The sequence below is a fragment of the Peribacillus alkalitolerans genome (assembly GCF_010882125.1).
In the GTDB taxonomy this organism is placed as follows: domain Bacteria; phylum Bacillota; class Bacilli; order Bacillales; family DSM-1321; genus Bacillus_BN; species Bacillus_BN alkalitolerans.
In genome coordinates, this window is sequence record NZ_JAAGVZ010000015.1 from 1 (window position 1) to 57,671 (window position 57,671).

Below are 57,671 nucleotides of genomic sequence, written 5' to 3' on the forward strand. Positions count from 1 at the left end.
CCCCGGTTTCCCGGAGTTATCCCAGTCTTACAGGCAGGTTGCCCACGTGTTACTCACCCGTCCGCCGCTAACATCTATAAAAGCAAGCTTTTAAGATGTCCGCTCGACTTGCATGTATTAGGCACGCCGCCAGCGTTCGTCCTGAGCCAGGATCAAACTCTCCAAAAAGTGTTTGACTTGCTCATAAAATGTCTTATTAAAAAGACTTAAAATTAAACGTTGACGTATTGTTTTGTTTAGTTTTCAAAGAGCAATTTCTTTTCGAATCACTCGTAAGCGACTTTAATATAATAACATTTTCTACTTCTTAATGTCAACAACTTTTTTCACAACATTTTTTCTTATATGTTGTTTGTTGTCGACTTTTATTATTATAAAGACATTATCATTAGAAATCAATATCCTAGTATAAATTTAGAAAATTTAATTTTAAAAGACCCTCCGACCATTATGAAAGGATCGGAGAGTCTTTTTAGTAGACTTCTTCAATGAATAAATCTCTTCTTTTTTCCAAATGTATAATTTCATTATTATCTTTGATATTAATGAGGGGCCGTGTTGGGTAGTTCGAGTCTATAAATAATATTTCTCCAATATATCCATTTGACAATTTGACTCGGTTCCCTATAGAGAAGTTTAAGATTCCTGACATTAAGGCATTAATGACTTGCAAATCAAATTTCCCAAAATCATCCTGCATGATCATTTCAAGAACTTTGAATGGGGAATGTTTTTTACGATAGACTCTTTCCGATGTCATTGCATGGTAAACGTCTGCAACCGCGACGATTTTAGAAAAGAGATGAAGACTTTGCCCCTTATTTCCTCTAGGATACCCTGTCCCGTTAATCCTTTCATGATGTTGAAGAATCGCTATTTTAACAGTATCTTTCACCATTGTATTACCTGTTTTTTGTATCATACTAAATCCATATTCAGGATGCCTTCTGATTTCTTCAAACTCCGTGAAGGTCAGACCCGTCTTTTTGTCTAGAATATTCGGCGATATTTTTGCCATGCCTATGTCACTTAGACAACCGGCTAATGCTACTTGGACTATATCACCTTTATCCAGGTTCATTTTTTTTCCAATAAATCCGCTTAAGATTGCTACAGATACCGCATGATGATATAGGTATTCTGCTTTGGTTGAATAATGGTGTATTTGAAAGATTTCGGACGAATTTTCCAGCGCCTTGTCTAAAAGTGGTAATAAAAATCCCCTGACTTTTGTAATATCTAATGGACTTCCGGCCTGTACATTCTTGAAAAGCCTTTTGTAGGTTTGAACTGCAGTTAAATAATGTGAGGAAAAACTAGTAGTTGCCATGCTAACTTCTTGTTCTTCATCAATTACTTCTTTTGGGACAAAAGGTTTTCCGTCTATTAAATTTTTTTCTACACTTACTTCGGGAACTAAAAAGGCTCGTAATACTTCTAATAAGTCTCTAGTAATAACAGTTTTTTTCAACATAATAGGATTGTTCGTCATACAGATTATATCTTGAGCAAGGATACAGCCCTCTTCTAAAAACTTGGTTCGAACTCTCAAACTGCTTCCCCCTACCACAGTTAAATGCTAAGTATATATTACTATTATTTTACTTTATTTTATCGGTCGTTTCTACCAATATTATGAAACATACTTAAGCACCCCTCTTTTCTAACAATCAAAAAAAGGCTATCCTCTATATGAATAGAGGATAGCCTATCTGTTTTACTCTTCATCAATTGTTTCTTTATCTTCGGTTCTTTCTGTATCTTCGGTTCCTTCTGGATCAGTTTCCAAAGGAATGACTGTCTCTTCTTCCTCACGGTCAACTACTGCGACTGTCGATACATATTCATTTTCATTAGATTCTAATCGAATGAGCTTAACACCTTGCGTATTTCGACCAGTTTGCGAAATATCGCTTACATGCATCCTAATTAGAATTCCGGAAGCGGTGATTAGCATTAAGTCTTCTTCACCAATGACTGTTTTCAGGGCGATTAGAGGTCCGTTTTTGTCAGTAACATTAACTGTTTTAATCCCTTTACCACCACGGCTTTGGATTCGATACTCTTTTTCATGAGTTCTTTTTCCATATCCATTACGTGTAACAATCAATATCTGGGAATCTTCCTCTACTAATTCCATCCCTATAACCTCATCACCTTCACGAAGGCTTATCCCTTTAACACCTGTAGCTGTTCTTCCCATTGAGCGAACATCTACTTCAGGGAAACGAATTAACATTCCGTTTTTAGTACCGATGATGATATCTTTTGTGCCATTGGTTAACTTAACAGATATTAACTCGTCTCCTTCCTTCAAACCTAATGCAATCAAACCATTAGTACGTATATTTGCGAAGGAAGACAATGGAGAACGTTTTGAGATTCCATCCTTCGTTGTGAAGAAGATATACCAGTCTTCTTTGAATTCCGATACCGGAATAATGGCATTTACCCATTCTCCTTTTTCGACTTCAAGAAGGTTGATGATTGGAATTCCTTTCGCAGTTCTACCATACTCAGGGACTTCATAACCTTTTGAACGATATACCTTCCCTTTATTCGTAAAGAATAGAAGCGTATCATGGGTGGAGGTAGTCAACAAGTGTTCAACAAAGTCATCTTCATTGGTACCCATTCCTTGAATACCACGGCCACCACGTTTTTGGCTTTTATAGGTGGAAACAGGAAGGCGTTTAATATATCCATTATGAGTCAAAGTCACAACAATATTCTCAACTGGAATTAGATCTTCGTCTTCAATGTTTTCCAAACCTGCAAGGATAATTTCAGTTCTTCTTACATCGTTAAAACGCTCTTTAATTTCAAGAAGCTCTTCACGAATGATTTCTAGAACTTTTTCATCATCTGCAAGGATGCCTTTTAACTCTTCGATTAGCTTCACTAAACTTTGATATTCATCCTCAATTTTTTCTCTCTCTAATCCTGTTAAACGTTGTAAACGCATATCCAGGATAGCTTGAGCTTGTTTTTCAGAAAGAGAGAATTGAGTCATTAATCCTTCTCTAGCAATTTCTGTAGTCTGTGAACTACGAATTAAAGCGATTACTGCATCTAAATGATCTAAAGCAATCCTTAATCCCTCTAGAATATGAGCTCTTGCTTCCGCTTTACGAAGTTCGAATTCAGTACGGCGCCTAATCACTACCTTTTGATGCTCTAAATAATGAACTAAACATTGTTTTAGATTTAGAACTTTAGGCTGACCATCTACTAGTGCCAACAAGTTGATTCCGAAGCTTGTTTGAAGAGTCGTCTGCTTATATAGATTATTCAAAAGGACGTTTGCGTTGGCATCTTTACGTACTTCCATGACAACACGCATTCCTTTACGATCTGACTCATCTCGAAGATCGGTGATACCATCAATCTTTTTATCTCGAACAAGCTCCGCAATTTTCTCAATCAGCTTTGCTTTATTTACCTGATATGGTAGTTCTTTTACGATAATCGTTTGCTTACCGTTCGCCTTCTCCTCGATTTCAACCTTTGCTCGAATAGTAATAGAGCCACGACCTGTTTGATAAGCTTTTCGAATGCCACTTCTCCCTAAAATCATACCAGCAGTTGGGAAATCAGGACCAGGTATATATTCCATTAGCTCTTCCACTGTAATCTCAGAGTCTTTACTAACCGCCAATACGCCGTCAATTATTTCTCCGAGCTGGTGTGGCGGAATATTTGTCGCCATACCAACCGCGATTCCAGAAGATCCGTTAACAAGTAGATTCGGATATCTAGAAGGAAGGACAATCGGCTCTCTTTCAGAACCATCATAGTTATCCTGATAATCAATGGTGTCTTTATTGATATCACGTATTAATTCCATGGAGATTTTCGACATGCGTGCTTCTGTATAACGCATGGCTGCAGCTGCATCTCCATCTACTGAACCGAAGTTCCCGTGACCATCTACAAGCATGTATCTGTAGTTGAAATCCTGTGCCATACGCACCATTGTGTCATAAACTGCAGAGTCGCCATGAGGATGGTATTTACCAATAACTTCTCCAACAATACGTGCTGATTTCTTATATGCTTTATCAGAAGTCATGCCCAAATCGTTCATCGCATATAGAATTCGACGATGTACAGGTTTCAGCCCATCACGAACATCTGGAAGGGCACGGGCCACAATAACGCTCATCGCATAATCCAAGAAGGACGTGCGCATTTCCTGGCTTATATTAATCTCTTTAACATTGGACTTTTCTATTTCTGACATGGAGACAACCTCCTTTTCCCAAAGCAAAAGCTTTCAAATGTAATATAATCAAGCCAACCTATTATTCTTTGTTTATTTTAAAGTGGGTCTATTATGTAAAAGACAGGATAGAAAAGATCCTTCTACCCTGCTTTCGAAATATTTATGACTTGCATTTCTCGTTTAAATATCCAAGTTTTTAACGTAAATCGCATTTTCCTCAATGAAGTTCCTTCTCGGTTCTACTTTATCACCCATTAGGATTTCAAAAGTTTCATCTGCTTCAATCGCATCTTTCAAGGTCACTTGAAGCAATGTTCTTGTAGAAGGATCCATCGTTGTTTCCCAAAGTTGCTCAGGATTCATTTCTCCAAGACCTTTATAACGTTGCAAGCCTGGCTTAGGCTGACTTGGAAGGGTGCTTAAAATTTCTTCAAGCTGTCTATCGTTATATGCATATTCAACCTTTTTCCCTTGAGAAATCTTATAAAGAGGCGGTTGTGCGATATAAATATAACCATGTTCGATGATTTGTCTCATATAACGATAAAGGAAAGTCAATAATAATGTTCGAATATGAGCTCCATCTACATCAGCATCGGTCATGATAACGATCTTATGATATCTTGCCTTAGAAATATCAAAATCTTCCCCGATTCCTGTTCCCAGTGCCGTGATGATGGCCCTGATTTCGTTATTGGAAAGGATCTTGTCCAGCCTTGCTTTTTCAACATTGATGATTTTCCCTCGTAGTGGAAGGATAGCTTGGAAATGACGATCCCTACCTTGCTTTGCAGATCCTCCGGCAGAGTCTCCCTCTACCACATACAACTCACTTATAGACGGATCTTTTGAAGAACAATCTGCTAATTTACCTGGCAAACTAGAGACTTCAAGGGCACTTTTTCGTCTAGTCAATTCACGGGCCTTTTTAGCTGCCATTCTAGCACGTGCAGCCATCAAACCTTTTTCGACTATTTTTCTTGCGACCGTAGGATTTTCCATCATAAAGGACTCTAATTTTTGAGATAGGATAGAATCCGTAATAGTACGAGCTTCTGAATTTCCAAGTTTCGTTTTTGTTTGCCCTTCGAATTGAGGATCCGGATGTTTAACAGAAATAATGGTCGTCAAACCTTCCCTCACGTCATCACCAGTCAAATTTTGATCATTTTCCTTAATCATTCCTTGTTTACGAGCATAATCATTAATGACTCGTGTTAAAGCTGTCTTAAAACCAGATTCATGCGTACCACCTTCATACGTATGAATATTATTAGCAAAAGAGTAAAGATTGCTAGTATAACTATCATTGTATTGAAGGGCCACTTCAATCGTAATGCCGTCCTTTTCACCCTCAATATAGATGGGTTCTTCGTGGAGCACTTCTTTCGTTCGATTCAAGTGTTCTACGTAGGAGATGATTCCGCCCTCGTAGTAATACTCACTTTTCTTGTTTTCCACTCGTTTATCTTCAATGGTCAGACGAAGAGCACGATTTAAGAATGCTAATTCTCTTAAACGGCTTGCCAATGTATCAAATTCGTACTCTAATGTTTCTGTGAAAATTTCTGCGTCTGGGGAAAAGTGTATCGTCGTTCCAGTACGGTCTGTTTCACCGATAATATCTAAATCAGCTGCAGGAACACCTTTTTCGAATTTCTGATAATGGATTTTCCCATCACGATGGACAAATACTTCCAGCACAGTTGATAGGGCATTTACAACGGACGCACCTACCCCATGAAGTCCACCTGACACTTTGTATCCACCGCCACCAAATTTTCCACCTGCATGGAGTACTGTCATGATGACTTCCACGGCAGGTCGTCCCATTTTTTCATGGATTCCAACTGGGATACCACGGCCATTATCTATGACTGTGATACTGTTATCCGCTTCAATAATTACATTGATTTCATTACAGAAACCTGCAAGTGCTTCATCGATACTATTATCTACAATCTCCCAAACTAGATGGTGAAGACCTTTGCTACTCGTTGAACCAATATACATCCCTGGTCGTTTACGAACGGCCTCTAGACCTTCTAATACCTGTATCTGACTCTCATCGTACGATTGGGCTTGTGCTTCTTTTTGTTCCATAGTCAACTTGTATCACCTACACTTTTCTTTTAGATGAAAATGTATTGCTGATGTTTTATTACATGCTATCTATTTACAGTTGCACTCTCTTCAAATGGATGTTGAGTTGAGCGCTTCATTAGCGTGGAAGATGAAAGTGGAGAATAATATAGCTGATCTTTCGTTACTATGATGGATTTAATGGGACTTTTAATGGTCATTTTCTCTAATGTCCCTGCTTTTTTAAAAAATTCATCCATCAAAGGTGAATGATTCAACAACTGTTTATCTAAGATTGCTATGATATCTTTCGTTTTAACTAATATATCTTCCCCTATGTGAAGGTACATGGAGACACACCTCATTATTGAACTTTTGTAATGCTTCCTTGCACAACATGATAAGTGGAAGCCTCGCGTAATGTTTGATGGTCGATTCCTTCTACGCTAGTGGTTGTCACGAATGTTTGAACTTTTCCTTGAATGGTATTGAGCAAGTGCGATTGTCTAAAATCATCAAGCTCAGATAGTACATCATCCAATAGAAGAATCGGATATTCGCCAATCTCTGCATGTATGAGTTCAATTTCAGCAAGTTTGACAGATAACGCGGTTGTTCGCTGCTGTCCTTGTGAACCAAACGTTTGCACATTTCTTCCGTTCACGATAAAAGCAAGATCATCCCGATGTGGTCCTATCAATGTCACACCTCGATCAATCTCTCTTTGTCTTATTTTAGCAAATTTTTCTTGAAATACTTCTATCATTTTCGACAAATCCATAGTTTCTGATACATCAACCGAGGGAATGTATTCAATTTTCAAAGATTCAAGGCCTCTTGATATGCCAGAATGGATAGGTTCTGCCCAGTTTTGAAGCATTGAAATGAAATGATATCGTTTCTCGACAATCTTCACGGCAAACTGAATTACTTGTTCAGTCAGGATATCCAACATGGCAAGATCGGTTTGTTTCTTCAGCTGCAGCATTTTCAAGTAATGATTTCGTTGAAGCAAGACCTTTTGATATTGGCTACTCTCATGAAGATAAAGAGGGGAAACTTGCCCAATCTCCATATCAATAAAACGTCGTCTAACCTGGGGACTTCCTTTTACAAGATTTAAGTCTTCAGGCGCAAACATGACGACGTTCATATTTCCAATATATTGACTTAAGCGTTGTTGCTCAATGTGGTTATATTTTGCTTTTTTCCCTTTTTTTGAAAGGGTGAGTTCTAAAGGAACGGTAGAAATTTTTTTATGTATTCTACCTTCTATTTTAGCATAATCTTCGTCCCAGCGAATAAGTTCTTTATCATTGGAGGTTCGATGTGACTTTGCCATGGCCAGTACATATATAGACTCCATGATATTTGTTTTACCTTGGGCGTTTTCTCCAAGGATTACATTTACCTTATTCTCAAAGGAAAGTTCCAAATGGTCATAATTCCTGTAATTCTTCACCTTAATCGTTTCAATGAACATAGTCTTAGTCCTTTTCAAAAGGCTTAGTGGATTCCAAAGCTCCCAAAGCCTTGAATCTCAATTTTATCACCGCTGCGCAGCTTTCTACCTCGACGAACATCCAACTCGCCATTGATGTACACTTCATGCTCACTTAAAAACCATTTCGCCATTCCACCGCTTTGAATAACGTCGGCTAACTTTAAAAATTGACCAAGAGTAATATATTCGGTATCTATTTGAATAATTTTCATAATGATCTTCACTCTTTTCTACATGAATCTCTAATATTTTATTTTACTAAACTTTTCACAAATAAACAAAATAAAGCTGTTAGCGATGATTACTAACAGCTCTTAGAAATTTTTCAACAGAAATATAATTTTATTGCTTACGATTTTCTAATAAGTTCTAACAGGCAGGATAAGCTGAAGCATAGACTCATCATTTAAACTTTTAATTACGAATGGTCTCATTGCACCAGTAAAACTTATTTGTATATCACTACCTTCTAAAGCACGTAAGGCATCCATCATAAATTTAGCATTAAAAGAGATTTTAAGCTCTTCCCCTTCAATCGATTCCACTTGAACCTCTTCTTCCACTTTTCCGATTTCTGGTGTATTGGAGGAGATTTCGATGAAATTAGAATCGAACGTCGTAAATTTCACCACATTGTTTTTCCCTTCTCCTAATAGTGAGGCACGAACGATCGCTTGAAGGAAATCTTTAGTGTTCAATACAACATCTGTTTTACTCTCATTCGGGATTAAACGAGATGTATCAGGATAGTTACCCTCTAATAATCTCGAGAAGAAGAGTAAGTGCTTAGCTTTGAATAACACTTGGTTTTCCGTAATAACAATATCAACCATGTCCTGAGTATCATCTAGAATCTTACTAAGCTCATTCAAGCTTTTCCCTGGGATGACGACATTGTAATTCCCTTGTGTTTCGCTTTGAATCTTTGCTTTTCTCATTGCCAATCTATGACTATCTGTTGCAATACAGATTAATTCCCCGTCTTCAATCTTCCAGTTGACACCTGTCAAGATAGGGCGTGTTTCTGAGGTGGACACTGCATAAACCGTTTGTCTGATTAATGTTTTTAGTAGGTCAGTTGGAAGTTTAATAATATTCTCTTCCTCAATTTGTGGAAGATGCGGATATTCTTCTGCATCAAGACCATTTAAATTAAACTCAGCTTTTCCAGATCGGATAATGGTTTGGAATTGGTTTTCAACTCTGATTTCAACAGAATCCATCGGTAATTTTTTTATGATTTCGTTAAAGAAACGAGCTTGTAATACTATGCTACCTGCTTGTTTTAACTCAACTAATTCGTCTCCCTCTTCTTCTAAGGGAATAAAAGATTCAATGGAGATATCGGAATCACTACCAGTTAGAGTTACTCCTGAATTAGTTGCTGTAATTTTAATACCAGTCAAAATTGGAATAGTAGTTCTAGAAGCTACAGCTTTCATTACGTCTTGGACACTTTGTACTAATCGGTCTCTTTGGATAATAAATTTCATTGTTTCCTCCCGAATGAGTTCTAATTTTTTTCTGCTAGCATATATTATTATTTTTTATAAAAAATTTAGTAATAGTAGTAATAGGGCCTGTTAACATGTGGATAACTCCAAAATCCTAAGGAAAAACAGTCTATCCACATGTGGACAGACTGTGTATAAACTATCAAGGGTTATTAACATTTTTCCACAAGATTTAAACCTTCAAGCGTTCATTAATTTCTTTCAGCTGTCTTTGCAATTGAGAATCGGTTTGTAAAAGCTTTGAAATTTTTTCATGTGCGTGTATGACTGTCGTGTGATCTCGACCACCAAATTCATCACCAATCTTAGGTAATGAGAAATCTGTTAATTCCCTTGATAGGTACATAGCGATCTGTCTTGGGAATGCAACGGATTTGGTACGTTTCTTCGCTTTAAAATCTTCAAGTTTTACACTGTAATGTTCTCCGACTGCTTTTTGAATATCATGAATCGTAATAATTTTTGGTTTTGAACTCGGAATGATATCTTTCAAAGCTTCTGCTGCCAAATCAGCATTAATGTCCTTATTAATTAAAGAAGAATAAGCAACTACTCGAATAAGTGCACCCTCTAGCTCACGAATGTTAGAGTCGATTTGATTAGCGATATAAAGCATCACTTCATTAGGAATATCTAAGCCTTCTGCTTTTGCTTTCTTTCTCAGAATGGCAATCCTTGTTTCTAAATCCGGTGGAGTGATGTCTGTGATTAATCCCCATTCAAATCTTGAACGAAGACGGTCCTCTAAAGTTGGAATCTCCTTAGGTGGACGATCACTTGAAATGACAATTTGTTTGCTCTCTTCATGTAGAGTGTTGAACGTATGGAAAAATTCTTCTTGGGTTTGTTCTTTTCCAGCTAAAAATTGAATATCGTCAATGAGAAGGACATCTACACTACGATATCTATTTCTAAAATCGACTGCTTTATTGTCACGAATAGAGTTAATGAATTCATTTGTGAACTTTTCAGAAGATAAATAGACAACTTTCGCAGATGGATTGTGCTCTAACACATAATGTCCGATAGCATGCATTAAGTGGGTTTTTCCTAGTCCTACGCCCCCATATATGAATAGTGGGTTGTACGCTTTTGCCGGAGCTTCAGCTACAGCAAGAGAAGCAGCATGGGCGAACCGGTTGCCTGATCCGATAACGAATGTGTCGAATGTGTATTTTGGATTCAACATATTTTGAGGAAAATCGATATGCTCCTCTTCCCGTTTTTTCGGTTTTTTTGCCGGAGTAGGAAAATCAAAATCCTCTTCCCCTTGATTCTGGGGAATGATGAACTTAACGGTCAATTCTTCTCCAGTTACATCATATAAAACCCCGGATATAAGGGGAGCATAACGCTCTTCAAGCCAGTCCCTGGCAAACTCATTCGGTGCCGTCACCGTCAAAGTGTCCCCTTGCAAGGTATGAGCCTTGGTGGATTTCAGCCAAGTTTCAAAGCTTGGTTTACTTATTTTCTTTTCTATTTCTTTTAGCGCCTGGCTCCATAAGGCGGCGATATTTTCCAAATAGATTCCCTCCTTTGCAAGGTTTTCTCTCTATATAATTTTGCTCCATGTCAAAATAATTTCCATAGCTAATCTACCGAAAATCATCTTCAAAGCCGCTTGTATAACAAATGTACAAGCGCTTTTTGGTTGGTTTGACTACCAATTAAATTTTTATACAAACAGATGTATGGGAAAAATATATAATAAGGTAAGAAAACAATTTTCGACAATATCCACTGGTTGTGGATGAAAAGTTACTAACAGGGTGAATAACCTGTCCACAGGTTATTCACAGTTTGTGGATAAGTGAAAACTGTGAATAAAGTTATCCAGAATGAAAACAAAGTAATGATATCAAAAACTTTGAGTGGTTGCAATGATTTTTATTGGTTATCCACAATACTAAAATCGTGGGGACAATAATTTTCCACAAGCGTCTAAGTTGTGAAAAACCTGTCAATTAGTGATGTGGATAAGAAAAAAATGTCGAAATAATTATCCACATGATACTTTTTGTTAAATAAATACCAGAAAAAATATTTTTTTGTTAGTTTGTTGTTTAATCATAATTTTTGGGGAAGGGGATTTTTCAAAGCAATATAAGAGGTTAAAAGTGAACTCGGTTTTTTTCATTTTTCAAAAGGCTGTTTTCGTAAAGTTTGTTACTTTATTACTGTAATTTAGCGGTAACGCCGAGGAGGATTTCACCCTCCCCGTGGAAAGCAAGTGCATCTCGCTGGTTCAACGGACAAACTTTTTAGTCAATTTATGCGAAATGAACCTTTCAACATGTATAGGAGGAAAAGGGATCGGAATGAAGAAGGGTAAAATGTGCTTGTTGAACTGGATATTAAGAAAAGATCCTTTCTCTGTGCCTGTGAAATAAAATAGTAATACGCATTTTCTTCAAATAGTATTGCAAATCTAATGAAGTCGTTATTAAACTTTTTATGATTTAAGATGTTTTTTGAAAGATGGTTGACAATTTTCGAGTCTCGTCTATATAATTAGAAGGACTGTCTTTAACTGTTATTCCTCAGGGAGGTGTCATATAATGAAAAGAACTTATCAACCAAATAAGCGTAAGCGTAGTAAAGTTCACGGTTTCCGTGCGCGTATGAGCACTAAAAACGGACGTAAAGTATTAGCTGCACGCCGTCGTAAGGGCAGAAAAGTATTATCTGCATAGGCCACTGATCAGTCTCAGTGGTCTTTTTTTTAAGAATGGCAGCGACGGTAAAGTAGGCTGTCATTCTTTTTTTATTGTAATTTAAGTATGTAAATAAATTGGCAACAGAGAAGCAAAACGGTGTAGTGGCCAATTCTGGGAATAAAGTATAAGTTAATACGTCTTTTGTCTTCTCCTTAAGGCTCGACAACACGAGTTGTCTAATGTTTGATTCAAATATAGATTGGAAAGAATGTATTCTTATTGAGCTGAAAGAAAATGATTTGTTCTTCCAGCGGAATTCTCGTTCTTTTTGAAGGTGTAATGAAATGAAAAAAAAATTTCGAATTAAGAAAAATAGCGATTTTCAGGAAGTTTTTCAAAAAGGGACATCTTTCGCCAATCGACAGTTTGTTATTTATGTCCTGGATAAGCCTGATCAAGGATATTATCGGGTAGGTCTTTCTGTCAGCAAGAAAATCGGCAATGCAGTTATGCGAAATCAAATAAAAAGATACATAAGGCAAGCTTACCTGGAATTAAAGGATGGTTTGGAAATTGGCAAGGATTATATAGTAATTGCCAGAAAACCCGCTGCTGAAATGGATTTTTTTGAAGTGAAAAAAAGTCTCATTCATGTTTTTAAACGTGCAAAGATTTTGCAGTTGAAAAATAAGTAAGCCATCTGATGAAACTTTCCTAAAGCTAATTCGTATTAAACTTTTGGATGTTTTATGTAGGATTACTGAATGTAAACAGAGAATTGTATCTTATGGATAAAAATGAAGAGTTTTCAAGCCTTTTTGGCTGTTAACAATAAAGTAAAAGTTAGTAAGGAGGAAAAAGCGTTTGAAGAAACGATTGTTACTAATCCTTGGATTAGTGTCATTGATGATTTTGCTCGCAGGTTGTACGCAAACAAATGTACCTATCACACCTGAAAGCAAAGGGTTTTGGAATGAATTTATTGTATATCCTCTGTCTTTACTGATTGTAAAGGTATCAGAATTTCTGGGAGGAAGTTTTGGTTTTGGAATCATTGCCGTTACACTTTTAATCCGTTTGTTGATCTTACCATTAATGATCAAGCAAACAAAGAGCTCTAAAGCAATGCAAGCTCTTCAACCAGAAATGCAAAAACTTCGCGAGAAATATAGTTCTAAAGATGCTCAAACGCAACAAAAGCTACAACAAGAAACAATGGCTTTATTCCAGACACATGGTGTCAATCCACTTGCTGGATGTTTCCCATTACTGGTTCAAATGCCGATTTTAATTGGTTTTTACCACGCAATTATGAGAACACAGGAAATTGCAAATCATAATTTCCTTTGGTTCGATCTCGGTGAAAAGGATCCGTTCTATATTTTGCCAGTGGTAGCGGGTATTACAACTTTTATCCAACAAAAAATTATGATGGCTGGTCAAGAAGGAAATCCACAAATGCAGATGATGCTTTATATCATGCCAATCATGATTGTCGTATTTGCAATCAATTTCCCGTCTGCATTATCTCTGTATTGGGTAGTAGGGAACTTGTTCATGATTGCTCAAACGTACTTTATTAAAGGGCCTGATTTAAAGGCGAATGCAACTGCAGGAGGAGCGAAAAAGTGAAAGAAGTAACTGCTACAGGACAAAATGTCGAAGAAGCAGTAGAATCCGCTTTAGCTCAGCTTCAAACAACGAGAGAAAAAGTAGAAATCACCATCATTGATGAAGGTAAAAAAGGTTTTCTAGGACTTTTCGGTAAGAAGGAATCTGTTGTTAAAGTAGTTCTTCATCCTGATCCTATTGATGAAGCTATCGGTTTTCTCCGAAATGTAAGTGAAAAAATGGGTGTAGAAATTGACATTCAGGTGAAAAATGAGGGTAAAAACCTCCATATTCAGTTATCAGGAGAAAAAATTGCTCTATTAATTGGAAAAAGAGGACAAACTTTGAACTCCCTTCAATATCTGACACAGCTTGTGGCAAACCGATATTCCAAGCAGTATATGACAGTTTTACTTGATGCGGAGGATTATCGACTTCGTAGAAATGAAACTTTAACTCAGCTTGCTGATCGGATGGCACAAAAAGTAATCAGGACAAGAAAAGAAGTTTCCTTTGAGCCAATGCCTTCCTATGAGCGTAAAGTCATTCATACCGCTTTAATGAAATATCCTCAAATTCGTACGTATTCACATGGGACAGAGCCTCATCGTCACATCGTAATTGCGTTTGAATCGAAAAAATAATAGAATTTCAACCCCTTTGTCTTCTAGACAAGGGGGTTTTTTTATGTCAAAAAACAGAACGAATTGAAGAAAAAACTCGAAAAATTGTTATTCACATGTGGATAAGTTACAATGAACCATACAAATTATTTTTATTGTGGATAAGTGTGTCCGTTTTTAAGTAATTTCTCTTTTTTTACAATCTATCGTGTGCTATTGTAGTAATTTAGGGAATTATGGACAGTAATAGAATCAACTTACTCTGTAAGAGGTTTTTCATATATTAAAAAGAGGTGAAGCGGAATGGAATTTGATACGATTGCTGCGATTTCTACCCCAATGGGAGAGGGAGCTATCGCAATAGTTCGCCTGAGCGGAGAGGAAGCGATTCTTATTGCAGATAAACTCTATCAGGGACCTCAAGGGAAAAAGCTGGGCAATGTAAAATCCCATACCATCCATTATGGACATCTCATTGATCCAAGGAACGGTGAAATGGTAGAGGAAGTCATGATTTCAGTCATGAAAGGTCCCAAGACATTTACAAGGGAAGACGTGGTTGAGATTAATTGCCATGGTGGACTTGTCTCTGTCAATCGGGTATTAAAGCTTGTTCTCGCAAATGGTGCACGACTTGCGGAACCAGGTGAGTTTACAAAGCGTGCTTTCTTAAATGGAAGAATTGATTTGTCTCAGGCAGAAGCGGTTATGGATTTAATCCGTGCTAAAACCGATCGTGCAATGAATGTAGCACTTAACCAAATGGAGGGACGATTATCGTCTCTTATTAAAAAGCTTCGACAAGAAATCCTGGAAACCTTGGCACATGTGGAAGTAAACATCGATTATCCCGAATACGACGATGTGGAAGAAATGACCCACCAGCTTTTCATGAAAAAAGCGGAGGATGTCAAAAAAGAATTAAGTAAACTTTTGCAGACCTCTCAACAGGGAAAAATCTTGCGAGAGGGAATCTCTACAGTGATTGTCGGAAGGCCGAATGTAGGAAAATCTTCTTTATTAAATAGTCTTGTCCATGAAAACAAAGCAATTGTGACGGATATACCAGGAACGACTCGCGATGTCATCGAGGAATATGTCAATGTGAGAGGAGTTCCATTAAGACTTCTTGACACGGCAGGAATTCGTGAAACGGAAGATATAGTAGAACGTATTGGGGTAGAACGGTCACGTGCAGTATTAAAGGAAGCGGATTTAATTTTACTTGTATTAAATTATTCAGATGATTTGTCATTAGAAGATGAAAATCTATTTGAAGCTGTTGAAGGAATGGACGTTATCGTCATTGTTAACAAGACGGACCTTCCACAGAAAATAAATATGGAACGAGTAAAAGGTCTTGCTGCCCATTATCCACTCATTACGACCTCATTATTAGAAGATCAAGGTGTAGATGAGCTTGAAGAAGCGATAGCGTCCCTGTTTTTTGAAGGAACCATCGAATCAGGTGATATGACTTATCTATCAAACACTAGACATATTGCACTAATTGAACAAGCTATGAATGCTATGGAAGATGCAATTCAAGCAATTGAAAGCGGCACTCCAATCGATCTTGTCCAAATCGATTTCACAAGGGCGTGGGAGCTACTTGGTGAGGTCATTGGGGACAGCGTACATGAAAGTTTAATTGATCAACTGTTTTCACAATTCTGCCTTGGGAAATAATGAACGAAAGATAAAGGGAAAAGAAATTAGGAGGGTAATGATATGTCATATGAAGCAGGCAGCTTCGATGTTGTGGTCGTAGGTGCTGGACATGCTGGTTGTGAGGCCGGCCTTGCATCTGCTCGACTCGGTGCAAAGACGCTTATGCTGACGATTAACTTAGACATGGTGGCATTTATGCCATGTAATCCATCAGTAGGTGGACCTGCTAAGGGAATCGTTGTTCGTGAAATAGATGCCCTAGGTGGGGAAATGGGGAAAAACATCGACAAGACCCACATTCAAATGAGGATGCTTAATACAGGGAAAGGTCCAGCAGTTCGTGCCTTGAGAGCACAAGCTGACAAATTCTCTTATCAACATGAAATGAAAAAAACGATTGAAAACGAGCCTAACCTCACGTTGATGCAAGGGATGGTAGAACGTTTAATCATTGAGGATGGCGAATGTAAGGGAGTTATCACGCAAACAGGAGCAATTTACCGTTCAAAGACAGTCGTAATTACAACAGGAACGTTTTTACGAGGTGAAATCATTCTCGGGGAACTTAAATATTCCAGTGGTCCAAATAATCAGCAGCCATCTATCAAGCTTTCTGAGCATCTTGAAGAACTTGGCTTTGATTTAGTTCGCTTTAAAACAGGAACGCCTCCACGTGTTAATAGCCATACCATCGACTATAGTAAAACAGAGATTCAACCTGGAGACGATGTGCCGAGGGCATTTTCATATGAGACTACAAAATATATTACAGATCAGCTTCCTTGCTGGTTAACTTATACAAGTGAAATGACCCATCAAATCATCGATGATAACCTACATCGTTCTCCGATGTATTCGGGTATGATTAAAGGGACAGGACCAAGATATTGTCCATCGATCGAAGACAAGGTAGTTCGTTTCAATGATAAGCCGAGACACCAAATTTTCCTAGAACCAGAAGGGAAAAATACACAGGAAGTATATGTGCAAGGGCTTTCAACAAGCTTGCCCGAAGATGTTCAGATGAGAATGTTAGCCTCGATTCCTGGACTTGAAAATGTTCAAATGATGCGTGCTGGGTACGCCATTGAATATGATGCAGTCGTACCAACACAACTATGGCCTACTCTTGAAACCAAAAAAGTGAAAAATCTTTATACCGCAGGCCAAATCAATGGTACGTCAGGTTATGAAGAAGCCGCAGGTCAAGGGTTGATGGCAGGTATTAATGCTGGTCTGAAAGCATTAGAAAAAGACGAATTAATCCTTAGCCGTTCCGATGCCTACATTGGCGTTTTAATTGACGACCTAGTCACAAAAGGGACGAATGAACCATACCGTTTGCTGACATCGCGCGCAGAGTATCGATTATTGCTTCGACATGATAACGCAGATTTACGTTTGACTGAAATTGGTCATAATATTGGTTTGATTAGAGAAGATCGATACAAATCTTTCCTAATTAAAAAAGCGGCTATCGAGACAGAAAGAGAACGTCTTCAAGCTACATTATTGAAGCCAACACCACAGTTACAAGAGATTATACGTAGTGTGGGTGGAAGTGAGTTGAAAGATGGCATACGAGCTGCAGATCTTCTAAAAAGACCGGAAATGAATTATAGCCACATCGAGAAGGTAGCTCCAAGCGATATTGAGCTTCATGAAGATGTAAAAGAACAAGTTGAAATTCAGATTAAATACGAAGGATATATTGAAAAATCACTTCAACAGGTCGATAAACTTAAGAAAATGGAAGATAAAAAAATACCAGAAAACATCGACTACGATGCTATTTCTAGTCTTGCTTCTGAAGCAAGACAAAAACTTAAGCAAGTTCGTCCATTGTCCATTGCTCAAGCATCAAGGATATCAGGGGTAAACCCTGCTGATATTTCTATTTTGTTAGTATATATTGAACAAGGGAAAATCGCACGAATCAATTAATTCTTTCTTTTCGAAAAGCCATCCTTATCATAACGAGGTTATTAAAATGAATGTTGAACAATTTCAGCAGCTGTTGTCGGAGAAAGGCATTGTCCTTTCTCCTAGGCAGCTCGAGCAATTTGAACTTTATTATCAATTGCTTGTTGAGTGGAATGAGAAAATGAATCTGACGGCTATTACGGACAAGCCCGAAGTGTATTTGAAGCATTTTTTTGATTCGATTTCAGCAGCATTTTATTTAGATTTCTCTGCATCATTATCCATTTGCGATGTTGGAGCAGGAGCAGGATTCCCGAGCATTCCAATAAAAATTTGCTTCCCACATCTTCAAGTGTCCATCGTTGATTCATTGAATAAAAGAATTTCGTTTTTAGAACACCTGTCGAAAACACTACAGTTGGAAAATGTCAATTTCTATCATGATCGTGCAGAGACATTTGGCCAAAATCCAAAACATCGTGAAGCATATGATCTTGTAACTGCACGCGCGGTTGCAAGAATGTCGGTTTTATCAGAATTATGTATGCCTTTAGTGAAAGTAAATGGATATTTTGTCGCTATGAAAGCCGCGAGCGCGAATGAAGAGCTTGATATGGGCAAGAAAGCGATTGCAACTTTTGGAGGAGAAATTGAGAAGATAGACTCGTTCTTACTTCCTTTTGAAGAAAGTGAAAGAAATATCATCACTGTGAAGAAATTCAAGTCGACTCCTAAAAAATATCCTCGAAAGCCTGGCACACCAAACAAATTACCTATAGAATAAATGGTGAAGATTTGGTTTGATTAAGGTAATATCTTTGGTATCAAGAACAGATAAATCATTGACCCTTGATGGTTTAATAATATAGTTTCATGTGAAACGTTTCTCGAATTTTGTTTGATTTTGTCGCCAAGTTATAGAAGGAACATGTCGTTTCTATAGAGAATATGTATCATTGGGAGTTTCATAAAGGTGGTGTAGGGATATGAAGCCTTTTTCGCGACTTTTTGGGATAGGCGAAAAGGAAGAACAAACGGTAGAAGTGGAAAAGCCAAGTAACAACGAGGAGATTAAGAATATCCCCATAGTGGATATCGTTCCAAACCGATATCAGCCAAGAACAGTATTTAATGATGACAAAATTGCTGAACTAGCTCAAACGATTCATACGCACGGAATTATACAACCTATTGTTGTTAGATCTTATGAAGCAGGGAAATATGAAATCATTGCTGGAGAAAGACGTTTCCGTGCATTGCAAAAGCTTGGTTGGGAAACTGCGCCGGTTCTTATTAAAGACTTCAATGATACCGAAACAGCTTCTGTAGCCTTGATTGAAAATTTGCAACGAGAAGAGCTTTCTCCAATTGAAGAAGCGATAGCCTATGGTAAGCTCCTTGAATTGCACAGTCTGACACAAGAAGCACTGGCCCAAAGACTTGGGATTGGGCAGTCTACAGTGGCTAATAAGCTTAGACTATTAAAGCTTCCACAAGAGATTCAAGAAGCCGTGCTTGCAAAAAAAATAACAGAACGGCATGCACGATCTTTAATTCCATTAAAAGATCCTCAAAAACAGGTCCTTTTATTACAGGAAATCATTGAAAAGAACTTGAATGTAAAACAGACGGAAGAACGTGTAGTAAAAATGCTTACTTCCCCTGATAAGAAGGCTAAACCAAAGCGTAAAGCTTTCAGTAAAGATATGAGGATTGCTGTAAATACAATAAGGCAATCGTTAACAATGGTGACAGATAATGGAATCAATCTAGATTCTGAAGAAGAAGAGTTTGAAGATTTTTATCAATTCACCATTAAGATTCCTAAAAAACGTTCTTAAAAAATAGTTTAATTGATAAATACAGATAATCGACGGCTGAAGGGAAGGGAAATAAATATTTCCACTCTTTCGTCGTTTTTTTTTGATTCTTTTCTCCATCTTCACGCTATTATCCCTTATTTAGTACGATCAAAACTAACTTAGATTACTAAAAGTTTTTAGAAAAAAATTTCCTAAACATACTTTCATGATAAAATAGATTAAGTGCAGTCCTATTCATTCAAATAAAAAATAGTTTGATAGAAATATATAAATGTAAAGTATATTTAGGGAAGGGTAAGGTAGGTGACATCGTGGGTAAAATTATCTCCATAGCAAACCAAAAAGGAGGCGTTGGCAAAACCACAACGTCTGTAAATTTAGGTGCTTGCTTGGCTTACATAGGAAAGAAAGTTTTAATGGTAGATATAGATCCTCAAGGGAATGCAACAAGTGGAATCGGTATTGAAAAAGCCGATGTCGATCAGTGCATTTACGATGTATTAGTAGATGATGTGGAAGCATCGGACGTCATTAAGCCTGCAAAAGTGGAAAACCTTTATGTATTGCCAGCCACCATACAATTGGCTGGTGCGGAGATTGAATTGGTTCCTACTATTTCACGTGAAGTACGCTTAAAGCGCGCTCTAGAAGAAGTGAAGGATGACTATGATTATATAATTATCGATTGTCCTCCATCGTTAGGATTACTTACAATCAATGCATTAACTGCCTCTGATGCAGTCCTAATTCCTGTCCAGTGTGAGTATTATGCATTAGAAGGGCTAAGCCAATTACTTAATACAGTAAGGCTAGTACAAAAACATCTAAACCAGGACTTGAAAATTGAAGGCGTGCTACTGACCATGCTGGATGCTAGGACAAATCTAGGAATTCAAGTCATAGAAGAAGTGAAAAAATACTTCCAGGATAAAGTATATAAAACGATCATCCCTCGTAATATCCGTTTAAGCGAAGCACCGAGCCATGGCGAACCGATTATCATTTATGATCCAAAGTCAAGGGGAGCAGAGGTTTATTTAGATTTGGCAAAGGAAGTGGTTTCAAATGGCTAAAGGACTAGGAAAAGGGATTAACGCTCTATTCCCAAATCTTGAGGCAAAGAAAGAAGATGCTGTAATAGAGATTAGCATAAAAGAGTTGAGACCTAACCCTTACCAACCTAGGAAGCTATTTAAAGCGGAAGCTATTGAAGAATTGAAGGATTCCATCCTTCAACATGGAATTCTACAACCCATCATTGCGAAAAAAAGTGTCAAAGGATATGAAATTGTCGTCGGTGAACGAAGATTTAGAGCGGCCAAGGCAGCAGGACTTAAAAAGGTACCTGTCGTAGTAAGGGACTTAACAAGCCAACAAATGATGGAGCTTGCAGTCTTAGAAAATCTTCAACGTGAGGACCTAACTCCAATAGAAGAAGCAATCGCCTATCAATCCTTATTGGATAAGCTCTCATTAACTCAGGAAGAGCTTGCAAAAAGGTTAGGAAAAAGTCGTCCACACATTACGAACCATATACGTCTTTTATCCTTGCCAACAGATATCCAGGATTTAATATCAGAAGGCAAAATCTCAATGGGCCATGGTCGAGCATTGCTAGGATTGAAGAAAAAGACACAACTGAAATTGATTGTTGAAAAGATTGTTAAGGATGAGTTGAATGTACGTCAGCTGGAACAATTAATCCAACAAGTAAATTCGAATGTTTCACGTGAAACAGAGAAAAAACCTGTAAAAAAAGACGTATTTATCCGTGAACAGGAAGAGAATCTAAGAGAACGATTCGGAACGACTGTCACGATTACACAAAAAAAGAAAAAGGGGAAAATTGAAATCGAATTTTTCTCACCTGAGGATCTAAACCGTATCCTCGATTTATTGGAAAAATAATAATTTTATCAGCACACTATTATGTAAAAATGTAGTGTGTTTTTCTTTATAGCTTTTCAAAAATAAACAATCAAATGGATTGTAAGATACAGAGGAAATAAAAATGATTCTTTTAGGAACGATTGTAAATGGGCTTTGTATCATCATTGGTACTTTACTAGGAAAACTTTTTCATAGAATTCCACAGAAGATGAAGGATACTGTCATGAGCGGAATTGGATTGGCGGTTATGGTCTTGGGCTTACAAATGGGCTTTAAAAGCGAACAATTTCTGATTGTTATCCTTAGCTTAGTTGGGGGAGCAATAATTGGTGAATTCATTGACCTGGATTTAAAATTAAACCAGCTGGGAAATTGGTTGGAGAAAAAGCTGGGATCATCGGAAGGAAGCTCTATATCACAAGGTTTTGTGACCGCGACATTAATATTTGTGATTGGGGCAATGGCCATTATTGGTGCGCTTGATAGCGGGATTCGTGGCGATCATGATGTACTTTATACTAAGGCGATAATCGATGGATTCACTTCTGTCATTCTTGCTACAACGCTTGGTATTGGCGTGTTATTTTCCGCAGTTCCAGTTATGTTATATCAAGGTACGATAGCCCTATTTGCTACTCAAATTGACAAATTTGTTCCTGCGGCACTATTGGACTCATTTGTAGTGGAAATGACCTCTGCAGGTGGTATTATGATCGTAGCCATTGGATTAAATCTTCTTGGTTTGACGAAAATTAGGGTAGCAAATCTATTGCCTGGTATTCTTGTCGTAGCCTTTTTAGTTTCAGTTTTTTATTATTTTAATATAGAATTATAAAAAGGAGAGACAATTATTTTGTCACTCCTTTACTTATTTCTAAATGGATTTATGATTACTGCGAAGCTTGTTCCTGATCAAATCCCCAACTGAATTTAGAGAAGGTATTTGTAGGTTTGTAACGCTTATTTGCTAAGTGGATGCCATCTGCTATTGTCCTTGCCATTTTCAAGACGAGATTTAAACGTGTGTTTTGTAAGACGAAAAATTCCATGAACCCGCTAACATTCACAATGCCAGTTATATGAGCATCACCAACAGGCGGCAGTTCTTTATTTACTCCGGCACCTGGTTTAACTGGTCCTTCACCTATTTGAACTGTTCCAACATTTTTCAGTCTACCAAGACAGGCATCCACTCCAATGATAAAAGGGTTATGGTGGTTCATTTTAATATGGGCTAATTTTTCCTCAAGATTAACGGCGTGAATGGGATCTTCTAATGTACCGTATACATGGAAAGTGGGACTTTTTTCTGAAAGGAAGGTTCCAACTAGTGGGCCAAGGGAATCTCCCGTTGAACGATCGGTTCCAATACAAACAATGACAACGTTTTGGATTCTAGAGACAGGGAACAATGAAAGTAAATCTTCTGATATTCTTTTTACAGCGTCCTGTTCTTCGAATATGATTCTACTGGTCTTATCTCGACTGTTATCTAAAAATCCCGGATTAAAATTCATTTAAGTCCCACTCCTCTATAAATGTAGTAACAGTATACGGAAATTCAGAAAATTGTATACATGCAGTAGTGGAGATTGTGAAAAAAGGGCATTATAATAAAGATGTTCATATCGTAAATCTACTCTTAACAACATATTCATCATAGAAACTATTTATAATGATCTTTTCTTATACCCTTCTAACACTTAAGTAAAAACTTCATGTAAAGAATATTGAAAGAGAGGTGCGATATGAGTTACACCGAAAAAATAACCAATAGATATGTAGAAAAATTATCAAATGAAAATCTTTGGATTAATGTAGGGGAAATAATGATTAAAATCTTAGTCATTGTATTCTTGGCTGGATTAGCCATCCGAATTGGAAAATCTATCATCCGAAAATTCTTCCTCGTAAGATCTAAAAGTCCTCTTCGGATTTCAGAAAGAAGAGAAGCCACTATATTAAAGTTATTAGAGAATGTCCTTACATATGTCATTTTCTTTATTGCTTTAATGATGATTTTAGAAGCTTTAACCATCGATGTGAAGGCATTATTGGCAGGGGCAGGGATAGTTGGACTTGCAGTAGGTTTTGGTGCACAAAGCTTAGTGAAAGATGTAATTACTGGCTTTTTTATCATCTTAGAAGACCAATTTTCAGTAGGGGATTATGTTCGAATTGGCCAATTTGAGGGAACAGTCGAGGAAATTGGATTAAGAACTTCAAAAGTGAAAAGTTTTACTGGGGAAGTCCATATCATTCCAAATGGAAATATATTGGAAGTGACGAATTTTTCAATACATAATAGTGTTGCAGTTGTGGATGTAAGCATTGCTTATGAAGGAGATATGGAACTAGCAGAGCGAGTGATTAAGGATTTACTAGTGACCATGCCTGATAAATATGAGGACTTGATTAAGACACCTGAACTTTTGGGAGTACAAACTTTAGGCCCTTCTGAAGTTGTTTATCGAATAACTGCAGAAACCGCACCGATGAAACACTTTTTCATATCAAGGGTATTACGTAAAGAAATTAAACAGTGTTTGGACGAGAATGGTATTGAAATACCGTTCCCACGCATGGTGATGTATAACAGACAAGATGAAAGAGAGAAGAAACAAAGGGGATAGGGAGGAAACAAGAATGGAACAAAAGGAATTTGGATTACATGATATCGTAGAAATGAAAAAACCCCATCCTTGTGGCATAAACCGGTGGAAAGTCATTCGATTGGGCATGGATATCCGGATTAAATGCGAGGGCTGTGACCACAGTGTCATGATTCCTCGTAAAGAGTTTACAAGAAAAATGAAAAAGATCTTAGTCAAGCATGCTGAATGAAGCATGCTTTTTCTATATTAGAATAACTTGGTTGCAGTGGAGCAAAGAGACTAGGTGGCCAAAATCATAAATAAATGGAAGAGGATGGTTTCACGTGGAACCTGTGTTTCAGATTTCGGAAAGTATCTCTCAAACCGTGAATTTGTTAGAAGTACCCTTTAAATATAGAAAAAAATAAACAATAACATTCCAGGCATCCTTTTGATAAGAAGCATGCTTGTCTTTTTATAGGGAAATCTCTATAATTGGTTAGGGTTTCATAAGAAATGATTTGATAAAAAATTATTTGTGTTTATTCATAGATTACAGACTATTAGAGGAGTGAAAATGGTATGGCATTAACAGCTGGTATCGTTGGTTTACCGAACGTTGGGAAGTCAACTCTATTTAATGCAATTACACAAGCAGGAATCGAATCTGCAAACTATCCGTTTTGTACGATTGAACCTAATGTAGGGATCGTGGAAGTTCCGGATCAGCGTTTACAAAAATTGACAGAACTTGTTCAACCTAAGAAAACAGTTCCAACAACATTTGAATTCACGGATATTGCTGGAATTGTTAAAGGGGCAAGTAAGGGAGAAGGACTTGGTAATAAATTCTTATCTCACATTCGTGAAGTAGATGCAATCTGCCAAGTTGTCCGCTGCTTTGAAGATGAAAATATTACCCACGTTTCTGGTAAGGTTGATCCGATTGATGATATCGAAACAATCAACTTAGAGCTTATCTTAGCTGACCTTGAATCTGTCGATAAACGTCTTGCCAGAGTTGGAAAAATGGCAAAGCAAAAAGATAAAGATGCAATGGCTGAACAGGAAGTTTTAGAAATGCTGAAAGAAGCTTTGGAAAATGAAAAGCCTGCCCGTACAGTCGAATTTTCTGAGGAACAATTAAAGCTTGCAAAAAGCCTACATTTGTTAACGATAAAGCCTGTACTATATGTAGCTAACGTTGGTGAAGATGATGTAGCTGATCCTTCTAATAATCCATATGTGCAAAAAGTAAGAGAATTTGCAGCAGGTGATAATGCTGAGGTTATCGTAATCTGTGCCAAAATCGAAGAAGAAATTTCTGAACTTGATGGTGAAGAAAAGGCAATGTTCTTGTCAGAACTAGGAATTGAAGAGTCTGGACTTGATCAATTGATTCGTGCTGCATACAGCTTATTGGGACTAGCTACGTATTTCACTGCAGGAGTCCAGGAAGTACGCGCATGGACTTTCCGCAAAGGGATGAAGGCACCACAATGTGCTGGTATCATTCACTCTGACTTTGAACGTGGATTTATCCGTGCTGAAACAGTATCTTACGATGACTTGCTTGCAGGTGGTTCAATGAATGCTGCAAAAGAAGCCGGGAAAGTTCGTTTAGAAGGTAAAGAATACTTCGTTCAAGATGGAGATGTTATTCATTTCCGTTTCAACGTATAATCCTTTTTTCAAAACCTTATCTTCTGATAGGGTTTTGTTTTTGTTTTAGGCCGTTTTCGTAAAGTTTGTTGCTTTATTAGTTTAATTTGACTTTAACGAACTGAGTTGATTGTAGCGGAGGGCACTCTACCCCAGCGGAAAAAGAGGGAAGTGGGAGACCCCACAGGCGGAATCGCCGAGAGACTCCTATCCTTCCCCGCGGAAAGTAAGTACCTCTAGCTGGCAATAAACGGACAAACTTTATTTGTCTAAAAACAACAATCAAACGAGATTTCACTTGTTATATTGCAATCTCTTGTGCTCTATGCTATACTTTCAACTTGTGAGTAATTAACTTAATTGCTCCTTGCCCTTTACGGGCCGTTAGACCAAAAGGAGGTGACAGTGATGAGAAAATACGAAATTATGTACATCATCCGTCCAAACATTGAGGAAGAAGCTAAAAAAGCTTTAGTTGAGCGTTTCAACACAATCCTTACTGAAAATGGTGCGGAATTAGCGGAATCAAAAGATTGGGGTAAGCGTCGTCTTGCTTACGAAATCAATGATTTACGCGATGGCTACTACATGATCGTTAAAGTTAACGCAGAAGCTGCAGCGGTTCAAGAATTTGATCGTCTTGCTAAAATCAGCGAAGACATTATCCGCCATATCGTAATTAAAGAAGAAGAATAATTCCATTTAAATATATTTGTTTCATGTGAAACATCACATGAGATTGGGAGTTGATTCTGATGATGAATCGCGTCATCTTAGTAGGGCGCTTAACAAAAGATCCTGAATTACGATACACACCAAGTGGAGTGCCAGTGGCAACTTTTACTCTTGCTGTGAATCGAGCTTTCTCGAATCAGCAGGGTGAGCGTGAAGCGGACTTTATTAACTGTGTGGTGTGGCGTAAGCCGGCAGAAAACGTAGCGAACTTCTTGAAAAAAGGAAGCTTAGCTGGTGTTGATGGTCGCCTTCAAACGCGTAATTATGAAGGACAAGATGGTAAGCGAGTGTATGTTACGGAAGTCACAGCTGAAAGTGTTCAATTCCTTGAACCGAAAAATTCAGGTGCATCAGGAAGTAACAGAAATGAGAGCGGTTCTTTCGGTGGACAGCAAAGAGAAGATTATTCTTATGGCGAAAACCGTAATCAGGGTCAACGCAACAATTACACTCGTGTAGACGATGATCCATTTGCAAATAACGGTCAAACGATCGATATTTCCGATGATGATCTACCGTTCTAAACCTGATTTTTATTAAAAACTGAAGGAGGGAATAACCAATGGCAATGGGTGGACGCAGAGGTGGCCGTGCTAAAAGACGTAAAGTATGTTTCTTTACTTCTAACGGCATCACTAAAATCGATTATAAAGATGTAGATCTTCTTAAGAAGTTCGTATCTGAGCGTGGTAAAATTTTACCTCGTCGTGTAACTGGAACTAGCGCAAAATACCAACGTAAATTAACAGTTGCTATCAAACGCGCTCGTACTATGGCTTTACTTCCATACGTATCTGGTGAATAATTAAATTGATAAAGGCTCAATAAGGGTAATCCTTGTTGAGCCTTTTTGTATGGAAATAAAGCTTATCCATCAAAATAGGTAGTAATTAATCTCCATGATATAATATAAGAGCTGAATTTTATTTCACTTTCAGAAAAAATAAATTGGCAGCAAAGAAGTAAGTCGACGTAGTGGCCAATTTTAGGAATAAAGTATAAGTGCAACTAGACATTCGCCAACGCTGAGGCTTGGCGAATACCAAGTTTTCTAATGAAAGGAGTGGGAGCTATGACGCAAGGAAGGCGAATAGCTGAAGGTGGGGTATTACTGGCCATATTCAGTTTAATGATTTTTTTGTCTATCCAAATCCCTATTCTAGGAATTATTTTGATATTCTTTATGCCAGTTCCATTTATTTTGTTTGCAGCAAAGAATACGGTTTCTTGGTCGGTTGGCTTTGTTTTTATATCCGCATTGCTAGCAACATTATTCGGGACTTTGGTAGCGGCTCCAACAGCCATAATGATAGGATTGATGGGTATAACCGTTGGATCGTTTATTAACAGGAATAAACAAGCGCTTGATACATATATTGCAGCAGTACTTGTTTTCTTAGTAACGGTTATTTTATTTTATGGAGCAGCAGCGATATTCTTTGATTTTAATATTGTAAAAATCTCAATGGACATGACAAGAGATGCTATTTTACAATCTCAAGAAATAATGAAAAATCTTGGGCAACCTGTGAACAAGGTTATATTGGAGCGATTCGATGCTGCCATGAAACTTGCTCAAACTCTTTTACCGAGTTTAATTGTAGTGTCTTCTATGATAATGGTAATGCTGTTTTTCTACGCAAGTAATCCTTTAGTCAAGCGGTTTAGTGGAAAGCGGATAGCTTTATTAGCGTTCCGAGAAATTCGTCTCCCTAAAAGTCTTTTATGGTATTATTTAATTGTTATGGGTGCTACTTATTTCATTAATCCTGCTCCAGAACAATTTTCGTATACGGTATTGATGAATTTACTATTCATGCTTCAATTTTTCATGTTGCTACAAGGATATTCATTTATATTTTATTTTTGCCATGAAAAGAAGTGGGCGAAAGCGTTACCAATTAGCATCACCTTCCTATCATTAATCATGCCTATCCTTCTTTTTTTCGTACGATTTTTAGGTATAATTGATTTAGGCTTTAATTTAAGAGAAAAGATTCAAAAGAAGTAACCAAATAGGAGCTTTTCTTCATAGAAGTGCTTTTAGGAGCTGAAAGTATGCCATCATATCTGAAAAACCAATCATTTCGATATCCTATTTATGGCCTAATAGGAGTAGTTCTGGTCCTTTTAATGATTTTAACCTATTACCAGTGGATCATCGGAATTATCGGTTTTGTTCTGATAGCCGGATTGTTTTATATGCTTTTTAGACTGGAATCAGAAAACCGGAAGGAAACAGAGGAGTATATCTCCACGCTTTCTTATCGATTGAAAAAAGTTGGCGAAGAAGCCTTATTGGAAATGCCAATTGGGATCATGCTAATTAATGATGAAAATTATATTGAATGGACCAACCCATTCATGGCGTCCTGCTTTAACGAGGATACACTAGCCGGACGATCACTATATGATGTCGCAGAAACTCTTATTCCATTTGTGAAACAGGAAGTCGAAATCGAGACCATCACTCTCTATGATCGTAAATTCAAAGTCATCCATAAACGGGAAGAGCGTTTATTGTACTTCTTCGACGTAACGGAACAGGTGGAAATCGAGAAATTATATGAAGACGAGCGTACTGTGATATCAATTATTTTCCTGGATAATTACGACGAACTGACACAAGGGATGGATGACCAACGTAGAAGTAGTATAAACAGCTTAGTGACATCCTTATTGGATAAATGGGCGAAAGACAATGGAGTATTCTTGAAAAGAACATCTTCTGATCGATTTATTGGAATTTTCAATGAACACATCCTTCAACTTCTTGAAAAAGGGAAGTTTACAATACTAGATGAAATTAGGGAAACGACCACAAAACAAAATGTTCCCTTAACATTAAGTATAGGTGTAGGTTCTGGTGTTTCATCCCTCCCAGAGCTTGGGCTTTTGGCTCAGTCCAGTCTAGATTTGGCACTAGGACGAGGTGGAGACCAGGTTGCCATCAAATTGACCAATGGAAAAGTAAAATTCTATGGTGGAAAAACGAATCCTGTGGAAAAACGAACAAGGGTACGTGCACGTGTCATTTCCCATGCTTTGAAGGATATCATTGTTGATAGTGATAAAGTAATCGTAATGGGTCATAAATTCCCTGACATGGATGCTATTGGGGCAGCTATCGGGATCCAAAAAGTTGCACAGATGAACGAGCGAGAAGCTTATATTGTATTAAACACTCAGGAAATCGATACAGGTGTCCAACGATTAATCGGGGAAATTAAAAATAAGCCTGAACTGTATTCTCGCTTCATAAGTCCAGAAAATGCTTTAGAAATGATTACAGATGATACGCTGTTAGTTGTAGTAGATACACATAAACCATCCATGCTAATTGAGGAGAGAATTTTACGAGCCACTGAGAAGGTCGTGGTGATTGACCATCACCGTAGAGGGGAAGAATTCATCAATCACGCGCTACTCGTCTATATGGAACCGTATGCTTCCTCTACAGCTGAACTCGTGACGGAGCTTTTGGAATATCAGCCAAAACGAGGTAAAATTGATATGCTAGAAGCCACAGCCTTGCTAGCTGGAATTATAGTGGATACTAAAAGCTTTACTCTTCGCACTGGGTCTCGTACCTTCGACGCTGCATCTTATTTACGTGCTCGTGGCGCTGACACCGTTTTGGTACAAAAGTTTTTAAAGGAAGACGTTGATACGTATATTAAACGATCGAAGTTAATTGAAACTGTTGAATTCTATAAAGAAGGAATCGCAATTGCGAGAGGCAATAAAGAACAAATCAATGAACAAATTTTAATTGCTCAAGCAGCGGATACCCTTCTTACCATGGATGGAGTCATTGCATCCTTTGTTATTTCCTACAGAGAGGAAAATATGGTAGGAATCAGTGCCAGATCACTTGGAGATGTGAACGTCCAGATCATCATGGAGGACTTGGAAGGTGGAGGGCATTTAACCAATGCAGCCACCCAGCTTTATGGTATCTCAATTGAAGAAGCCGAACAGAGGCTAAAACTAGCTATAAATCAGTATTTGGAAGGGAGTCAAAAGGAATGAAAGTAATATTCTTAAAAGACGTAAAAGGTAAAGGGAAAAAAGGCGAAATTAAAAATGTAGCGGATGGATATGCTCAAAACTTTCTTATTAAGCAAGGGTTAGCAGTAGAGGCTTCCAATGCTAACATGAGCAAGTTAGAAGGCCAAAAGAATAAGGAAAAACAATTGGCAGCTGAAGAGCTTGAAAACGCAAAGGAACTAAAAGACAAGTTAGAGAAAATCACAGTTGAAATTCAAGCAAAAGCTGGCGATGGTGGACGCCTATTCGGATCGATCACGACTAAACAAGTTGCTGAAGAACTACAAGCAAAACATGGCATTAAAATCGACAAACGTAAAATGGAACTGAATGAAGGCATTCGTTCCCTAGGACATACAAAAATTCCTGTGAAGCTTCATTCAGAAGTCCAAGCAACTTTGACAGTTGCTGTGAAGGAAATTAAATAACGAACACTTGTATCATATTATTTTAACCAGAAAATAGCTCTTTACCCTTGAAAGTAAAACCTGTAAAATGTGATGGAGCCCATCTATTCTTAGTTTGGGCTCATCACATTTTTTTTTATTCTTTATAAAAGCGCAAATTGACAGGGAACAAAATAAAAAGAAGTCTTGTCATTATCTTAAGCTCGCCAAATGGCGAGTTTTCTAATGCTTCATAAAACAGATTTAAGCTAATAAATTTAAAGCACTTTATATATATTTTTCTTTCTATTATCAAAGATGGGAGGTACACACATGAATGAAATATTTCGCGATCGTATACCACCGCAAAATATAGAAGCCGAGCAGGCTGTACTGGGAGCCGTATTCCTTGAGCCTTCTTCTTTAACTCTTGCTTCTGAGGTTTTGATACCTGAAGATTTTTATCGTACATCTCACCAAAAGATTTTTAATGTCATGCTGACGTTGAATGATAATGGCAAGGCTGTCGATTTAGTTACGGTTACGGAAGAACTAGCGGCCTCCAAAAACCTTGAGGAAGTTGGGGGAGTCATATATTTGAGTGAATTGGCAAACTCAGTGCCAACCGCTGCAAATATTGAATATTACGCTCGTATTGTGGAAGAAAAGTCCCTTCTTCGTCGATTGATTCGTACAGCAACGAATATTGCCCAGGACGGCTACAGTCGTGAAGACGAAGTAGAAAGCCTTTTAAGTGAAGCGGAAAAAAACATTATGGAAGTAGCCCAACGAAAGAATGCGGGTGCTTTCCAAAATATTAAAGATGTCCTTGTCAAAACGTATGATAATATCGAGGAGTTAGCGAACCGTAAAGGAGATATTACCGGAATACCAACTGGGTTTTCTGAGTTGGATAGAATGACGGCAGGATTTCAACGCAATGACTTGATTATTGTGGCTGCCCGTCCTTCGGTAGGTAAAACGGCCTTCGCCTTGAATATCGCTCAAAACGTCGCCACGAAAACAGACGAAAATGTTGCGATATTCAGTCTGGAGATGGGTGCTGAGCAGCTAGTAATGCGTATGCTTTGTGCAGAGGGGAATATTAATGCACAAGGATTGAGGACAGGCTCATTAACCGATGAAGATTGGCGAAAGCTGACGATGGCAATGGGAAGTCTCTCGAATGCCGGGATTTTTATTGACGATACACCAGGGATTCGAATCAGTGATATCCGTGCTAAGTGCCGTCGACTTAAACAAGAGCAGGGATTAGGAATGGTACTGATCGATTACTTGCAATTGATTCAAGGAAGCGGCCGTTCTGGAGAGAATAGACAACAGGAAGTATCAGAGATTTCACGTTCCCTTAAGGAACTTGCCCGTGAACTAAAAGTACCTGTTATTGCCTTATCACAGCTATCTCGTGGGGTAGAACAACGTCAAGATAAGAGACCGATGATGTCAGATATCCGTGAATCAGGAAGTATCGAGCAGGATGCGGATATTGTAGCCTTCTTATATCGTGATGACTATTACGATAAAGAATCAGAGAATAAGAATATTATAGAAATAATAATAGCTAAGCAACGTAATGGCCCGGTAGGAACTGTTTCACTTGCTTTTGTAAAAGAGTACAATAAATTCGTAAACCTGGAACGTCGTTTTGATGATGACGCAATTCCACCAGGAGCTTAAAAGAAGCGCTTCTTCGTATTGAAGAGGTGCTTTTTTATATACACAGAAAATCGCTAAAAATGGCAATATTATTCTACTTATCTCTTAAAAAAAGGATAATAACGAACAAAAAATAATATTATTCTACTAATTGTTCGGATTCAGGTTGACTTCCATTCGTTTTTGTTGTTAAAATGAGTATGTTTGAAAAGAGGCAGATTTTAAAAATCGCCGATCGTGAACCTTTGGAGGTGCAAGGATATGTCATCAGTAGTTGTTGTGGGAACACAATGGGGAGATGAAGGTAAAGGTAAAATCACAGACTTTTTGTCTGAGCATGCTGAGGCAATTGCCCGTTATCAAGGTGGTAACAATGCGGGTCACACAATCAAGTTTAATGGTGAAACATACAAGCTTCATTTGATTCCATCTGGTATTTTCTACAGTGATAAAATTTGTGTAATCGGGAACGGAATGGTTGTCGATCCAAAAGCGTTACTTAAGGAATTAGCGTATCTTCATGAACGAGGAATTACTACAGACAATTTACGCATTAGTAATCGTGCCCATGTCATTCTTCCATATCATTTAAAATTAGATGAAGTAGAGGAAGAGCGCAAAGGAGCAAATAAAATTGGAACGACGAAGAAGGGGATTGGCCCAGCTTATATGGATAAAGCAGCCCGTATGGGAATCCGCATGGCAGACCTTCTGGATCGTGAAGTGTTTGAAGAAAAACTTACACATAACTTAAACGAAAAAAATCGCTTGTTGGAAAAATTCTATGAGACAGAAGGTTTCCAATTAGAAGATATCTTAGATGAATATTACGACTACGGACAGCAAATCAAGAAATATGTATGTGATACGTCAGTAGTGTTGAATGATGCTCTAGATGAAGGACGTCGTGTCCTTTTTGAAGGCGCTCAAGGCGTAATGCTTGATATCGATCAAGGAACATACCCATTCGTTACATCTTCCAATCCTGTGGCTGGAGGAGTTACAATTGGTTCGGGTGTAGGACCAACAAAGATTAATCATGTAGTTGGAGTTTCAAAAGCTTACACAACTCGTGTAGGTGATGGTCCATTCCCGACTGAATTGGACAATGAGATCGGTCACCAAATCCGTGAAGTTGGACGCGAATATGGAACAACAACAGGTCGCCCACGACGTGTGGGATGGTTTGACTCAGTCGTAGTTCGACATGCTCGCCGAGTAAGTGGTATCACAGACCTATCACTTAATTCCATTGATGTCCTTACAGGTATTGAGACATTAAAAATTTGCGTGGCTTATCGTCATAATGGAGAGGTTATTGAGGAGTTCCCAGCGAGCTTAAAGACCCTTTCTCAGTGTGAGCCAGTTTATGAAGAGCTTCCAGGTTGGACAGAAGATATTACTGGATGTAAATCTTTAAATGAACTTCCTGAAAATGCTCGCCATTATTTAGAACGCATTTCTCAACTGACAGGCATTCCATTATCAATTTTCTCTGTAGGACCAGATCGTTCACAAACGAATGTAGTGAACAATCCTTGGAGACAAATGTAAAAAGGAAGAGGATGTTTCCGTTTAGGATACATCCTCTTTTTTTTTGACTGAAAATATGAGATGGAGAATTTGAGGAAAGATATTGTCTAGGCAATAATAATTTTTTGAAAAATACTATTGCTTTAGGGTTAGTATCTATGATACTATTAAAAACGTCGCTGGTAACTTATTATAAAAGCTAGTTATACGAATACAATGATTCGTATAGTAACTTTACTTGAGCCATTAGCTCAGTCGGTAGAGCATCTGACTTTTAATCAGAGGGTCGGAGGTTCGAATCCTCCATGGCTCACCAGTTTTCTTATTTACGGCCCGTTGGTCAAGCGGTTAAGACACCGCCCTTTCACGGCGGTAACACGGGTTCGAATCCCGTACGGGTCATTGGCACATATAAATAATGAGCAAGTGGCTGGCAAGGACGGCTTCCTTGCTCGTTATTTATCCTAATGCATAAATCTTGGTTCCGTGGTGTAGCGGTTAACATGCCTGCCTGTCACGCAGGAGATCGCGGGTTCGATTCCCGTCGGGACCGCCATTTACTTTTACATAAATTTATCTCGGTAGCTTCCTGAGTTGGGGACAAAGGATAACAAAATAAAGGTAGCGGCGAAATATCTTAATATGGCTCGGTAGCTCAGTCGGTAGAGCAAAGGACTGAAAATCCTTGTGTCGGCGGTTCGATTCCGTCCCGAGCCATCCTTCAAAACACTGATTTCATCAGTGTTTTTTATTTTACAAAAATTACATCAAACTTCTTGTCATAGTGTTATCCGTTGGTATTTTTTTCACATTATGAGTCTTTTTACCTGTAATATAGATGTCATCTTTTATACAGTTATATTACAAATTGACTACGTTCCTCAAATATTAATTTTTCTATGTTAAATTAGTAGAGGCTATCATAGGCAGTAACTCTACGACCTAAATACATAGAGATAAACCTTCCATTGAGAGGGTGAAGTATAGTATAGGGGGAAGTAATGGTGTTTATAAAAGATATAAAGGTGGGGAAGAGTGCCAATAAAGTCTTCTTTAAGGCTGCGGCTTTGACGTTCGCGTTGTCTTCTTTGACTTTCCATCATGGATTCGCAAAAGAAAATAAAGAAATATCCACTATTTATCATGTATATTTACAAGATAAATATGTAGGGAGATTATCAGATACTGATGCTTATAAAAAGCTCTTACAAAATAAAATAGAAGCAGCAGAAAAGAAATATCCTCAATTGGAATTCGGTGCTGATCAAGATATTGCTTTCATAGAAGAAAAAGTTTTTGAGCGCAATCATCAAAGCAAAAAAGTATTAGATGTTTTGGATAAAGAAATGACTGTAGATGCAAAGGCCTTTGCCATTACAGTAGATGGTCAACCAATTGCTTATGTAGAAGATAGAATTTCTGCTAATCAAGCATTAAAAACTCTACAATTACAGTACGTGTCAGGGCAAGAGTTGGCAGTCGCAGAAGAACGAAAGAAACAGGCAGTGACAGTTTCTCCATTAACTGCACCTGGCTCTCGAGTATCAGATGTTAGATTTACTAAACTGACTGATATCAAAGAAACCTATGTAGATCCAGATAATATTCTTGATGTTCAAAAGGCTCTGACTTTGATTAATAAAGGCACTCTTGAAGAGAAAAAATATCCAGTCAAAGACGGTGATGTGCTAGGCAGCATAGCTAGTGCCCATAACTTGGATATGAAAACATTGCTTGCTTTAAATCCAGGGTTAACGGAAGATTCCTTGATTAAAATTGGGATGAGTCTCAATGTAACGGTTACTAAGCCTTTGGTAGAAGTAGTCGTGGATAAGGAAGTATTCCGTGAGCAACCTATTCCTTTTGAAAAACAAGTCGTAGAAGATCCTAAACTACCAAAGGGAGAAACGAAGACGAAGCAGGAAGGGAAAAATGGTCGGAAGTCAGTTTATCTATCTATCAGAGAAATAAATGGAAAACCTTCTGCTCAGAATGTAATATCTGAAAAGATTGTTGAAGATGCAGTTCCTCAAATTATGGTTAGAGGGACTAAAGTGATTCCTTCTCGTGGCAGCGGAAAGTTATCATGGCCAGCTGTGGGAGGATACATTTCCAGTAAAATGGGACATCGTTGGGGTAAAATGCATAAAGGAATCGATATTGCTCGTCCAAGTGACCGAACGATTAAAGCAGCAGATAATGGTGTCGTTACCTTTGCTGGAAAAGATGGCGGGTACGGAAATAAAATTGAAATTAGCCATAATAACGGTATGGTTACTCATTATGCTCATCTGGCTAGTATAGACGTAAATGTAGGTGATGTAGTAGAGAGTGGATCGAAAATCGGAGTGATGGGGTCTACAGGTCATTCCACAGGTTTACATCTTCACTTCGAAGTCATAAAAAATGGCAAGCTTGTTGACCCACTTTCCTATTTGAATAGATAACTATGAAGTCCTCGGATATAACTCCGGGGACTTTTTAAAATAGACCATAATGGATAATGAGCGAAGACCTTTACCCAAAAAGATGAATTCATGTTAAAGTAATAATGGGTACATATAAATTTTTTTATAAAAGAAACATCTTTATGATATACGATTTTATATGAATGGTCTTTTTGTATGAGAGTAAACTGAATTTAAAGGAGTCGAATGTATGGATAAAAAAATCCTTGTAGTAGATGATGAAAAACCGATTGCAGACATCCTGCAATTCAATTTGAAAAAAGAAGGTTTTGATGTTCATTGTGCCTATGATGGTAATGAAGCACTTGAAATGGTTGAAGAACTTAAACCAGATTTAATCTTATTGGATATCATGTTGCCACAAAGGGATGGTATGGAAGTGTGCCGTGAAGTACGCAAAAAATATGAAATCCCAATCATTATGCTGACAGCAAAGGATTCCGAAATTGATAAAGTTCTAGGGCTTGAGTTAGGTGCGGACGATTATGTAACAAAGCCTTTTAGTACGAGAGAATTAATTGCCCGTGTAAAAGCGAATTTACGCCGTCAACAGGCAATCGTGAATTCAAGCCAAGAAGAAGAGGAAACAAGGGAAATCACGGTTGGAGCATTAACGATACATCCTGATGCTTATGTAGTGTCTAAGCGTGGTGAAACCATCGAGCTAACTCATCGTGAATTTGAACTATTGCATTATTTAGCCAAACATATAGGACAGGTAATGACACGTGAGCACTTATTGCAAACGGTGTGGGGCTATGATTATTATGGTGATGTTCGAACAGTAGATGTTACAGTAAGAAGATTACGTGAAAAAATAGAGGATAATCCAAGCCATCCAGGCTGGATTGTGACAAGAAGAGGGGTAGGCTACTACCTTCGTAACCCAGAGCAGGAGTAAGTAAATGAAAAAAGTTGGTTTTTTTCGTTCCATTCATCTTAAGTTTGTATTGATCTATGTATTGCTAATATTGGTAGCAATGCAGATCATTGGCGTATATTTTGTTGATCAACTTGAGGATCGTCTCATTGATAACTTTCAAAAGTCTCTAAGAGAACGTGTAAACCTACTCGCTTATAATATTGAAGAGGAAATGGTAAAAGAACGGGATGAGAATTCGCCTACGTTAGAGGAAGACATCCGCGCGATCCTCCAAGACTTCACAGCTGTCGATATAACAGAAGTGCGAGTAATCGATACCCGTAGACGCATCATTGGAACTTCAGATCTTGATAATCAAGGAATCGTGGGCAAAAAAACTACGGAACGTCTAATAAAACGTACCTTAGTTGTAGGGTCTGAATCTAGCAGGGTATTGGTGAATCCAAAAACTAAAAATCGAATATGGGTTTTATCTTCTCCGATTGAATCTGAGGGTGAAGTGATAGGTGCCATTTACCTGAATGCTAAAATTGAGAATGTTTTCAAGCAAATGAGAGAAATCAATAATATTTTTGCTTCTGGTACTGCAATCGCCCTTGGTATCACTGCAATCCTTGGAATACTTTTGGCGCAGACCATCACTCGTCCGATGTCTGATATAAGACGGCAGGCTCTAGCATTGGCAAAAGGAAATTTCTCAAGGAAGGTAAAGGTCTATGGTTATGACGAAATAGGCCAGTTAGCCATCACTTTCAATAACCTGACCAAGAAACTTCAGGATGCCCAGGCAACAACAGAAGGGGAGAGACGTAAGCTTTCATCCGTCCTATCTTATATGACGGATGGCGTTATTTCTACCGATAGAAGAGGTAGGGTCATACTGATCAACGAGCCTGCTGCACAGATGTTGAATGTTTCACGTGAAACAGTTCTATCCCAACCAATCGTGAATTTGCTAGGGTTAGAAGATGATTATGCTTTTGAAGATTTATTGAATGAACAGGAATCAGTCATCCTGGACTATAGCACGAAAAATGAACCGTATATTTTAAGAGCAAATTTTTCAGTTATCCAAAAAGAAACAGGCTTCGTCAATGGATTAATCACGGTGCTACATGATATCACTGAGCAGGAGAAAATTGATGATGAAAGAAGAGAATTCGTTGCCAATGTTTCACATGAGCTACGTACTCCACTGACCACAATGAGAAGTTATTTGGAAGCGTTGGTAGAGGGTGCATGGAAGGATGAGAATATAGCACCGAATTTCTTGAGTGTGACGCAGAATGAAACAGAACGAATGATTCGTCTTGTCAATGACCTGCTACAACTTTCTAAGTTAGATAGTAAGGATTATCGATTATCAAAGGTTTGGGTTAACTTTAGTGTCTTTTTTAATCATATAATTGATAGATTTGAAATGACAAAGCAACAAAACATTACATTTAAGCGGAACATTCCTAAGGATTCTCTTTTTGTAGAGATTGATGAAGATAAAATCACACAAGTTTTATACAATATCATCTCCAATGCGATGAAGTATTCACCAGAAGGTGGACAAATATCGTTTACGGTCAATGTGTTGGAGGATTTGGTGCAAATTAGTATAACTGATCAAGGTGTTGGAATCCCGAAAGACAAATTGGACAAGATATTCGACCGTTTCTATCGGGTCGATAAGGCACGTTCTCGTAATCTTGGCGGAACAGGACTTGGTCTGGCTATCGCAAAAGAAATGGTATTAGCTCATGACGGTAAAATCTGGGCAACAAGTGAAGACGGCAAAGGAACGACAATTTATTTTACTTTACCGTATGAGCAGGAACAAGAGGATGAATGGTCATGAATGTAGAAAGTATCAAATCTGTCATTCTTACTGTTTTAGTACTGCTTAGTGTTTTATTGACATGGAGCATTTGGACGTACCAACCTAAACTTGATCAGATTGAGCAAACTCAATATATGGAGGTTGCTATTTCGAAACAGGAGCCGGAAAGTATCGTTAGGCCGACCCAGATTTTGTACCATCATGATACTCATTATGGGACATCCGATGAGAAGGAAATAGAAAAAACGATGGTAGAGATCTTGAAGTGGAATCTAGATGATATTAAGGATATTTCTCAATCGATACCGGACAGGGATTTCCTTAACTTTGTCCATGGAAAAGGGAAAACGGAAATCAAGTTTTCGGGTAAAGTCCCTTTAGGGATATATAAGAAAATTATTCGTATCAATGAAAAAGTAGTTCCAGAATTTAAGTTCGATCGAATTGTAATCAATACTTTAAAGGGGCAGGATAGCCTATACTTTGTCGCATATAATGAAAAAAAGGTGTTTCGAGCCAATGTAAACGTGTCATTACTTGAATCATTCAAGAAGGATTTTTATACCAATGCCCATCGATATCCGAAGTATGAGTCTTTTAAACTGACAGATAGCAAGATGCTCTTCCTTCCCAAGGAATTGGATAAGTTTCTTCCATATAAATATTATCCTATTGATAGGGGCAAGAAAGAAAAATTCAGAGATGCGCTTTTTAGTGATCCAAGCATCGTAAAACAGGATTATCTGCCACAAGTAGAGAAAGAGGTATATACAGACGGTTCGAGCTTGATGAAGGTAAATTACAATACGATGATGATTGAATATATTAATCCGACAAAAGGAAAAAATATTCCATCTCAATCTGACGATCTTCTTCAGAAGAGCATCGACTTTGTTAACGATCATGCAGGTTGGGAAGATGATTACCGTTTTGCTGAATTAAGTGAAGCTGAACAAAAAACAGTATTCCGTTTGTTCCTAGAGGGACTTCCGGTCTTTAATGAAGATGGAATGTCTGAAATTGTACAGGTGTGGAGCAAGGATGAAATTTCTCAATATACACGACCATATTACTCGCTCGGTTTTCCACTTCCATCCGAGATAAAAGACAATGTATTACCTACGGGGAAAGAGGCTTTTGAAGAAGTCGCCTCGATGCGGAATTTTGACCGTAACTTATTAGACGACTTGGTGGTAGGGTATAAATTGAGCCGGGATCCACTGGAACAGAAGATCATTTCATTAGAACCTGCCTGGTATTACCGTTATGACGGTGCTTGGAATAGGGTCATTTTCCCTAAACGAGGAGGTGCGCTTAATGGATTGGAATAAGACTAAAACCATATTCATTTTGGTTTTTTTGATACTTGATTTGTTTCTCATCTATCAATACTTTGAGAAGAAAAATTCTAATCAGTACGAGCTCATTGCAGAATCCCCGTTTGAAGAGCGCCTCAGTGAAAATGAGATAAAGTATACAGTTTTGCCAAAGGAATCCGTGAAGGAACGCTATATAAGTTCTAAGAGCAAAAGTTTTAAGGTGGATGATACAAGAAAACTAAGGAATCAAGAAGTGACTCTTTATGGAAACCAAAAGCTTTCTGCCAAATTAGAAAAGCCATTTCCATTGTCAGAAGGTACCCATAATGAGGCACTGGATGCCTTCGTAAAGGAAACTATATTGAGTGGCGATCTTTATAAGTATTGGGATTATGATAATGCGGAAAATGCCATAATCTACTATCAAACCTATGACAATAAAATGTTTTATAATAATATGAATGGAAAGCTAGTCTTGTATATGAATGCAAACAGAGAAGTCACTTACTATGAACAGACACTCTTAGAGAACATCGAAGAGTTCAATGAAAAAGAAGAAGTGCTTCCTGCAATCAAAGCAATTGAAACACTGTTCACTAAGGGATATTTAAAGCCTAAAAGTAAAATAACGAAGGTCGAGCTGGGCTATTATACACTTGTCCAATTGACAGCTTCACATGTGCTGACTCCAACATGGAGAATCGTCATCAATGATGAAGAAAACATGTACGTGAATGCGTTAGAAGGGCAAATCATACAGTTCGATACAGAAGATAAAATATTGGAGTGAGGATACATGTCTTTGTATTTTAGTGTTCTCGCCAGCGGGAGTACAGGAAATGCGTTTTATGTGGAGTCGGAGGAGCATTCGATATTAGTCGATGCAGGCTTGAGTGGAAAGCAAATGGATTTGTTATTTCAACAAATCAACCGAGACCCTTCCAAGCTTTCTGCCATTTTAGTAACGCATGAGCATAGCGATCATATTAAAGGACTAGGCATTTTAGCCCGGAAGTACAACTTGCCAATCTATGCCAACGAAAAAACATGGGCAGCCATGGAAACCGGAATTGGACAAATTTCAACGGACCAGAAGTTTGTATTCGATATGGAAACGGTCGAAAGCTTTGGTGATCTTGATATTGAATCCTTTGGTGTATCACATGATGCAGCAGAGCCAATGTTTTATGTGTTTCACCACCAAGGGAAAAAGGTTGTGCAAATCACAGATACAGGGTACGTTAGCGATAGGATGAAAGGCATCATATCAAACGCGGATGCGTATATTTTTGAAAGCAATCATGATGTTCAAATGTTACGTATGGGTCGTTATCCATGGAGTGTAAAACGTCGTATTTTAAGCGATGTTGGCCATGTTTCGAATGAAGATGCAGCCATAGCTATGAGCGAAGTTGCCGGGGACAAGACCAAACGTATCTACTTAGCCCATCTAAGTCTAGATAATAATATGAAGGACCTTGCCCGGATGTCAGTGGCCCAAACATTGGAGACACAAGGAATCCGTGTAGGGGAAAATTTTGATTTATATGATACCGATCCAAAAAAACCGACGGAATTAGTTTGTGTTTAGTCAAATATGGTTAAAAAAGGAATGAGGATTATTTCTCGTTCCTTTTTTTGCGGTTAGAAATTATTATTTACATAAATTGAGAAGAATCATAAAGGAACATTAATTTTTTAAGCTAATTTTAAGATTTGCAGAGTATTATGAACTTGTAAAACAAACAATAATAGAGCCATTATATATTCGGAAAGAGAGGAATGAGGAGATTGGGTTACTATGATCAAGATTATGAACAAGTGAGATCTAAAAAGAAGGGACGTGGAGGGACCTTTTTTGCTGGGCTAGTTGGTGCAGTCATTGGTGCATTAATAGTAGTCATTGCTTTTCCTCGTCTTGGAATCGAAACCGTAACAGGAGATGATATTCAAATTGAGCAGAAAAAAGATGGGACTATAACAAATGGAATTCAGCAGAATGTTTCTGTCAATGTAACTACTTCAGTCACACAAGCCGTTGATAAGGCTGGAGATGCGGTTGTTGGCATCACTAATATTCAGCAATCAAGCATGTGGCAACAACAGGGTGGAGAAGCTGGAACCGGTTCCGGTGTAGTGTACAAAAAAGGTAATGGAAAGGCTTATATTGTTACGAACCATCACGTTATTGATGGAGCCAATGAATTAGAAGTTACATTGTCTGATGGAACTAAGCTTCCTGCAAAATTATTAGGTAGTGATGTTTGGACAGACTTAGCTGTAATAGAAGTCGATGCCGATAAGGTAAAAACAGTTGCAGAGTTTGGTAATTCTAATAGTTTAAAACCAGGCGAACCTGTCATTGCCATTGGTAATCCATTAGGTCTACAGTTTTCAGGTTCGGTTACGCAAGGTATCATCTCTGGTCTTGAAAGAACAATAGAAATCGACGTAAACCAAGATGGAGTGGTGGATTGGAATTCTGAAGTTATCCAAACGGATGCAGCAATCAACCCAGGGAATAGCGGTGGAGCCCTTGTAAACTTAAACGGTCAAGTAGTTGGGATTAATTCCATGAAAATTGCTCAACAAGCAGTCGAGGGAATAGGATTATCGATTCCTATCAATTCTGCCATTCCGATTATAGAGGACCTTGAAAAGTATGGAGAGGTACGCCGTCCTTATATGGGAGTAAATTTAGCTGGAATAGAGGAAGTGAGCCAATATCACCGTCAAAACACATTAAAACTTCCTAATGATGTGACAAAAGGTGTGGCCATTACACAGGTTGATCCAAACTCGCCAGCTGCAAAAGCAGGATTACAGGAATTCGACGTAATCGTTGAAATGGACGGAGAAAAGATTGAAGATGTACCAGGATTACGGAAACACCTTTATGTAAAAAAGAAAATTGGAGATAAACTTAACATTACATTCTATCGTCAAGGTAAATTGGAAGAAGTAACAATGACTTTAAGTGATCAAACCTTTTAAGAAGTGATGTGGATAAGTAAGAGAGCCTAAATGAGGGCTCTCTTATTTAGTTTTTTATGTGGTATGATGGGATGTGGATAATATCAAGGGAGTAAAAACTTCATTTTGTTGTGGATAAGTATAGGACATGATTTTCTATAGAAATTTAGGGGAAATTAAATGAAAACAGATAGTAAAGGAGCAGAAAAATATATGATTTATTGCTGTAAAGAACATGTTGAATTAGCGCTGGATGTAGTAGTAGATGAGCATGAAGTGGCACCAGAATTAAAGGAGTTTACTCAAGAAAATGAGCTGTTAATAACCTGTGAATATTGTAATAATCCTGCAATATATATGGTGGCGAACTAATATTCGCATACAATATGTGGACAGAAATTGTGTATATGTGGATAACTTCTGTGGATAAATTGTTTGTAAAGTGAGGACAGGCTGTGAATATCTCAATTATTACGGTTGGCAAACTGAAGGAGAAATATTTAAAACAAGGAATAGACGAATACTTGAAACGACTTACTGCATATGCAAAAGTCGAAGTCATAGAACTGGCTGACGAAAAAGCGCCGGAAACATTAAGTGAAATAGAAATGGAGCAAATAAAAGACAAAGAGGGCGAACGGATTTTAGCCAAAATTAGTCAAGATACCCATGTCATCGCTCTCGCCATCCAAGGAAAAATGAAATCATCAGAAGAACTGGCAGATGGACTTGATAAACTAGCTACATATGGGAAAAGTAAAGTGGCTTTTGTTATTGGGGGATCACTAGGATTAAGCGATGCTGTAATGAAGCGGTCTGACGAAAGTTTGTCCTTTTCAAAAATGACCTTTCCTCATCAATTGATGAGGTTGGTTTTAGTGGAGCAGATTTATCGGACTTTTCGGATCAATCGAGGGGAACCGTACCATAAATAAATGAGGTTTCCTTCTTATGAAAGTTAGTAGGGGAAACGACTGCCAACATTCATAATTTGGTGGAGTTATAGGAATCACAAAAGAACACTTGATTATTAAATAAAGAGGTAAAAGCATTTTTTTTTGCCTAGATGTTTATGCATAAGCCAGATCTTCTGTGCTTGCTGATCTCCTAGGAGTCGCCACCTTCCGCTCCAATCAATAGATCTAATAAGAAAGACAATATGCTTTATCAAATCAATGAACTTGTGTACGTTCCTTTTTCTTATCAATATGGTAAGTGGAAATAGAGAAAAATTAGGTAGTACGATTAATAAAGAAACGAAAGGCGTCCGAAGTTGTATCTTCGGACGCCTTTAAATTGTATAGAATAGTCACTGTTAATATAAAAGCGATACCCAATCATAGAAATAAGCAGTATTTATTAAAGAAGTATCAAAGAACAACTAAAAGTCCTTGATACTTCTTTTTTTCATAAAGGGATTACAGTAATATCATTAATTATGGCATGGAAAGGTTTTGGTTCTTCTGGAGATAACATAGGAAGCATGCCAAGCGTTGCTTCCCAGTTAAGCTGATTTCTTTTGTTTTTGATCTAAAAGATGACTAAAGAAAGTTAGTAGACTTGCACAGACTGCAACTACTCCACCGACCCATGTTACATTCATTAAATTCCCTTGATGGTATACAATTCCGCCTAATGCAGAACCAAAAGCGATACCTACGTTGCTTGCCACTGGCATAAGTGAAGCAGCGAGTCCTGTTGCTTTTGGCTGATAAATTCCGGCGAGGTCTATTAAATAAAGCTGAGTAGATGTTGTTAAGAGGATGGCCATTAACGACATCAATCCAATGTTTGCCAGTCCTAAAATAAAATGATTTGTAGTCCAAAATAAACTTGTCAGAACAACTGCCTGCACGAGAAAAACAAACCGAAGGCGACCGATTGCATTGTGGCTGGCAATTTTACCAGCGAGGATGTTGCTGAAAATCGAAATAAATCCATAACCAAATAAGATTAAACTAATTGAATGATTTGGTACTTCCATTCCCTTCAAGATAGGAACAAGGTACGTAAAGACGGTATAAGTTGCGCCAAATCCGAGAGCAGGAATGAAAAAAGCCATCAAAATTCTTGGATTGGTCATTAAAGAAAACTGATCCCGTATCGAACTGCGTATTTGGCTGAGTCTAGCAGGCAAGACGAAAAAAGATGCCAAAAACGCCAATCCTCCTAGGAAAGTAGTTAACATAAAAGTGGCATTCCATCCGTATGATTCGGCGATGACAGTACCAATTGGCACACCAACGACATTTGCAAGTGTGAAACCACCGAAAACGAATGATATAGCAAGTCCGCGTTTTTTAATCGGCATGGTTTCACTTGCAACAATCATGGCTAGTGAGATTAAGACACCTGTTACAATCGCAGTCATAATCCTAAGTGCAAGGAGCATGATGTAACTTGTCGTGATTACACACAAAGCATTCAGGACGATGAAAGATCCTATCAAAAACAACATCCATTTACGCTTTGGAAAATGACTTGTTGCTGACATCACTAGTGGTGTGGCGATGGCAAATGTAATTGCAAACGCAGAAACGAGTGTGCCTGCTTTTACATTTGTCATATGAAGGCTCGAGGAAATATCGGTTAAGATTCCGACAATAACAAATTCGCTTGTCCCGAGAACAAATGTTAATAAAGAAAGTGTTAAGATGAGCAACCAATGTCGCTGGGATAATTTTGTTGGGTGCATAAATACCTCTTTTCTTAGAAGAATGTAAATGTGTCAGATAGTAGGATACACAACCAAAACATCTTACCATAAAATATTTTTGCGAGAAAAACTCTTTCTTTTCAAATAAAGGTAAAATTAGTATGTAAAAACCTCATTTAGTTACAATACGGTGAACCGTACCACAAGTAAATGAGGTGTTGGGTCTAGTTAGCTATAATTGATTAACTAGGGAATATTAGTTGAAATTATTAGACAACTGTTATGTTATACTAGTTTTGCTAAATTTTATTTAGTTTTAATTTATTTTGGGGGTAAGGGAAAATTGCATTGTAAGAATTGCGGGCAATTATATGATACATCAGATGACTATTGTAAGAAATGTGGTTGGTCATTTAAAATAGAGCAATTGAATCAGAGGAAATGGAAGAAACCATTGATGTTGACAAGAATTAAAAGACAAGTCTTAAAGTATACCTTCATTATGGCTTCTATTTGTTTATTCTTTTATGGGTACTGGGAATTAATTGACTATTTACATCACTTTATTGTTAAAGAGATTAAGGTTAATCAACATGTTAACAGTGGGGATATACTCACGGTTCTTTTTGGAATTAGTTCATCCATTTTAGCCCTGGTCGGTTTGGTTACAATTTTTGTTTCAATTAATAGTCAGCATAGAATTCAAAGATGTAGAGAATTATTGTGGGAATTAATGGAGATACCATATCAATGCTGGGATGATCTAGGCAAATTTCATTATAAATTCTCATTAGAACAGGACATTCGACAACGGTTAATTATTTATCAGCAAACACTAAAAAGTGGTTTAATCTTTAATTACATAGTTGTGACCTATCTAGTTGTTGTTATTCTAGCCGTTTCTGGGATTATAATTATTACAACTGAGGTATTAAAAGATCTTTATTTTACAAATTTAAGCGAATATCACATTATTTATAGTTTAGTAATTGTAGGTGTAATCATCATGATTATGTTTGCGATATTATTATTATCTTTAACCCAAATTGGCCTAATTGCAAGCCTGCCTCAATTAGATGATATTATGAATGCAGATACATCTAAAAGTGATATTCCTGGTATATTATTAGCAGCAATTTGTATGAGAGTTATGATAGCAGATTCATTGATTGTGAGATTTACTTTTCCTTTTCAAAATATAGAAATCTACCCATGGATCATTGGTATTTTAAAGGATACAAATGAAGAAGTGCTAATTAAAGGTGGTCCATTTGAACATAATCCAAATAAGAAAAAAATAGATCAACAATATATTGATCATAGTCGAGCACATAGACTACATTATATTGTAAGTGATCCATTTGAGCTTGATTTTTCTTTATATGAAAAAATTAGGTATAAGTTTGAATTAAATAGTAAACAAGGAAAAGTTTATGTTGAATTTGAACAAAATAAAAATGATAGCTCTCTTGAAAATGAAGGAAGGATTCATCCAATAAGTATCATTCCAAAGCTAAGTATAGAAGATAATTTGTTTAAAAATCTAGAAAATGTTAAGGGCGATAAAAACAAAAAATGGTTTGTTTCCTAAATGTAGAGATTCATTATATTAAACCTTGGTCATACTCATGTTTCTCCCATGGAACAATTAAGCGGTAATTTTTATCTGTCAAATTGAAACAGTAATAATCTGGATTCTGTATTTGTGATAATAGGTCTTTACATACGACAAAGGTATGAACGTGAAAATTTGATTCAGTTAAGAAATTTATAGTATCTACTAATGTTGATCCCTTGCCAGCGAAGTCTTCTACAACTAAAACTTTCGAATTTGATTTAGGTCTATGTCCATTCCAGTTTACTTCACGCGTTGACCTATCGTAGTTCACGAAATAAACGGGTAAGTCAGTTAAAAAGGAAAGGTGCATGCCTGCAAAGCTTCCACCACGGAGTATAACAATAATGGCATTGTAGTTTAGTGACTTTATTTCCATTACATGTTTCTCTATCTTAGACGCAATCTCATCATATCCAAGATAAATAGGCTCTCTATTACTCATAAAAAGTCTCCTTTGTGTAATTATCTAATATTAATATGAAATGTTATTGTGGTATTTTGTTGTATTTGAACAATCTTGTTAAGATCATTTATCATTTGTCATTCTATTAAAATTGCTTTCAATATAATATAGATATTATAACGCTATTGTTTGTTAAACTCAGATTATTGTCAACCTAGGTACTTGAGATAATAATATTCTTTTTCTGTATATAAAAAATAAAGAGTAGGATAAGTGCCAGGGACCTTACAGATTTCTGGATGGTGCCTGGCACTTTTACTCAGAATTTTTGATTCTTTCAAGAAATTGGTGTAAATGATCCGATAATTTCATACAGAACCGGATATAGAATCATTATGTAAAAAAACAGGATTAAGAAATGATCTGTGGAATATTCAGGTCACACTTAATCCTGTTTTTTTGAGTTTTACTTCGAGTTTATGGAATGGATAACGTTAGTGTATATTTTGATATAATATTATATGTGTAGTATTTATGAGGAACGTTGCGCAGTTGTGTTCTTATTTTGATTTTCATTTTGAGAATAATGTTGGAGGCAAATCGTGAACAATTACCATCTGTACAATATTGAAAAATTCCTAGTCAATTATGTGCAAACTATCAAAGATATCGTTGAACTCAATCTTTATGTCGTTGATGATAACTTGATTCGGATAGTCAGTACGGGTGCTTTGGATATATTAAGAGGGATACCTCTTACAAAAAATCAGCTAACCTATAAGGTTATGACACAAAAAAAACCGCTGTACATGTGCAATCCAAAAGAAAGTGAATTGTGCGAGGGCTGTGAAATCAAAGAACTTGGGAATTGCATAGAGGAACACACATTATATTATCCAATAGTCATCGACGACTACGCAATTGGTGTCATTGCATTGTTTGCAGTGACAGATGAAGAAAAACAAAAGCTGAAATCAAAGCTCAGTGAATTTGAGAGGTTGTTGAGCCAGATGGCTGAGACGATCAAGCTCAAACTCAAAGAAACCACAAATGTTCATCGTTTTGAAACACTCATGGCGAATATAAGTGATAGCATCATAGTGACAGACATTGATGACATTGTGCTTTTTTCAAATTTACTACAGCTCGAAGGAAAGTCGGGAATGAGCTTGAGGAAAATCTTTGATCCAGCAGATTTAGATCGGTTGAATGAAATCGGATATGACCATCCAATTATTATAAACGATGAATATGGATTAGGCAGGTTTTCTTTATCCAAGGTCATTATCAATCCCAATGAACGGCATATTGAAAAAATGTATCTCATGAAATCTGTTGAGGAAGAAGGGAAGGTAGCGACAAGAATTGCTTACAATGGTTTGGATTTTATTGGGAGTAGCCATTCTTCTATGCTCACTAGAGATATGATCTCAAAGGCCGCTGACTATGATTTTAATGTACTGATTCTCGGGGAAAGCGGTACGGGCAAGGGGGTTATTGCAGAAGCCATCCACAAACAGAGTGCAAGAAAAGACAAGCCTTTCATTGATGTGAATTGTTCAGCAATCCCTAGCAACCTGATTGAGAGCGAGCTGTTTGGATACGAGGCTGGAGCCTTTAGTGGTGCCAGTAAGAATGGGAAACCAGGAATGTTTGAGTTGGCAAACGGCGGTACAATCTTTCTGGACGAAATCGGGGAAATGGATATCGCATTACAACCGAAACTGCTCAAGGTGCTTGACGACAAACACGTAAGCAGGCTGGGCGGCGTTAAGTCCAAGAAACTGGATATTCGAGTGATTGCAGCGACAAACAAGGATGTGCATGAGTTGGTCAGGCAAAAGTTGTTCAGAGAGGATCTTTACTATCGCTTGGCAGTCATGGTCATCGAAAACGAGCCATTACGTTCTAAAACGGAGGACTTGATTCCTCTGGCCATTCATTTTATAAACAAGTATAACAGGAAATACAATAAGAGTATAAAAGGGCTGTCTCAACAGGTGGTCAAGGCCTTTATGCAATATGATTGGCCAGGAAATATTCGTGAACTGGAAAATGCAATAGAGTATGCAGTTGCCGTTGAAGAAGGCAAAAAGATCAGTGCTCAGTCATTGCCAAGGCGAATACTGTCCAACAATCCACTAGTCGTATCAACCAGCTTAGAGGACATTAAGAAGAATAGAATTCTGGAGCTCCTTAACATGCATGGTCACACGGCACAGGGGAAACAGAAAGTTGCAGAAAGTTTGGGTATAAGTTTGTCCACCTTATATCGCTATATGAAAAAGTTTGAAATTAGCTGATTTTTTAAAATTGAAAATCATTTTGAGAAAAATGAACCGATGAGGTTCATTTTTTTGTTGGAAAATAGCTAATTTTGAGTTGGCATGATTCTTGCATTATATGATTACAAACACAAGGAGGTAGAAAAATGAAGCCACTTATAGGAGTTACAAGTAATTATATTTATAGCTACATGCCAAAACTGAATAAAGGGAGTAAAAACGAGCAGGCTCAGTTTGAAGCCTTGCAAAGCACATATGTTGGAAGCTGTTTATTCGGATTGAATGATGTGCCGTTTAACATGTCTTTGTCAACAGATATTCAAGCTATTGAACAAGCTGGAGGCATACCGATTATCATTCCGCAAACTGAAGATGAAGATTCTATGAGAAGCATTCTAAGTCGACTAGATGGAATCGTATTTACAGGGGGGAATGATATCCATCCAGAGTTTTATGGTGAAGAAGTGAATTACAACAAAGGACTGTTTGGAACATTAGATAATTTAAATGCGGAAGACGCATCTGTATTTGCTAAAACTGTTATTGAAAGAGACAGAATGGAGATTGCACTCATGAAGCTTGCGCTTGAAAAGACAAGTCTTCCAATACTTGGTATTTGTCGCGGCTTACAGATTATGAATGTCTCTCTTGGTGGCAGCTTGTACCAAGATCTTGAAAAGTGTTATGACAAGGGAGATCTATTGGAACACGTTAGCCTTGAAAAATGGGCAACGCATGTACATGACATCAACATTGAAAATGGGAGTTTAGTGTATAAGATATTTGATGAGAACCGAATAAATGTCAATTCTATTCATCATCAGGCAATCCGCCACCTGGGGGATGGCTTGAAGGCTACTGCCAAAGCTGCAGACGGTATTGTGGAAGCGATAGAGTATGATGACGCTTCAAGATTTGTCTTGGGTGTGCAATGGCATCCTGAAATGCTGCTCAAATCTGATGAGACTCATAGGAAAGTATTTGATGCATTTATAGAAGCAAGCAAAAAGAAAGCGTTTACAATAAATGGAATCTAGGGGGAAATCAGATGGGGAATAAGTTCACTAAAGACAGTTTCATTGTTGGCTTTGCACTATTTGCTGTATTCTTTGGGGCAGGAAATTTGATCTTTCCACCAGCAATAGGCTTTATGGCAGGATCAAGTTGGATGTTCGCATTCTTGGCACTCTTGTTGGCCGGAATCGCCCTTCCGATTCTTTCCATTATTGCAGTATCAAACGCAGGAGGATCATTTGAGGAATTGTCTAAGCCTATCGGAAAATGGTTCCATGTTTCATTCAATCTGTTTGTTATGATTGGTGTTGGCGTGCTCGCAACTATCCCAAGAACAGCGGCAACGACACATGAATTGGGCGTGATACCACTGTTTCCGAATGTTCCTATTCAATTGACAGTGGTGGTATTCTTTGCTCTAACATATTACTTTGCAAATGATAAGTCGAACTTTATTGATAAAGTCGGGAAAATCATGACGCCAGGATTAATTGGGATTCTTCTATTGATTGGTGTGAAGGCAATTCTCTCACCTCCTTCAACGCCAGCTCCAGCACATGTTCCAAATCCGTTTTCGGCATCTTTTATTGAACTTTATTTCACGGGTGATCTTTTAACAGGTCTTCTGTGTACTCCGATCTTTGTTTCTGCGATAGTATCGAAGGGCTATACCTTAGAAGCAGAACGCAAGAGAATGACACTCAGTGCATCATTGATTGCTGGTGCTGGATTTATTCTGGTTTACTTTGGTCTGCTCTATCTCGGTGCACATGGAGGAAACCTGTTTCCTGCAGACGTAGCAAGAACGGATTTACTTAATGGCCTTGTCAGTCTTAGCTTTGGAAACATTGGTACAATAGGTCTGTCTATTGTAGTGGTATTAGCTTGTCTTTCAACGGCAATCGGGATAACTGCTTCCGTTGCAGATTTTGTGAGCTCAGTTACAAAAAATAAGATTACATACAAAGTTATGGTCGCGGTGACTTGTATTGTTGGTGTTATCGTTGGAGGGACTGGGGTTGATAGCATTATCAACTTTGCAGGACCGATTTTCTACACAGTGTATCCACCTGCAATTGTGTTGACATTCCTGGGATTATTTAAGAAGTATGTGCCAAATGACGGGGCATTTCGTTATGCAGTTTTAATCACTCTGGCGTTGAGTGCAGTAAAGGGCTTGGGTGAACTTGGCGTCCATATTGGATTTATTGATAGCCTTATTTCATCATTGCCGCTTAGCAGTCAAGGTTTTGAGTGGATTCTTCCAGCTATTGCTGGATTCTTCTTCGGATGGATTCTTTATAAGTTGACAGGAAAAGAAATTGTTGAAGCAAATGTTCGTAGAGCGAACTAGTTGGCATAATAAAATGATTGTTATACTTATTGCCTGAAGATTTATATTAAGACAGAAGCAACCATTAACCACTAATACTACTCTACACAGGTAGAAAATTTCGCAGTGTTAGAGTTTGAAAAAAAAATTGAAAAAAGGAGTTCAGTGATGGACTTCTTTTTTTTTGTATTGAAATGACTATATTTATCACGTATCAACTGGCGCTTCTGCAAGAAGGCTTTATTACCTTCTTGCAGAAATAAGGATAAAATAGTTTACTTAGTCTTCCTTGAAAACGTTTTATTACAGAATATCGCTCGATAGAATATTGCCTGACCATAGCTTAGAATTTTGGAAAAACTATAACATTAAAAAAGCCATCCCACTGAAAATGTTGTGGAATGGCCTTTTCATTTTAACGTTCGTTCTTTGTAGTAAAATCAGGTACAAGCCAATGGATGAGCAATCCAGCAATGGTAGCGTATGCGATACCATTATGAGCATATCCAATGCCGATGATGAAGATGATCGCGACTATGACTAAATTTTTCATATTAGCAAGACTCACTTTTTCCTCAATGAGGTGACGGATCCCCATTGCGGCGATCATACCAAACAACAGGATACATATACCACCCATCACTGCCACTGGAATAGATTGGATAACAGCTCCAACTTTACCGAACAAGCCAAGAAGAATCGAAAGAACAGCAGCGCCTTGAATAATCCTACTGGAAAACTGGCGTGTGATAGCTAGAACCCCGAGGTTTTCCGCGTAAGTTGTTTGTGCAGGTCCGCCGATGAAGCCGGAGATTAATGTTGCAATGCCATTCCCCCATAGGATCCTTGAAAATCCAGGATTCTTAGTCACATCTTGTCCTGTGATCTCATTCAGTACAAACATATGTCCAAGGTCTTCGATGATGGTAACCAGGGCAATCGGCGCCATACCGAGGATCACAACCCACGTGAATTCTGGCATGACGACATGTGGAAGAGCAAAAGTCGGTGCGCTGACGATGGTATCAAAATCAACCAATCCACGCAAAGCGGCATAAGCATACCCTACTGCAAGACCAATTATAAGTGGCAAGAGGCGAATCACCTTTGTACCTGCAAGCGTAGCGATGACCGCTGCAAGAAGGCTGACGATAGCGACATCCCAATGGGTTGAAGCCATGTTGGTTACCGCCGTGGTTGCCAGCGCAAGACCGATTATACTTACAACCGGTCCGACGACAACAGCAGGAATTACTTTTCGGACTTTTTCAAAGCCAACAAATGAAATGATAATAGATACAATGGCATAAACAATGGAAACGCTGATAAGACCTGCAACCGCTTGACCTGGTGATTGTAACTTCCCCACATACAACGCTAGCGGAGCAATAAAGGCAAAGGATGAACCTAGATACGTAGGAACCTTTCCGCGTGTAATTAGATGGAAAATCAGGGTTCCTAAACCACTGGCAATAAGTGCGCTTCCTGGATCAAGACCGGTTAGTGCTGGCACCAGAACTGTGGCTCCAAACATTGCAAACAAATGCTGTAATGATAATGGTATCGCGCTTAAAAAATTTTTCAAACGTGTCCCCCCTCATTAATAGTGCCTTTCATTTATGATATATTTCTTCTATTTAATTTTAGAATAAAAATTCATTAGAATAATTATTTATGTCTATAATGATTACATTTTTGTATTTTTTTGTAGTTGAAGATTATTACAAGAAGGGTAAAATAAAACTCATTTATACACTAGGAAAATAAAAACCTCATTTTGATGTATCAGTGTGAAACGTACCACAAATGGTGGTAAAGCAGAAAGTTGAAGTTGTGTTGGATAAAGAGTGGCTAGATAAACTACAAATCTAGTAAGTATACGTAAATTAGACTAGAGCAGGAATTTATGTTTCCTGCTCTAATCTGTTTTTAAAAAGGAAAAAGCCACTTCTGCTATTCCACAAGAAATCTCAATTCAAAAATATTTCAATAACCTGTAGATGATGTTGTCTTATGAAGGCATCTATTTTTTTTACCTTTAAAAGCTTCTCAACGTCCCCTTGTTCCTTGATGCTTGTCTAATTAGCAATTAATTTAATTATCACCTCAAAATATCAAAAAATAAAATTCCTTGTTAATAGATAAGCGCCGTTACGGTCAAATGTACCGTACATAAGATGAAACAAATCAAATTTTCTTAAAAATATATTTGGTTAAAGGGATGATGGTATGACTGTTCAAAGAGTGTCAGTTTCTATATTGGGCAGTGCTGGTGGAGTAGCAAGAGCAATACTTTCTTTACTAAATAAATCAATAACAGACCCTAATGACCCAATACACTCGCTAATGAATCAAAGTAAGTTGCACTTTATTGATTATCAACAAAAGGACATTAATTACTACAAACAAATATGTCCCGATTTAGTAAATAGAATTGATCTTTATCAGTTCAATCTTGAGGATTTGGAAATGGTTCGTAAACATATAGATGAAACCAAAACATCGCTTATCATTGATCTTTCTTGGGCAGATACGATAGATATTCTGAAAATATGCAATGATTTGGGAGTATCTTACGTGAATTCAGCACTTGAGAATGTAGAAGTAGATAAAGATGTATATCTAGAGGGTTTCACCTTAACAGAACGTTTTGAAAGATTTTCTGCTGTGAAAAATAGCTTTACCAATATGAAGGGGATTGTTTGCTCTGGAATGAACCCTGGGGTAGTGCAATGGATGGCTCATTCTTTGATGATCGCTCATCCAAATGAAAAACCACTTGCTTGTTACATTGTTGAAAAGGATACTACGTTTTTTAAGGACAAGTCTCATATTCGCAAGAATACAATATATTCTTCGTGGTCACCGGAATGCTACTTGGATGAAGCAATATTGAATTATCCAATGTTTGTTAAACAACACGTACCATTTTACCTATACGATTATCCGTATGCTAAAGAATATAAGGTTAAGTTAGGTGATATTGAATTTTACGGTTGTTTAATGCCTCATGAGGAAGTACTGAGCTTAGGGACCATGTATGATATGGAAACTGGGTTCATTTATCAAGTCAATGATTATACTACAAAAATAATCCGAGATAATCTAGAAAATGCAGATGATTTATGGGAATGGGAATTTGAAGTATTTGATCCTTCCGTGGCAGAAATTGTAGGAGAAGATTTGGTAGGTATCCTCCTTGTATACAATGATAAAGAGCGATTTATGTACAACGTTATGGACAACCAGTTCGCATTTCAAAAGCATGGAATAAACGCCACCTATTTACAGGTTGCCTGTGGAGTGTATGCGGCAGTTTGCACGTTATTACTAGACCCTGTTCCTGCAGGTGTACACTATGTTGAAGAATTACTGAAAACGGATAATAGCATAGGTTACGGGAAATATGTCTCTCAATACATGACGGATTTTATAATAGGAGAAAATGCCCGTTCAGATGGATTTATCTTAAATAGAATGAGAGATTTTAAACCGTAGGAAATAAAAAAGTAGTGAAGAAGATTATGCAATTGCGCATAGGGGGTTTCAATTTTGAGAAACCGAGAAACGTTAGTGACTGACTGGAGCATTTTAAAAAATTTATTTAATCAAAGCGTTCCTTTCGAACTGCTCAATATATTAGATAAATTGGTAAGAGATAATAAAATGGATGTTTCAAAAATAACTGACTTTGAGACTATGAATAAAGTAAAAATTTTATATACACAATTTATGAATCGTTTTTATAGAATTCCTAACGTTTTTCCGATAATTGTTTCAGCAACAGAAGCTTTGAATGTTGAGTGTGTTGTTTCAAATTTTAACGTTAAAAGCATGAAATACGCTTTGACCATTGATGAATTGGATATTCAATATCAAGTATTCTTAAGCCTAGCTTTCGGTAATCAAATTTACGATGTGGTGAATAAATTAAGAAAACACAAAAAAGATATTTATAATTTTGTTGGAGGGCTTCCATCGATTCCATTTCAAGATGATGCCTTGAAGCAGTGGATAATAAGTCATGTTGGGACTACGTCAAACATAACGATTCATTCGGTTGCAAGGCTTTGGAATCAGCCTAACTTTCCAAAGGGTGAGACACTGTTAGAAATGAAAGCTTTTGCCATCAATCAAAGAGCAACCATTGAATGGGAATTGGCAAAACAAAAATATCCGGTAATATTCGATCAACCATTTGAATGCAGTATTCGTGACACTCCATATAAAATCAATAATGAACAGGTTCAGATTTTAGATGCAAATGATAAGCTGCAAATAATGCTAGGGGTTTTGACTGTTTGCTGTCAACGCTTGGATGGTACTGGCGAAGCATGTATGATGGAAGGGTTAATCAACCCTGAAAGCGGTTTTTTAGTGTTTAGGAGAGGGTCTAAAGTTTTGGCGCAATCATGGATTTGGCTTACGGAAGACCAAACATGTCTGGTTTTGGATAATATTGAACTAGCGGATGGCCGAAAAACAGAAGATATCTTTGACCTTTTATTCCGATGGTCAAAACAATCAACCTATAAAAATATTCAAATGGGTACAGGTTTTAACCGAGTAAAAATTGGATTGCCAGTGCAGCAAGAAGAAATGCAATGGTACAAGCAAATGTGGAAGTTTAAATATACGGATGCTTATCAACGCGTATGGATCAAAAAAAATGGGGAGATGTCTATCTCATCAGAAGAAGCGTGAAATACTCATATTTAACAAGATTTTGGC

49 protein-coding genes, 4 tRNA genes and 1 rRNA gene are annotated in these 57,671 nt (G+C 37.6%); 41 read left to right on the plus strand and 13 right to left on the minus strand.

Annotated features, from left to right (window positions below):
• The 9 genes from G3O09_RS16290 to dnaA form a co-directional block, all read right to left on the minus strand.
• Nucleotides 1-168 (minus strand): 16S ribosomal RNA (locus G3O09_RS16290); the annotation flags it as partial.
• A gap of 304 nt (nt 169-472) precedes the next feature.
• Nucleotides 473-1,552, minus strand: coding sequence for an HD-GYP domain-containing protein (locus G3O09_RS16295; protein WP_163102533.1), 1,080 nt, complete (start codon nt 1,550-1,552; stop codon nt 473-475).
• 165 nt (nt 1,553-1,717) lie between these two features.
• On the minus strand, nt 1,718-4,243 hold the full coding sequence (gene gyrA / locus G3O09_RS16300) for a DNA gyrase subunit A (protein ID WP_163102534.1): 2,526 nt from the start codon (nt 4,241-4,243) through the stop codon (nt 1,718-1,720).
• Nucleotides 4,244-4,405: 162 nt separating this feature from the next.
• Entirely contained in the window at nt 4,406-6,328 is a 1,923-nt protein-coding gene (gene gyrB, locus G3O09_RS16305) for a DNA topoisomerase (ATP-hydrolyzing) subunit B (RefSeq protein WP_163102596.1), read from the minus strand.
• A gap of 65 nt (nt 6,329-6,393) precedes the next feature.
• Complete coding sequence (remB, locus tag G3O09_RS16310) at nt 6,394-6,657, minus strand: extracellular matrix regulator RemB (RefSeq protein WP_163102535.1); 264 nt, start codon at nt 6,655-6,657, stop codon at nt 6,394-6,396.
• Between the two features lie 14 nt (nt 6,658-6,671).
• On the minus strand, nt 6,672-7,790 hold the full coding sequence (gene recF, locus G3O09_RS16315; RefSeq protein ID WP_163102536.1) for a DNA replication/repair protein RecF: 1,119 nt from the start codon (nt 7,788-7,790) through the stop codon (nt 6,672-6,674).
• Nucleotides 7,791-7,813: 23 nt separating this feature from the next.
• Entirely contained in the window at nt 7,814-8,023 is a 210-nt protein-coding gene (yaaA, locus tag G3O09_RS16320) for a S4 domain-containing protein YaaA (RefSeq protein WP_420850347.1), read from the minus strand.
• Nucleotides 8,024-8,170: 147 nt separating this feature from the next.
• Nucleotides 8,171-9,304 carry a DNA polymerase III subunit beta gene (dnaN, locus tag G3O09_RS16325; RefSeq protein ID WP_163102537.1) on the minus strand — a complete coding sequence of 378 codons (1,134 nt, stop codon included), beginning with the start codon at nt 9,302-9,304 and terminating at the stop codon, nt 8,171-8,173.
• A 193-nt stretch (nt 9,305-9,497) separates the two neighbouring features.
• Nucleotides 9,498-10,847 carry a chromosomal replication initiator protein DnaA gene (gene dnaA, locus G3O09_RS16330; protein ID WP_163102538.1) on the minus strand — a complete coding sequence of 450 codons (1,350 nt, stop codon included), beginning with the start codon at nt 10,845-10,847 and terminating at the stop codon, nt 9,498-9,500.
• A 1,036-nt stretch (nt 10,848-11,883) separates the two neighbouring features.
• On the opposite strand from dnaA, the gene rpmH reads away from it, so the two are divergent.
• From rpmH to G3O09_RS16385, 11 genes are all read left to right on the plus strand, one after another.
• Nucleotides 11,884-12,018, plus strand: a complete 135-nt coding sequence (gene rpmH / locus G3O09_RS16335) for a 50S ribosomal protein L34 (RefSeq protein WP_108672280.1) — start codon at nt 11,884-11,886, stop codon at nt 12,016-12,018.
• Between the two features lie 308 nt (nt 12,019-12,326).
• A complete protein-coding gene (gene rnpA, locus G3O09_RS16340) occupies nt 12,327-12,677 on the plus strand; it encodes a ribonuclease P protein component (protein WP_163102539.1) in 351 nt (116 codons plus the stop codon).
• Between the two features lie 211 nt (nt 12,678-12,888).
• Entirely contained in the window at nt 12,889-13,614 is a 726-nt protein-coding gene (gene spoIIIJ, locus G3O09_RS16345) for a YidC family membrane integrase SpoIIIJ (protein ID WP_420850350.1), read from the plus strand.
• The gene (gene jag / locus G3O09_RS16350; RefSeq protein WP_163102541.1) at nt 13,611-14,237 is read left to right on the plus strand and encodes an RNA-binding cell elongation regulator Jag/EloR; all 627 of its coding nucleotides are present in this window, start codon (nt 13,611-13,613) and stop codon (nt 14,235-14,237) included. Before spoIIIJ ends, jag begins: the two co-directional genes overlap by 4 nt.
• A gap of 282 nt (nt 14,238-14,519) precedes the next feature.
• On the plus strand, nt 14,520-15,905 hold the full coding sequence (gene mnmE, locus G3O09_RS16355) for a tRNA uridine-5-carboxymethylaminomethyl(34) synthesis GTPase MnmE (protein WP_163102542.1): 1,386 nt from the start codon (nt 14,520-14,522) through the stop codon (nt 15,903-15,905).
• Nucleotides 15,906-15,947: 42 nt separating this feature from the next.
• Nucleotides 15,948-17,831: a tRNA uridine-5-carboxymethylaminomethyl(34) synthesis enzyme MnmG gene (mnmG, locus tag G3O09_RS16360; protein ID WP_163102543.1), complete on the plus strand. Its 1,884-nt coding sequence runs from the start codon at nt 15,948-15,950 to the stop codon at nt 17,829-17,831.
• A gap of 46 nt (nt 17,832-17,877) precedes the next feature.
• On the plus strand, nt 17,878-18,594 hold the full coding sequence (gene rsmG, locus G3O09_RS16365; RefSeq protein ID WP_163102544.1) for a 16S rRNA (guanine(527)-N(7))-methyltransferase RsmG: 717 nt from the start codon (nt 17,878-17,880) through the stop codon (nt 18,592-18,594).
• A gap of 202 nt (nt 18,595-18,796) precedes the next feature.
• Entirely contained in the window at nt 18,797-19,651 is an 855-nt protein-coding gene (noc, locus tag G3O09_RS16370) for a nucleoid occlusion protein (RefSeq protein ID WP_163102545.1), read from the plus strand.
• Between the two features lie 293 nt (nt 19,652-19,944).
• Nucleotides 19,945-20,706: a ParA family protein gene (locus G3O09_RS16375; RefSeq protein ID WP_163102546.1), complete on the plus strand. Its 762-nt coding sequence runs from the start codon at nt 19,945-19,947 to the stop codon at nt 20,704-20,706.
• The gene (locus G3O09_RS16380; protein WP_163102547.1) at nt 20,699-21,541 is read left to right on the plus strand and encodes a ParB/RepB/Spo0J family partition protein; all 843 of its coding nucleotides are present in this window, start codon (nt 20,699-20,701) and stop codon (nt 21,539-21,541) included. Before G3O09_RS16375 ends, G3O09_RS16380 begins: the two co-directional genes overlap by 8 nt.
• A 103-nt stretch (nt 21,542-21,644) precedes the next feature.
• Nucleotides 21,645-22,358, plus strand: a complete 714-nt coding sequence (locus G3O09_RS16385) for a DUF554 domain-containing protein (protein ID WP_163102548.1) — start codon at nt 21,645-21,647, stop codon at nt 22,356-22,358.
• A gap of 55 nt (nt 22,359-22,413) precedes the next feature.
• On the opposite strand, the gene yyaC is transcribed toward G3O09_RS16385, so the two are convergent.
• On the minus strand, nt 22,414-23,040 hold the full coding sequence (gene yyaC, locus G3O09_RS16390; protein ID WP_163102549.1) for a spore protease YyaC: 627 nt from the start codon (nt 23,038-23,040) through the stop codon (nt 22,414-22,416).
• A 231-nt stretch (nt 23,041-23,271) separates the two neighbouring features.
• Between yyaC and G3O09_RS16395 the strand changes: the two genes are divergently transcribed.
• From G3O09_RS16395 to rlmH, 24 genes are all read left to right on the plus strand, one after another.
• A complete protein-coding gene (locus G3O09_RS16395; RefSeq protein ID WP_163102550.1) occupies nt 23,272-24,156 on the plus strand; it encodes a mechanosensitive ion channel family protein in 885 nt (294 codons plus the stop codon).
• Between the two features lie 13 nt (nt 24,157-24,169).
• The gene (locus G3O09_RS16400) at nt 24,170-24,367 is read left to right on the plus strand and encodes a DUF951 domain-containing protein (protein ID WP_163102551.1); all 198 of its coding nucleotides are present in this window, start codon (nt 24,170-24,172) and stop codon (nt 24,365-24,367) included.
• A gap of 332 nt (nt 24,368-24,699) precedes the next feature.
• A complete protein-coding gene (gene ychF / locus G3O09_RS16405) occupies nt 24,700-25,800 on the plus strand; it encodes a redox-regulated ATPase YchF (RefSeq protein WP_163102552.1) in 1,101 nt (366 codons plus the stop codon).
• Nucleotides 25,801-26,187: 387 nt separating this feature from the next.
• A complete protein-coding gene (gene rpsF / locus G3O09_RS16410; RefSeq protein WP_163102553.1) occupies nt 26,188-26,475 on the plus strand; it encodes a 30S ribosomal protein S6 in 288 nt (95 codons plus the stop codon).
• A gap of 59 nt (nt 26,476-26,534) precedes the next feature.
• Nucleotides 26,535-27,038, plus strand: coding sequence for a single-stranded DNA-binding protein (gene ssb, locus G3O09_RS16415; protein WP_163102554.1), 504 nt, complete (start codon nt 26,535-26,537; stop codon nt 27,036-27,038).
• A gap of 44 nt (nt 27,039-27,082) precedes the next feature.
• Nucleotides 27,083-27,319 (plus strand): 30S ribosomal protein S18, encoded by a 237-nt coding sequence (rpsR, locus tag G3O09_RS16420; protein WP_205439673.1) that lies wholly within the window; start codon nt 27,083-27,085, stop codon nt 27,317-27,319.
• A 267-nt stretch (nt 27,320-27,586) separates the two neighbouring features.
• On the plus strand, nt 27,587-28,525 hold the full coding sequence (locus tag G3O09_RS16425) for a YybS family protein (protein WP_163102555.1): 939 nt from the start codon (nt 27,587-27,589) through the stop codon (nt 28,523-28,525).
• 47 nt (nt 28,526-28,572) lie between these two features.
• Entirely contained in the window at nt 28,573-30,546 is a 1,974-nt protein-coding gene (locus G3O09_RS16430) for a DHH family phosphoesterase (protein WP_163102556.1), read from the plus strand.
• A complete protein-coding gene (gene rplI / locus G3O09_RS16435; RefSeq protein WP_163102557.1) occupies nt 30,543-30,992 on the plus strand; it encodes a 50S ribosomal protein L9 in 450 nt (149 codons plus the stop codon). Before G3O09_RS16430 ends, rplI begins: the two co-directional genes overlap by 4 nt.
• Before the next feature lie 291 nt (nt 30,993-31,283).
• Nucleotides 31,284-32,648, plus strand: coding sequence for a replicative DNA helicase (gene dnaB / locus G3O09_RS16440; RefSeq protein ID WP_163102558.1), 1,365 nt, complete (start codon nt 31,284-31,286; stop codon nt 32,646-32,648).
• 240 nt (nt 32,649-32,888) lie between these two features.
• Nucleotides 32,889-34,181 carry an adenylosuccinate synthase gene (locus tag G3O09_RS16445; protein ID WP_163102559.1) on the plus strand — a complete coding sequence of 431 codons (1,293 nt, stop codon included), beginning with the start codon at nt 32,889-32,891 and terminating at the stop codon, nt 34,179-34,181.
• A 219-nt stretch (nt 34,182-34,400) separates the two neighbouring features.
• Nucleotides 34,401-34,476: transfer RNA gene (locus G3O09_RS16450), tRNA-Lys, on the plus strand.
• Nucleotides 34,477-34,490: 14 nt separating this feature from the next.
• Nucleotides 34,491-34,562, plus strand: a tRNA-Glu gene (locus G3O09_RS16455).
• Nucleotides 34,563-34,640: 78 nt separating this feature from the next.
• Nucleotides 34,641-34,716 (plus strand) — tRNA-Asp (locus G3O09_RS16460).
• An 88-nt stretch (nt 34,717-34,804) separates the two neighbouring features.
• Nucleotides 34,805-34,877, plus strand: a tRNA-Phe gene (locus G3O09_RS16465).
• Between the two features lie 284 nt (nt 34,878-35,161).
• On the plus strand, nt 35,162-36,607 hold the full coding sequence (locus tag G3O09_RS16470) for a LysM peptidoglycan-binding domain-containing M23 family metallopeptidase (protein WP_163102560.1): 1,446 nt from the start codon (nt 35,162-35,164) through the stop codon (nt 36,605-36,607).
• A 211-nt stretch (nt 36,608-36,818) separates the two neighbouring features.
• Nucleotides 36,819-37,529, plus strand: a complete 711-nt coding sequence (yycF, locus tag G3O09_RS16475) for a response regulator YycF (protein ID WP_163102561.1) — start codon at nt 36,819-36,821, stop codon at nt 37,527-37,529.
• Between the two features lie 4 nt (nt 37,530-37,533).
• On the plus strand, nt 37,534-39,357 hold the full coding sequence (gene walK, locus G3O09_RS16480) for a cell wall metabolism sensor histidine kinase WalK (protein ID WP_163102562.1): 1,824 nt from the start codon (nt 37,534-37,536) through the stop codon (nt 39,355-39,357).
• Nucleotides 39,354-40,670, plus strand: coding sequence for a YycH family regulatory protein (locus tag G3O09_RS16485; RefSeq protein ID WP_163102563.1), 1,317 nt, complete (start codon nt 39,354-39,356; stop codon nt 40,668-40,670). Before walK ends, G3O09_RS16485 begins: the two co-directional genes overlap by 4 nt.
• Nucleotides 40,657-41,448, plus strand: a complete 792-nt coding sequence (locus G3O09_RS16490; RefSeq protein WP_163102564.1) for a two-component system regulatory protein YycI — start codon at nt 40,657-40,659, stop codon at nt 41,446-41,448. The genes G3O09_RS16485 and G3O09_RS16490 overlap by 14 nt, the downstream gene beginning before the upstream one ends.
• Nucleotides 41,449-41,454: 6 nt before the next feature.
• Entirely contained in the window at nt 41,455-42,249 is a 795-nt protein-coding gene (locus G3O09_RS16495) for an MBL fold metallo-hydrolase (protein ID WP_163102565.1), read from the plus strand.
• A 200-nt stretch (nt 42,250-42,449) separates the two neighbouring features.
• A complete protein-coding gene (locus tag G3O09_RS16500) occupies nt 42,450-43,652 on the plus strand; it encodes a S1C family serine protease (protein WP_163102566.1) in 1,203 nt (400 codons plus the stop codon).
• A gap of 192 nt (nt 43,653-43,844) precedes the next feature.
• Nucleotides 43,845-44,003 carry a CxxH/CxxC protein gene (locus G3O09_RS16505; protein WP_108672251.1) on the plus strand — a complete coding sequence of 53 codons (159 nt, stop codon included), beginning with the start codon at nt 43,845-43,847 and terminating at the stop codon, nt 44,001-44,003.
• 83 nt (nt 44,004-44,086) lie between these two features.
• Nucleotides 44,087-44,566, plus strand: coding sequence for a 23S rRNA (pseudouridine(1915)-N(3))-methyltransferase RlmH (gene rlmH, locus G3O09_RS16510; RefSeq protein WP_163102567.1), 480 nt, complete (start codon nt 44,087-44,089; stop codon nt 44,564-44,566).
• Between the two features lie 569 nt (nt 44,567-45,135).
• On the opposite strand, the gene G3O09_RS16515 is transcribed toward rlmH, so the two are convergent.
• Nucleotides 45,136-46,326, minus strand: coding sequence for an MFS transporter (locus tag G3O09_RS16515; protein ID WP_163102568.1), 1,191 nt, complete (start codon nt 46,324-46,326; stop codon nt 45,136-45,138).
• A gap of 304 nt (nt 46,327-46,630) precedes the next feature.
• On the opposite strand from G3O09_RS16515, the gene G3O09_RS16520 reads away from it, so the two are divergent.
• Nucleotides 46,631-47,878 (plus strand): hypothetical protein, encoded by a 1,248-nt coding sequence (locus G3O09_RS16520; protein WP_163102569.1) that lies wholly within the window; start codon nt 46,631-46,633, stop codon nt 47,876-47,878.
• A gap of 13 nt (nt 47,879-47,891) precedes the next feature.
• Here G3O09_RS16520 and G3O09_RS16525 read toward each other — a convergent pair whose 3' ends face one another.
• Entirely contained in the window at nt 47,892-48,347 is a 456-nt protein-coding gene (locus G3O09_RS16525) for a phosphoribosyltransferase (protein WP_163102570.1), read from the minus strand.
• Between the two features lie 563 nt (nt 48,348-48,910).
• On the opposite strand from G3O09_RS16525, the gene G3O09_RS16530 reads away from it, so the two are divergent.
• From G3O09_RS16530 to brnQ, 3 genes are all read left to right on the plus strand, one after another.
• Nucleotides 48,911-50,611: a sigma-54 interaction domain-containing protein gene (locus G3O09_RS16530; protein WP_163102571.1), complete on the plus strand. Its 1,701-nt coding sequence runs from the start codon at nt 48,911-48,913 to the stop codon at nt 50,609-50,611.
• A gap of 128 nt (nt 50,612-50,739) precedes the next feature.
• The gene (locus tag G3O09_RS16535) at nt 50,740-51,630 is read left to right on the plus strand and encodes a gamma-glutamyl-gamma-aminobutyrate hydrolase family protein (protein WP_163102572.1); all 891 of its coding nucleotides are present in this window, start codon (nt 50,740-50,742) and stop codon (nt 51,628-51,630) included.
• An 11-nt stretch (nt 51,631-51,641) separates the two neighbouring features.
• Complete coding sequence (brnQ, locus tag G3O09_RS16540; RefSeq protein ID WP_163102573.1) at nt 51,642-52,961, plus strand: branched-chain amino acid transport system II carrier protein; 1,320 nt, start codon at nt 51,642-51,644, stop codon at nt 52,959-52,961.
• Nucleotides 52,962-53,355: 394 nt separating this feature from the next.
• Here brnQ and G3O09_RS16545 read toward each other — a convergent pair whose 3' ends face one another.
• The gene (locus tag G3O09_RS16545) at nt 53,356-54,525 is read right to left on the minus strand and encodes a uracil-xanthine permease family protein (RefSeq protein WP_163102574.1); all 1,170 of its coding nucleotides are present in this window, start codon (nt 54,523-54,525) and stop codon (nt 53,356-53,358) included.
• A gap of 644 nt (nt 54,526-55,169) precedes the next feature.
• Here G3O09_RS16545 and G3O09_RS16550 point away from each other — a divergent pair.
• Nucleotides 55,170-56,438, plus strand: coding sequence for an S-adenosylmethionine decarboxylase related protein (locus G3O09_RS16550; RefSeq protein WP_163102575.1), 1,269 nt, complete (start codon nt 55,170-55,172; stop codon nt 56,436-56,438).
• Between the two features lie 54 nt (nt 56,439-56,492).
• Complete coding sequence (locus tag G3O09_RS16555) at nt 56,493-57,644, plus strand: hypothetical protein (protein WP_163102576.1); 1,152 nt, start codon at nt 56,493-56,495, stop codon at nt 57,642-57,644.
• Nucleotides 57,645-57,671 lie beyond the last annotated feature (27 nt).

Coding starts and splice junctions, on each gene's coding strand:
- mnmE (WP_163102542.1), top strand. CDS start 14,520: ATGGAATTTGATACGATTGCTGCGATTTCTACCCCAATGGGAGAGGGA.
- G3O09_RS16495 (WP_163102565.1), top strand. CDS start 41,455: ATGTCTTTGTATTTTAGTGTTCTCGCCAGCGGGAGTACAGGAAATGCG.
- ychF (WP_163102552.1), top strand. CDS start 24,700: ATGGCATTAACAGCTGGTATCGTTGGTTTACCGAACGTTGGGAAGTCA.
- gyrB (WP_163102596.1), bottom strand. CDS start 6,328: ATGGAACAAAAAGAAGCACAAGCCCAATCGTACGATGAGAGTCAGATA.
- rpsF (WP_163102553.1), top strand. CDS start 26,188: ATGAGAAAATACGAAATTATGTACATCATCCGTCCAAACATTGAGGAA.
- G3O09_RS16430 (WP_163102556.1), top strand. CDS start 28,573: ATGCCATCATATCTGAAAAACCAATCATTTCGATATCCTATTTATGGC.
- ssb (WP_163102554.1), top strand. CDS start 26,535: ATGATGAATCGCGTCATCTTAGTAGGGCGCTTAACAAAAGATCCTGAA.
- G3O09_RS16445 (WP_163102559.1), top strand. CDS start 32,889: ATGTCATCAGTAGTTGTTGTGGGAACACAATGGGGAGATGAAGGTAAA.
- dnaN (WP_163102537.1), bottom strand. CDS start 9,304: ATGAAATTTATTATCCAAAGAGACCGATTAGTACAAAGTGTCCAAGAC.
- G3O09_RS16535 (WP_163102572.1), top strand. CDS start 50,740: ATGAAGCCACTTATAGGAGTTACAAGTAATTATATTTATAGCTACATG.
- rplI (WP_163102557.1), top strand. CDS start 30,543: ATGAAAGTAATATTCTTAAAAGACGTAAAAGGTAAAGGGAAAAAAGGC.
- yycF (WP_163102561.1), top strand. CDS start 36,819: ATGGATAAAAAAATCCTTGTAGTAGATGATGAAAAACCGATTGCAGAC.
- G3O09_RS16385 (WP_163102548.1), top strand. CDS start 21,645: ATGATTCTTTTAGGAACGATTGTAAATGGGCTTTGTATCATCATTGGT.
- noc (WP_163102545.1), top strand. CDS start 18,797: ATGAAGCCTTTTTCGCGACTTTTTGGGATAGGCGAAAAGGAAGAACAA.
- rnpA (WP_163102539.1), top strand. CDS start 12,327: ATGAAAAAAAAATTTCGAATTAAGAAAAATAGCGATTTTCAGGAAGTT.
- mnmG (WP_163102543.1), top strand. CDS start 15,948: ATGTCATATGAAGCAGGCAGCTTCGATGTTGTGGTCGTAGGTGCTGGA.
- G3O09_RS16505 (WP_108672251.1), top strand. CDS start 43,845: ATGATTTATTGCTGTAAAGAACATGTTGAATTAGCGCTGGATGTAGTA.
- rsmG (WP_163102544.1), top strand. CDS start 17,878: ATGAATGTTGAACAATTTCAGCAGCTGTTGTCGGAGAAAGGCATTGTC.
- spoIIIJ (WP_420850350.1), top strand. CDS start 12,889: ATGATTTTGCTCGCAGGTTGTACGCAAACAAATGTACCTATCACACCT.
- G3O09_RS16515 (WP_163102568.1), bottom strand. CDS start 46,326: ATGCACCCAACAAAATTATCCCAGCGACATTGGTTGCTCATCTTAACA.
- G3O09_RS16525 (WP_163102570.1), bottom strand. CDS start 48,347: ATGAGTAATAGAGAGCCTATTTATCTTGGATATGATGAGATTGCGTCT.
- G3O09_RS16400 (WP_163102551.1), top strand. CDS start 24,170: ATGGAACAAAAGGAATTTGGATTACATGATATCGTAGAAATGAAAAAA.
- yyaC (WP_163102549.1), bottom strand. CDS start 23,040: ATGAATTTTAATCCGGGATTTTTAGATAACAGTCGAGATAAGACCAGT.
- dnaB (WP_163102558.1), top strand. CDS start 31,284: ATGAATGAAATATTTCGCGATCGTATACCACCGCAAAATATAGAAGCC.
- G3O09_RS16490 (WP_163102564.1), top strand. CDS start 40,657: ATGGATTGGAATAAGACTAAAACCATATTCATTTTGGTTTTTTTGATA.
- walK (WP_163102562.1), top strand. CDS start 37,534: ATGAAAAAAGTTGGTTTTTTTCGTTCCATTCATCTTAAGTTTGTATTG.
- G3O09_RS16395 (WP_163102550.1), top strand. CDS start 23,272: ATGAGTTACACCGAAAAAATAACCAATAGATATGTAGAAAAATTATCA.
- G3O09_RS16425 (WP_163102555.1), top strand. CDS start 27,587: ATGACGCAAGGAAGGCGAATAGCTGAAGGTGGGGTATTACTGGCCATA.
- yaaA (WP_420850347.1), bottom strand. CDS start 8,023: ATGAAAATTATTCAAATAGATACCGAATATATTACTCTTGGTCAATTT.
- G3O09_RS16485 (WP_163102563.1), top strand. CDS start 39,354: ATGAATGTAGAAAGTATCAAATCTGTCATTCTTACTGTTTTAGTACTG.
- G3O09_RS16380 (WP_163102547.1), top strand. CDS start 20,699: ATGGCTAAAGGACTAGGAAAAGGGATTAACGCTCTATTCCCAAATCTT.
- rpsR (WP_205439673.1), top strand. CDS start 27,083: ATGGGTGGACGCAGAGGTGGCCGTGCTAAAAGACGTAAAGTATGTTTC.
- remB (WP_163102535.1), bottom strand. CDS start 6,657: ATGTACCTTCACATAGGGGAAGATATATTAGTTAAAACGAAAGATATC.
- G3O09_RS16470 (WP_163102560.1), top strand. CDS start 35,162: ATGGTGTTTATAAAAGATATAAAGGTGGGGAAGAGTGCCAATAAAGTC.
- rpmH (WP_108672280.1), top strand. CDS start 11,884: ATGAAAAGAACTTATCAACCAAATAAGCGTAAGCGTAGTAAAGTTCAC.
- recF (WP_163102536.1), bottom strand. CDS start 7,790: ATGTTCATTGAAACGATTAAGGTGAAGAATTACAGGAATTATGACCAT.
- brnQ (WP_163102573.1), top strand. CDS start 51,642: ATGGGGAATAAGTTCACTAAAGACAGTTTCATTGTTGGCTTTGCACTA.
- G3O09_RS16550 (WP_163102575.1), top strand. CDS start 55,170: ATGACTGTTCAAAGAGTGTCAGTTTCTATATTGGGCAGTGCTGGTGGA.
- gyrA (WP_163102534.1), bottom strand. CDS start 4,243: ATGTCAGAAATAGAAAAGTCCAATGTTAAAGAGATTAATATAAGCCAG.